At 58.6% G+C, this 57,671-nt stretch carries 46 protein-coding genes (2 of these 46 only partly in view); 9 read left to right on the forward strand and 37 right to left on the reverse strand.

Annotation, left to right across the window (positions count from 1 at the left end; genetic code table 11):
• The 5 genes from smpB to polA all read right to left on the reverse strand — a co-directional run.
• Nucleotides 1-145 carry the start of an SsrA-binding protein SmpB gene (smpB, locus tag RDV48_08485; protein ID MDQ7822814.1) on the reverse strand. The gene continues 344 nt to the left of window position 1, outside the view, so only the first 145 of its 489 coding nucleotides appear in the window; its start codon is at nucleotides 143-145; its stop codon lies beyond the left edge, outside the window.
• The gene (gene coaE, locus RDV48_08490; protein ID MDQ7822815.1) at nucleotides 142-1,128 is read right to left on the reverse strand and encodes a dephospho-CoA kinase; all 987 of its coding nucleotides are present in this window, start codon (nucleotides 1,126-1,128) and stop codon (nucleotides 142-144) included. The genes smpB and coaE overlap by 4 nt, the downstream gene beginning before the upstream one ends.
• A gap of 47 nt (nucleotides 1,129-1,175) precedes the next feature.
• Nucleotides 1,176-3,863 carry an FHIPEP family type III secretion protein gene (locus tag RDV48_08495; GenBank protein ID MDQ7822816.1) on the reverse strand — a complete coding sequence of 896 codons (2,688 nt, stop codon included), beginning with the start codon at nucleotides 3,861-3,863 and terminating at the stop codon, nucleotides 1,176-1,178.
• 285 nt (nucleotides 3,864-4,148) lie between these two features.
• Entirely contained in the window at nucleotides 4,149-5,645 is a 1,497-nt protein-coding gene (gene rpsA / locus RDV48_08500; protein ID MDQ7822817.1) for a 30S ribosomal protein S1, read from the reverse strand.
• 100 nt (nucleotides 5,646-5,745) lie between these two features.
• Nucleotides 5,746-8,433, reverse strand: coding sequence for a DNA polymerase I (gene polA, locus RDV48_08505; protein ID MDQ7822818.1), 2,688 nt, complete (start codon nucleotides 8,431-8,433; stop codon nucleotides 5,746-5,748).
• A gap of 140 nt (nucleotides 8,434-8,573) precedes the next feature.
• Between polA and RDV48_08510 the strand changes: the two genes are divergently transcribed.
• Nucleotides 8,574-10,433 carry a protein kinase gene (locus tag RDV48_08510; protein ID MDQ7822819.1) on the forward strand — a complete coding sequence of 620 codons (1,860 nt, stop codon included), beginning with the start codon at nucleotides 8,574-8,576 and terminating at the stop codon, nucleotides 10,431-10,433.
• A gap of 15 nt (nucleotides 10,434-10,448) precedes the next feature.
• Here the strand turns inward: RDV48_08510 and ispF are convergent, their stop codons facing one another.
• Genes ispF through RDV48_08530 form a run of 4 tightly spaced genes read right to left on the reverse strand, consistent with a single transcriptional unit; the run spans nucleotide 10,449 to nucleotide 16,506 of the window.
• Complete coding sequence (ispF, locus tag RDV48_08515) at nucleotides 10,449-11,531, reverse strand: 2-C-methyl-D-erythritol 2,4-cyclodiphosphate synthase (GenBank protein MDQ7822820.1); 1,083 nt, start codon at nucleotides 11,529-11,531, stop codon at nucleotides 10,449-10,451.
• Nucleotides 11,518-14,172 (reverse strand): acyl-CoA reductase, encoded by a 2,655-nt coding sequence (locus RDV48_08520; protein ID MDQ7822821.1) that lies wholly within the window; start codon nucleotides 14,170-14,172, stop codon nucleotides 11,518-11,520. Before RDV48_08520 ends, ispF begins: the two co-directional genes overlap by 14 nt.
• Nucleotides 14,169-15,314 carry an acyl-protein synthetase gene (locus RDV48_08525; GenBank protein ID MDQ7822822.1) on the reverse strand — a complete coding sequence of 382 codons (1,146 nt, stop codon included), beginning with the start codon at nucleotides 15,312-15,314 and terminating at the stop codon, nucleotides 14,169-14,171. The genes RDV48_08520 and RDV48_08525 overlap by 4 nt, the downstream gene beginning before the upstream one ends.
• A complete protein-coding gene (locus tag RDV48_08530; GenBank protein ID MDQ7822823.1) occupies nucleotides 15,304-16,506 on the reverse strand; it encodes a hypothetical protein in 1,203 nt (400 codons plus the stop codon). The genes RDV48_08525 and RDV48_08530 overlap by 11 nt, the downstream gene beginning before the upstream one ends.
• A gap of 116 nt (nucleotides 16,507-16,622) precedes the next feature.
• On the opposite strand from RDV48_08530, the gene RDV48_08535 reads away from it, so the two are divergent.
• Both RDV48_08535 and RDV48_08540 read left to right on the forward strand, forming a co-directional pair.
• Complete coding sequence (locus RDV48_08535; GenBank protein ID MDQ7822824.1) at nucleotides 16,623-17,264, forward strand: radical SAM protein; 642 nt, start codon at nucleotides 16,623-16,625, stop codon at nucleotides 17,262-17,264.
• A gap of 51 nt (nucleotides 17,265-17,315) precedes the next feature.
• A complete protein-coding gene (locus tag RDV48_08540) occupies nucleotides 17,316-17,837 on the forward strand; it encodes a hypothetical protein (protein MDQ7822825.1) in 522 nt (173 codons plus the stop codon).
• A 10-nt stretch (nucleotides 17,838-17,847) separates the two neighbouring features.
• Here RDV48_08540 and RDV48_08545 read toward each other — a convergent pair whose 3' ends face one another.
• Entirely contained in the window at nucleotides 17,848-20,643 is a 2,796-nt protein-coding gene (locus tag RDV48_08545; protein ID MDQ7822826.1) for a hypothetical protein, read from the reverse strand.
• 159 nt (nucleotides 20,644-20,802) lie between these two features.
• Here RDV48_08545 and RDV48_08550 point away from each other — a divergent pair, with 159 nt between their 5' ends.
• Entirely contained in the window at nucleotides 20,803-22,401 is a 1,599-nt protein-coding gene (locus RDV48_08550; protein ID MDQ7822827.1) for a bifunctional UDP-sugar hydrolase/5'-nucleotidase, read from the forward strand.
• On the opposite strand, the gene RDV48_08555 is transcribed toward RDV48_08550, so the two are convergent.
• Both RDV48_08555 and RDV48_08560 read right to left on the reverse strand, forming a co-directional pair.
• A complete protein-coding gene (locus RDV48_08555; protein ID MDQ7822828.1) occupies nucleotides 22,388-22,795 on the reverse strand; it encodes a response regulator in 408 nt (135 codons plus the stop codon). The genes RDV48_08550 and RDV48_08555 overlap by 14 nt on opposite strands.
• Complete coding sequence (locus RDV48_08560) at nucleotides 22,792-23,679, reverse strand: MBL fold metallo-hydrolase (GenBank protein MDQ7822829.1); 888 nt, start codon at nucleotides 23,677-23,679, stop codon at nucleotides 22,792-22,794. The genes RDV48_08555 and RDV48_08560 overlap by 4 nt, the downstream gene beginning before the upstream one ends.
• Nucleotides 23,680-23,838: 159 nt before the next feature.
• Here RDV48_08560 and RDV48_08565 point away from each other — a divergent pair, with 159 nt between their 5' ends.
• Nucleotides 23,839-26,022, forward strand: coding sequence for a diguanylate cyclase (locus RDV48_08565; protein ID MDQ7822830.1), 2,184 nt, complete (start codon nucleotides 23,839-23,841; stop codon nucleotides 26,020-26,022).
• Nucleotides 26,023-26,031: 9 nt separating this feature from the next.
• Here RDV48_08565 and RDV48_08570 read toward each other — a convergent pair whose 3' ends face one another.
• From RDV48_08570 to RDV48_08585, 4 genes are all read right to left on the reverse strand, one after another.
• The gene (locus RDV48_08570; protein ID MDQ7822831.1) at nucleotides 26,032-26,568 is read right to left on the reverse strand and encodes a hypothetical protein; all 537 of its coding nucleotides are present in this window, start codon (nucleotides 26,566-26,568) and stop codon (nucleotides 26,032-26,034) included.
• A gap of 12 nt (nucleotides 26,569-26,580) precedes the next feature.
• Nucleotides 26,581-27,903 carry a hypothetical protein gene (locus RDV48_08575; protein MDQ7822832.1) on the reverse strand — a complete coding sequence of 441 codons (1,323 nt, stop codon included), beginning with the start codon at nucleotides 27,901-27,903 and terminating at the stop codon, nucleotides 26,581-26,583.
• Nucleotides 27,904-27,913: 10 nt separating this feature from the next.
• On the reverse strand, nucleotides 27,914-28,531 hold the full coding sequence (locus RDV48_08580) for a hypothetical protein (protein ID MDQ7822833.1): 618 nt from the start codon (nucleotides 28,529-28,531) through the stop codon (nucleotides 27,914-27,916).
• 61 nt (nucleotides 28,532-28,592) lie between these two features.
• Nucleotides 28,593-28,991 (reverse strand): hypothetical protein, encoded by a 399-nt coding sequence (locus tag RDV48_08585; GenBank protein ID MDQ7822834.1) that lies wholly within the window; start codon nucleotides 28,989-28,991, stop codon nucleotides 28,593-28,595.
• Between the two features lie 487 nt (nucleotides 28,992-29,478).
• Between RDV48_08585 and RDV48_08590 the strand changes: the two genes are divergently transcribed.
• Nucleotides 29,479-29,985 carry a hypothetical protein gene (locus RDV48_08590; protein ID MDQ7822835.1) on the forward strand — a complete coding sequence of 169 codons (507 nt, stop codon included), beginning with the start codon at nucleotides 29,479-29,481 and terminating at the stop codon, nucleotides 29,983-29,985.
• On the opposite strand, the gene RDV48_08595 is transcribed toward RDV48_08590, so the two are convergent.
• From RDV48_08595 to argF, 14 genes are all read right to left on the reverse strand, one after another.
• On the reverse strand, nucleotides 29,972-30,982 hold the full coding sequence (locus RDV48_08595) for a phosphotransferase (GenBank protein ID MDQ7822836.1): 1,011 nt from the start codon (nucleotides 30,980-30,982) through the stop codon (nucleotides 29,972-29,974). The two genes, RDV48_08590 and RDV48_08595, sit on opposite strands and share 14 nt — an antisense overlap.
• 30 nt (nucleotides 30,983-31,012) lie before the next feature.
• Nucleotides 31,013-31,966 (reverse strand): NDP-sugar synthase, encoded by a 954-nt coding sequence (locus RDV48_08600; GenBank protein ID MDQ7822837.1) that lies wholly within the window; start codon nucleotides 31,964-31,966, stop codon nucleotides 31,013-31,015.
• On the reverse strand, nucleotides 31,959-33,137 hold the full coding sequence (locus RDV48_08605) for a DUF1343 domain-containing protein (protein ID MDQ7822838.1): 1,179 nt from the start codon (nucleotides 33,135-33,137) through the stop codon (nucleotides 31,959-31,961). The genes RDV48_08600 and RDV48_08605 overlap by 8 nt, the downstream gene beginning before the upstream one ends.
• Nucleotides 33,138-34,157 carry a regulatory iron-sulfur-containing complex subunit RicT gene (gene ricT, locus RDV48_08610; protein MDQ7822839.1) on the reverse strand — a complete coding sequence of 340 codons (1,020 nt, stop codon included), beginning with the start codon at nucleotides 34,155-34,157 and terminating at the stop codon, nucleotides 33,138-33,140. It abuts the gene before it with no gap.
• Between the two features lie 68 nt (nucleotides 34,158-34,225).
• Nucleotides 34,226-35,245 carry a DNA polymerase III subunit delta' gene (gene holB, locus RDV48_08615; GenBank protein MDQ7822840.1) on the reverse strand — a complete coding sequence of 340 codons (1,020 nt, stop codon included), beginning with the start codon at nucleotides 35,243-35,245 and terminating at the stop codon, nucleotides 34,226-34,228.
• Nucleotides 35,246-35,256: 11 nt separating this feature from the next.
• On the reverse strand, nucleotides 35,257-35,559 hold the full coding sequence (locus RDV48_08620) for a hypothetical protein (protein ID MDQ7822841.1): 303 nt from the start codon (nucleotides 35,557-35,559) through the stop codon (nucleotides 35,257-35,259).
• Nucleotides 35,560-35,567: 8 nt separating this feature from the next.
• On the reverse strand, nucleotides 35,568-36,275 hold the full coding sequence (gene tmk, locus RDV48_08625; protein MDQ7822842.1) for a dTMP kinase: 708 nt from the start codon (nucleotides 36,273-36,275) through the stop codon (nucleotides 35,568-35,570).
• A 20-nt stretch (nucleotides 36,276-36,295) separates the two neighbouring features.
• Nucleotides 36,296-37,849: a R3H domain-containing nucleic acid-binding protein gene (locus RDV48_08630; protein MDQ7822843.1), complete on the reverse strand. Its 1,554-nt coding sequence runs from the start codon at nucleotides 37,847-37,849 to the stop codon at nucleotides 36,296-36,298.
• A gap of 3 nt (nucleotides 37,850-37,852) precedes the next feature.
• On the reverse strand, nucleotides 37,853-39,409 hold the full coding sequence (locus RDV48_08635) for an aminotransferase class V-fold PLP-dependent enzyme (GenBank protein MDQ7822844.1): 1,557 nt from the start codon (nucleotides 39,407-39,409) through the stop codon (nucleotides 37,853-37,855).
• 51 nt (nucleotides 39,410-39,460) lie between these two features.
• Complete coding sequence (locus tag RDV48_08640) at nucleotides 39,461-39,955, reverse strand: HNH endonuclease (protein MDQ7822845.1); 495 nt, start codon at nucleotides 39,953-39,955, stop codon at nucleotides 39,461-39,463.
• 130 nt (nucleotides 39,956-40,085) lie between these two features.
• Nucleotides 40,086-40,862, reverse strand: a complete 777-nt coding sequence (locus RDV48_08645) for an SAM-dependent chlorinase/fluorinase (GenBank protein ID MDQ7822846.1) — start codon at nucleotides 40,860-40,862, stop codon at nucleotides 40,086-40,088.
• Nucleotide 40,863: 1 nt separating this feature from the next.
• Nucleotides 40,864-41,295: a secondary thiamine-phosphate synthase enzyme YjbQ gene (locus RDV48_08650; GenBank protein MDQ7822847.1), complete on the reverse strand. Its 432-nt coding sequence runs from the start codon at nucleotides 41,293-41,295 to the stop codon at nucleotides 40,864-40,866.
• An 8-nt stretch (nucleotides 41,296-41,303) separates the two neighbouring features.
• On the reverse strand, nucleotides 41,304-41,459 hold the full coding sequence (locus RDV48_08655; GenBank protein ID MDQ7822848.1) for a hypothetical protein: 156 nt from the start codon (nucleotides 41,457-41,459) through the stop codon (nucleotides 41,304-41,306).
• A 10-nt stretch (nucleotides 41,460-41,469) separates the two neighbouring features.
• Nucleotides 41,470-42,399, reverse strand: a complete 930-nt coding sequence (gene argF / locus RDV48_08660; protein ID MDQ7822849.1) for an ornithine carbamoyltransferase — start codon at nucleotides 42,397-42,399, stop codon at nucleotides 41,470-41,472.
• 207 nt (nucleotides 42,400-42,606) lie between these two features.
• On the opposite strand from argF, the gene RDV48_08665 reads away from it, so the two are divergent.
• Nucleotides 42,607-44,052 (forward strand): S8 family peptidase, encoded by a 1,446-nt coding sequence (locus RDV48_08665; GenBank protein MDQ7822850.1) that lies wholly within the window; start codon nucleotides 42,607-42,609, stop codon nucleotides 44,050-44,052.
• A gap of 42 nt (nucleotides 44,053-44,094) precedes the next feature.
• Here RDV48_08665 and RDV48_08670 read toward each other — a convergent pair whose 3' ends face one another.
• The 6 genes from RDV48_08670 to RDV48_08695 all read right to left on the reverse strand — a co-directional run bounded on the left by RDV48_08670 (nucleotide 44,095) and on the right by RDV48_08695 (nucleotide 54,753).
• Nucleotides 44,095-44,991, reverse strand: coding sequence for a serine/threonine-protein kinase (locus tag RDV48_08670; protein MDQ7822851.1), 897 nt, complete (start codon nucleotides 44,989-44,991; stop codon nucleotides 44,095-44,097).
• A 187-nt stretch (nucleotides 44,992-45,178) separates the two neighbouring features.
• Nucleotides 45,179-49,801 (reverse strand): VWA domain-containing protein, encoded by a 4,623-nt coding sequence (locus RDV48_08675; protein MDQ7822852.1) that lies wholly within the window; start codon nucleotides 49,799-49,801, stop codon nucleotides 45,179-45,181.
• A 27-nt stretch (nucleotides 49,802-49,828) separates the two neighbouring features.
• Nucleotides 49,829-51,463: an urea transporter gene (locus RDV48_08680; GenBank protein ID MDQ7822853.1), complete on the reverse strand. Its 1,635-nt coding sequence runs from the start codon at nucleotides 51,461-51,463 to the stop codon at nucleotides 49,829-49,831.
• Nucleotides 51,460-52,815 carry a hypothetical protein gene (locus tag RDV48_08685; protein ID MDQ7822854.1) on the reverse strand — a complete coding sequence of 452 codons (1,356 nt, stop codon included), beginning with the start codon at nucleotides 52,813-52,815 and terminating at the stop codon, nucleotides 51,460-51,462. Before RDV48_08685 ends, RDV48_08680 begins: the two co-directional genes overlap by 4 nt.
• Before the next feature lie 109 nt (nucleotides 52,816-52,924).
• On the reverse strand, nucleotides 52,925-53,947 hold the full coding sequence (locus tag RDV48_08690; protein MDQ7822855.1) for a hypothetical protein: 1,023 nt from the start codon (nucleotides 53,945-53,947) through the stop codon (nucleotides 52,925-52,927).
• Between the two features lie 20 nt (nucleotides 53,948-53,967).
• Nucleotides 53,968-54,753, reverse strand: a complete 786-nt coding sequence (locus tag RDV48_08695) for a hypothetical protein (protein MDQ7822856.1) — start codon at nucleotides 54,751-54,753, stop codon at nucleotides 53,968-53,970.
• A gap of 328 nt (nucleotides 54,754-55,081) precedes the next feature.
• Between RDV48_08695 and RDV48_08700 the strand changes: the two genes are divergently transcribed.
• On the forward strand, nucleotides 55,082-55,858 hold the full coding sequence (locus tag RDV48_08700; GenBank protein MDQ7822857.1) for a M23 family metallopeptidase: 777 nt from the start codon (nucleotides 55,082-55,084) through the stop codon (nucleotides 55,856-55,858).
• Here RDV48_08700 and RDV48_08705 read toward each other — a convergent pair.
• Complete coding sequence (locus RDV48_08705; protein ID MDQ7822858.1) at nucleotides 55,803-56,930, reverse strand: heparan-alpha-glucosaminide N-acetyltransferase domain-containing protein; 1,128 nt, start codon at nucleotides 56,928-56,930, stop codon at nucleotides 55,803-55,805. The two genes, RDV48_08700 and RDV48_08705, sit on opposite strands and share 56 nt — an antisense overlap.
• Nucleotides 56,931-56,984: 54 nt before the next feature.
• On the opposite strand from RDV48_08705, the gene RDV48_08710 reads away from it, so the two are divergent.
• Nucleotides 56,985-57,671, forward strand: partial view of a class I SAM-dependent methyltransferase gene (locus RDV48_08710; GenBank protein MDQ7822859.1) — the 5' portion only. It continues 249 nt past the right edge of the window; 687 of the gene's 936 nt are visible here — the first part of the coding sequence; it begins with the start codon at nucleotides 56,985-56,987; the stop codon falls past the right edge of the window.

The raw sequence follows: 57,671 nt of genomic DNA on the forward strand, positions 1-57,671 counted from the left end.
TGGCATAGGACTCGGTAAGGCTCGCCTTCCCGCGGCGCAGCGATTTTACCTCGGTGCCGGTGAGCACGATGCCCGCCTCCAGCTTCTCGTCGATAAAATACTCGTGGTATGCTTTCCTGTTGATGGTGATAACCTTTTCGCTCATGACGCCTCCCGCTCGGCAAAGGTCCCCCTGGCCTGCACCAGCAGGCTGCCCGCTGACGAGAGCACCTTGGCGCTCATCAGGTGATATTTTCCCTCCAGCCCCTCGTAGGCTGCCTTTACGGTGAGCGTGTCCCCCGTGAGGGCGGGTCTCCTGAAGCGAAGCTCCATCTTTACCGTGACGACGCGGTGCCCCTTATCGATAAGATAACGCGCCATGGCCTCGTCGAGCATGGTGGTGATAATGCCCCCATGGAGGAGCCCCTTGTACCCCTGGTGCTCCCTCCTCGTGGTGAAGGTCCCGGAGAGCCCCTTCTCATCGTGGGAGAAAGAGAGGCGCAGGCTCACAGGGTTATCGGCGCCGCAGGCAAAGCAGTAATGGTCATCACGGAGCGTCAGGGCAAGGCGCTCCTTCATCTCGTCCCAGAGCTTTCTCACCATGCGGCGGGTCGTGTCAGGAGTGCCGCCGTTATCAATGACTGCGTCGGCATGGAGCTTTTTTTCTTCAAGGGAGAGCTGGCATTTCACGCGCCGGAGAGCTTCTTCGGCGCCGAGGCCGTCGCGGGCAACAAGGCGGCGCACCTGCTCCTCCTCAGAGAGGGCCACGAGCCAGAGCCTGTCCACGAGGGAGCGCTGGCCTGCCTCTATCAGAAGGGGCGCCATCAGCACGACCACCTCGCTCTTGATGAAGGAGAGGCGCTCCTTGAGCTCCCCGATGATGGCGGGATGGGTGATACCGTCGAGGCGCTCCCGCATCGCGGGATCAGAAAAGACCTGCCTTCCCAGGGCTGACCTGTCAATGCGGCCCTCCCCGTCCAGGATGCCCGTGCCCCACTCTGCTATGATTTTCTCGCAGAGGGGCCTTCCGGGCTCTATGAGGTCCCGGTATACCTTGTCGGCATCGACGACGGGCGCGCCCCATTCCTCAAGCCATGATGCCACGAGGCTCTTGCCGCTTGCAATACCTCCGGTAATGCCGAGTATCATAGAGGGAAGCTCCTTTCTTTCCCTCTATCGTTCCCCACAAGGCGTGGTCACTCCTTTTTCTCCCCGGCAAGAGTTTCAATGATGCGGCCGCAGGCTGCGGGATCGGGGCCCACTATCCGGTCGAGGACCATGAGGCACTCCTCCCTCACGCAGTGCTTCACGCCGAATTCGCCAAGAAACTCCATGATGCAGTCGAAGCGCTCCTCGTCGTGGATCCGTGAAAATCGCGCAATGGCGGAGCTTATTTTTTCCGTCAGGGGAGCCGAGCAGGCACCGAGAACCTGGCTCGCCAGGTTGGGCGGCAGCGACAGAAGCACGATGGCAAGGCGCTCCAGGGGCGGCCGGAGCATCTGCGATACCGTGGGGGCTTCCCGGGCAGAGGCTTCTTCGTCCCGGCCAAGGTAATACTGCGACATACCGGCCTCAACTACGGCCCCCGTTATCTCGTCGGTCCCCCGGAGAAGGTAGAGGGTGACGGGGGTAAAGGGGGCGACGCACTCACTCCGCGAGATGAGGGCGACTTTTTTCACCCTCTCCCTGAGGGCATGGAAAAGGCCCCCCCTGAGATCGTCGCTCACAAGGAGCAAGGGGTGAAGCCCGAGGCCGTGGCAGTGGTCTATGGCATTGCCGAGCTCCCTCACTATGAGGGCCCCTTTCACGGGACTCTTCCTGAGGGCCTCCTCAAGCTCCGGAGCGAGCTCTATCACGGCGATCTCGTCACGGCTGTTGGCAAAACGCCCAAGGATGGAGTGCCGATTCGCCCTGCGGTACTCCAGGACCACCAGCTCGTGATCCGTTGAGCCCACGTCCACGATGGTCTCCAGAACCGGCTTCAGGTCACGGATCGACATCCTCTCCTCGAGGAGCCTCTGGAGGAGGAGATGGAGGCCCCGCGGCGATATCCTCTTCATCGCCTCCTCAACGAGGACCTTGTGCTTCTTCCTGACGATCTCGAGCATTCCCGCCACGTCTTCGAGCGTGAGCAGCTCAGCGGCGCGGACAGAGGCCACTTCGGTGAGGTGGGCGGCGACGACGCAGAGGTCATCGAAGAGCATGAGGCCAAGCTTCTCGCACTCGTTGCGCCGCCCGGCGTCCACCCAGATGCCGGGGAGCCCGAAGACGGGGTCCTCCACGTGGAGGCAGCCGAGAAGGGAGAGCTTGTCACGGGGGCCCACGGCGAGAAGCCTGCGGGGCTCCGTGCGCCCGCAGGCCACGGTGCGCTCCCTCACTTTTATCACGTAGCCTCCCGGATCGAGCTGGAAGTTGTCCCTGAAGCGCACGCCGGGAAGGACGATGCCTAATTCGAGGCCCAGGTGCTTCCTGATGGCCTTGACGCGCTCAAGGAGCTTCGCTCCCTGGTTCGGGTCCAGGAGGTGGATGAGCTCCCGGCCCACCTCCACGGTGAGCATGTCCACATCAAAAAGCTTTTCCCATGGGTTCTGGCGGCTCATGTCGGTGCATCCCGCAGGGACGGTCCCCGGTGCTACAGTGACACTCCCATCGTGAAAGGAGCGGTCATTGCTGCCGGGGAGCGGAGCTTTCCCCACCAGTTTATGGGCGACGGCCACCCATTTCCTCATCACCAGGCCCGCGAGGGCGGCAAAAGCGTTCCGCCACAGGGTTTCCCTGAAATTCTTGAGGCTCGCGATGAGTGAGCCCATGATCTCGGCGCACCGGCAAGGATTTGAAAGGAACAGGCTCTTGAGGTGCTCAGGTGCCTCTCCCTGCGGAACTTCCCCGTATCCGGCAAGGGAGAGAAACTTCCCCGCATATTCACCGCCGTGCTCACAGGGAAGCGAAGGGGGGGCGATGGCAAGAAGAATGGCCCTCACTCCGCAGGCGGGGGGCATATAACGGACCGATTCCATGAAAAAATCAAAGGGGACGCAGTTCAGCATCGCACTTATGGCTTCGGCGGTCATCAATTCCCTGGGATTGCTGTCCCTGTATTCATTGACAAGAACCGCCCTGGTGCCCCGGCGGCCCGCAATCTCCATGAGGGCCCTGTCCACCCCGCTCTCAGATTCTCCCCTTAAGTGGAATAATCTCACCACCCTCTCATGACCTGCCATGAGCGCCCAGTGAAGGGCTTTCCTGCCGTGGCTGTCCTTCACCGAGAGATCGGCGCCGGCGAGAATAAGGCGCTCAATCAATTCGGTATTCCCGCGGGCGGCGGCGTAGTGAAGGGGAGTCGCGCCGTAATCGTTATCCTGCGCGTTCACATCGACAGCGAGCTTCAGAAGGGCCTCCACTGCCCCGGGGGCGCCGAAGGCCGCCCCAAGGTGGAGGGGAGTTCTCCCTCTGAGGTCCTTCATGGAGAGAAATGTTCTGTACTCTTCTTCGGAAGCCGCAAAGCGCCCATAGTGGTCGGCCATGAGCGTCACAAGGCGCCCATGGCTTCCCAGGGCGGCGAAATGGAGGGCCGTAAGGCCTTTCCTGTCAGAGGCCTTCACCGAGGCTCCCTCCTCCAGAAGGAGAACCGCCAGCTCATAGTGGCCCTTGAGGGAGGCCCAGTGAAGGGGCGTCATGCCTTCCCTGTCGGCGGCGTCACCATGAGCCCCCCTCAGGAGGAGAAAGCGCGAGACGGGGAGAGCACCCCCGAAGGCCGCGCAATGAAGAAGGGTCGATCCCCGCATGTTCACGGCGTCAACGCTTGCGCCACTGCTGATACAGCGCTCCAGGGCTTTCAGGTTCTTTTTTTCAACGGCTTCGAAGGCATCGCATGGGGGCGGCACGCCATTCCCTCCCTTTCCTGAAATAAATGAGATTTTCTCAATACACCCGGGTACGGAAAAGAGTTTCTGTGTTGAGTAAAGGGACGTGGCAGGCAGGGGAAGAGACGAAAAGGCATGGGAAACTGAGCGGTGATAAGCATATATCATCCCCGGCACACACTTCCCTCCACTGTACATTATAGCGTGGAGTTATGAACAGGATGTTTCTCTTTTGTAAAATTTTCAAGAGCCGGAGAAAAAAAAGAGGCACCCCGGGGTGCCTCCTCTGTTTTCTTTGAAAGAACGTCAGGCCTTGGGCTCCTCTTCCTCGAGCTTTCCTGTCATGGCGTCCTTGATGATCTGATCGACCGATGTGCCGTTCACCGTGCCGTCTACGGGCACGTCGCTCAGCATGGCGTCAAGCTCCGGGTCATTGGCCACGGAGACCACGGTCTGGGTGACCGCAGGCTTTACGTCTTCTGCGGGCGCGGGCGGCGCCTCGGCTGCGGGAGCTGCAGCAGGAGGCAGCTCGAGGGTAAGGGGGGTCTTATCCTTCTTGGGGGAGATGATATCCTGGAGATTCTTCGCTTCCATCTTGCTCTTCAGGATCTCTCCCACGTTGAATGAGGTGCCCTTGTGGGAATAGCCCGAATACTCGTCTTTCGAGGCATCGGCTTCGGCCTGCCTGATCGAGAGGATCATGCGCCGCTCTGAAGGCTTCACGTCAAGCACCTTGGCGGCGATCTTCTGGCCTACCTTCAGGATCTCGTCAGGCCTTGACACCTTCTCCTCGGAGATCTCTGAAATGGGCACAAGCCCTTCCACGCCTTCAAGGACCTCGACGAAGACATAATTTTTCGCGATCTTGCTCACGGGGCCCTCTATCTTGTCCCCTATTCTGAACTTTTCACCGAGGGCAAGCCAGGGATCGGCCTTGGCCTGGCGGAGGGACAGGGAGATGCGCTCCTTCTTGGGATCTATCTTCAGCACAAGAACTTCCACCGTATCGCCAACCCTTACCACCTCTGAGGGGTGCTTCACACGGCGCCATGAAAGCTCGGACACATGGATGAGGCCGTCAACGCCGCCAAGGTTCACAAAGGCGCCGAAGTCGGTGAGACGCGCCACCTTCCCGGTGCGTATCTCTCCCTCATAGAGGCTCTTGAGAGTAGCCTCACGGGAATTATCGCGCTCCTCCTCGAGGACCTTTTTTCTCGAGAGGACCACTTTTCTGCGCGAACGGTCTATTTCAAGCACCTTGAGGCGCAGGGCCTCCCCTACGAAATCGGAGAGGTCGCGGATGGGGCGCATGTCCACATGGGAGGCCGGCACGAAGCCGCGCAGGCCGATATCCACGATAAGGCCGCCCTTTACCTGCTCGATGCAGGTGGCGGTGAGCACCTCACCCTTGTCAAGGGCATCGATTACTTTTTTCCATGCGATCTCCAGGTCGGCCCTCTTCTTGGAGAGGATGAGCTCGCCTTCCTGGTCCCTCACCTTGATCACGACGACATCAACTTCGTCGCCGGGGGAGAGGCTTACGCTGTTTCCCGTGGGATCGCCCTGCACCAGCTCGTGAGAGGGGATCTTCCCTTCGGTCTTGTAGCCCACATCCACATAAACCCCGTCGGGGTCAACCTTTACCACTTTCCCCTTCATGTAATAGCCTGGTGCGATGGTCTTGAATGACTGCTCGTACGACTCAAAGTCGCTCATGGAGACTGGCTTCTCCTCGGTAAGAGTGGCAACGGAAGCATCCTGCTCCGGGGCTGCCGCTTCATTGGTCTTTTCAACGTTATCCATAATTCCAGAGACTCCTTTCAAGCCCCCTGGGGGGCGCGCTGTAGTATGTGATACTCTGCCTGCCGGTGGCAGGCGCCTGACAGATAATGGTCTTGAGAGGCTACGGGGTACTCTCCACCTCCTTTTTCGCCGGGCTTGCATGAGCCTCAAAAGGTTCAAGCTCCGACCAGTTTTTCCCTCTTTTCACGTGGACCTCCATGGGCACGGAAAGAGCTACAATCCCTTCCATGAGTGCCTTCACCGCCGAGGCAAGCTCAATATGGCGGATTTCCTCCACTTCGAAGAGAAGCTCGTCATGGATCTGCAGCACCATGGCGCCCGGGAGGTCTTGTAAGGCATCATCAACAGCTATCATGGCCCGCTTGATGATATCAGCCGCCGAGCCCTGGACGGGCGTATTTATCGCGATACGCTCGGCGGCCTTCTTCACGTGCATGTTCCTGCTCCGGATATCGGGGATCCACCGCTTCCGGCCGAAAAGGGTGGCAACATACCCCCGCTCCTCGGCCTCCCTTATGGTGCGCTCAATAAAGAGCCTTACCGCCGGGAAGCGCTCCATGTAGCGTGAAATATAGTCGCCTGCCTCTTTGCGGCTCACGGCTATCCTCTGGGCCAGGCCATGGCCCGACATGCCGTAGAGGATGCCGAAGTTTATCTCCTTTGCCTTCCGGCGCAGCGACGGGTCCACATCGCCTGCGGCGGCGCCGAAAAGCTCCGAGGCAGTCATGGCATGGATATCGCCGCCTTCACGGAAGACCTTGATCATGCGCTCGTCGCCTGAGAGGTGGGCCATGACACGGAGCTCTATCTGGGAGTAATCGACGCTCACCAACAGGTGCCCCTCGAGCTCGGGCCTGAAGGCTTTCCTTATCAGGTGGCCCAGGGCTGTCCTCACGGGTATGTTCTGGAGATTGGGCTCAGAGCTGGAAAGCCTTCCCGTGGCCGTTCCCCGCGCGTTGAAGGTGGTATGAATCCTTCCCGTGAGGGGGCTCACCATTGCCGGGAGGGCATCCGCATAAGTGTTCTGAAGCTTCTTCACTTCCCTGAACTCAAGAATCTTGTCCACGATGGGATAAAGGGGCGCAAGCTCCGAGAGCACGTCCTGGGCCGTCGAATACCCCTGGGTGGTCCTGGTTTTTCCCGGGATGGAGAGCTTCCCGAAGAGGATCTCGCCGAGCTTCTTTGGTGAGCTGATATTGAATTTCTCGCCGGCCATCACGTGGATCTCCTCCTCGAGCGCCTCCGCGCGGCGCCCAAGCACTCCGGAGGCCTCCCTGAGAAGGGCGGCGTCGCAGTATATCCCTCGGTGCTCGAGGGCGGCAAGCACGGCGATAAGAGGAAGCTCCACCTCGTAAAGGACCTTCTCAAGGGACTCCTCTGCAATGCGCTCCTTCAAGATGGGCACGAGCTCCGCTATGGCAGAGGCCCCGGCAAGGGCGCAGCTTTTCACTGCGGCCGCAGGGACTTCGCCCTTCCCCCCGAGCGCCTCGAAAGGTGCCTCGAGGACCTTTCCGGCGAAACGGCGGTAGACCGAGGGAAGCTTCTGGGCCCCTTCACCGGGCTCAAGGAGAAACGAGGCCATGGCGGCATCATAAATATTCCGCGGCAAGGGCAGCCCCTTTGTCAGAAGGAGCCTCAGAATCCCTTTCATGGCAAAGCCCCCGATCTCCCGGCAGGAGGCCAGGGCGCCCATGACCGCCGCGAGGAGCTCTTCTTCGGCCCCTGAAAGAGGCAGATAATAAAGGACATCGCGGGAAGGAGCGATGGCAAGGCCGGAAAGGGCGCTCCCCGGCCCTGCGCCGAAAAGCACCGGGCAGCCGCTCTCCTTCAGGTCCTCCAGGAGCTTCTCAAGCCTCTCCTCACCGTCAAGGACGCAGCACTCAAGAGAGGCCGCTCCATCGGCCTGCGGCAGGATCTCGGCGGGAAAGAGCTTTTTGAGGAGGCTCTTGAATTCAAAATGCTCCAGGAAGGCCTTGAGGGACTCCCCGGCAGGCGGCCCGAACCGGAAAAGCTCCCTGTCAAAGGTGATATCGAGATCGGTGCGGATCACGGCAAGCTTTCTGTCGCGGCGCGCCAGGTCCCTGTCCTTCTCAAGCAGGCCACGGAATCGCGGCGGCACTCTCTCCAGGGAGGAGAGAATCCCCTCAAGGGAGCCGAACTCGGCGAGAAGCTTCCTGGCCGTCACGTCGCCGATGCCTGCCACACCAGGCAGGTTGTCGGAAGAATCGCCGGCTATGGCTTTCAGATCGACTATCTGTGAAGGGGTGAGCCCGTATTTTGCCTTCACTTTCTCCTCGTCAAAGACCACGAACTCTGATATCCCCCTGTGGGGCGAGAGCACCTTCACGGCCGGCGACACGAGCTGAAGAAAGTCCCTGTCGGCGCTCACTATCATCACCTCGAGCCCTTCCTTCTCGGCTTTTACCGCCAGCGTGCCGATACAGTCATCGGCCTCGTGGCCGTGCTCAAAGACTATGGGAATGCCGAAAAGGTCCACGAGCTTCTCGATGGCGTCAAGCTGCCCCGCGAGATCCTCGGGCATTTTCTGGCGGTGGGCCTTGTAGTCGCAGTATTCCCTGAGGCGCTCGGAAGGCGGGGCCTTGTCAAAGGATGCCGCCACAAAATCAGGCTTCACCTCGTCAAGCACCTTGAGGAGCATAGTGGCAAAACCGTAAAGGGCGTTCACCTTCTCCCTCTTTGATGTCTCAAGGGGCGGAAGGGCATAGAATGCCCTGTACGCGAGGCCATGGCCATCAACGAGGAGAAGCATGGGAGGCTTTTCTGTCATGGGGTTCACCTTCCCTTGCAGGATCCCTCGCCCGCATGGTGAGGGAAAATGGAACTATTCTCTTTCCGGGGCCATTCTCCTCCATCTGCCGGGAAATTCCAAGAGGGAAATTTATTCTCGCCGTGTAACTATTTAGCGCAATGGAAAATCTTCTCAAGACCGGATCGCTCTTAAGAGAGCGCTACAAGATCAAGAAGGTCCTCTACGAGGGGAGATTTTATAATATCTACCTCGCAGAGGATCCCGAGACGAAAGGCACGATCCAGATCACCGAGTTCCACCTCGCAAAGCTCCCGCCCGCCAAGAGGAGCCTCACGGAAGAGCAGTTTCTCGAGGCCATCGATCTCCGCAAAGCCCTCTCGCACCCCATGCTCCCCACGGTCCTTGACGGCTTCTACCATGAAGACCATGCCTACCTGGTCATGACCTACGGGGGGGGGCTGTCTCTTGAGCAGTACCTCACCATGGCCGTGAACCCTTTTACCGTTCCAGAGGCCATCGAGCGGGGCCTCAAGATAATCGACGCCCTCGCCTATCTTTATGACAGGCCCTCTCCTCTCCCCTTTTCCCACCTCGATGCGCCCCATATCCTCATTGATGAGCAGGCCAACATGAGCCTGATGGGCTTCGGCCTCCATATCTTTCTGGATCACTATTTTTCCTCGACCGATCCCTACGCCTTCTGCGCCCCTGAAATCTCCGAGGGGAAGGCCTTCTCCATACAGTCGGCGGTCTATGCCCTTGGAGCCCTCCTCTACTACATGACGACAAAGCAGAAGTTTGACATCAGGAGCAAAGCCAATGCCCGGCCCCGCGAGGTCATCAAGGACATGCCGGCGGGCTTTGACGAGGTCCTGGAAAAAGCCCTCGCAAAGGAGCCCGCCTCGAGGTTTATTGACATGGAGACCTTCTCGCGCAAGCTCCGGGAGGTCATTAACCCCCCGCCGCCCCCCCCGGAGCAGGTACCCGAAGTGACACCGAAAGAGGGGACGCTCCAGAAGGAAACGAGCCGCTTCGTCAAGTGGTTCGTGAGAGGCGCCATAATCGCGTGCGCGGTGCTGGCAGTGCTTGCAGCGCCTTTTCTCATCAAGAGCTTCATCAAAGGGCAGAAGCCGCCGGGCGCCGACATGGCCTATGTCCTCCCGGAAGAGAAGAACCAGATCCTCATATTTGACCTCAAAACAGGGAAAGAGCAGGCCTGGGTAACCTTTCTCGGCACGGCAAAGGCCATTGGCATTGCCGAGAACGGCGAGAGGCTCTTCATCGCAAGGAAGGAGAAGAGCATCCTTGTTGCCGATGCAAAGAGCGGGAGCTCCCTCGGCTCCTTTCCCCTCGAGGACGAGCCCTCGAACCTTATTGTGGCGCCTCAGGGGCCCTTCCTTTATATCACCGGCACGAACTCGCCTGACATCACCGCGTGGGACAGCGACACTCTCAAGACCGACTGCCTCATCACGAGCGGCGTCACCTGCCGGGCGCTTGCCGCCAGCCCCGACGGCTCAGCAATTTTTGCCGCAGGCATTGAAAGCAGGGAGATCGCCGTAATCGACAGCGTCAAAAAGAGCATCACGGCATCTTTTTCGCTGGAAGAGTCTGCCGATGAAATAGTCGCCACCAGGGACGGCACCTTCCTTCTTGTCCTTTCCAGCGGGAAGACGGCCTTTTACCAGATCGGGGCAAAAAGCCTCGCAAAGGAGCTTATGCTGGGGAAGGGGCAGAAGCATGGAGCGGCCGCCCGCGGCAAGGAGGGGCCTGATTATGCCTACGTGGCCTGTGAATCCGACGGGGCGATCTTCGTGCTGGACTGCGCCAGTTTCTCGGTGGTCAAGAAAACAGTGACGCGGGGGGTCCCGAGAGCCCTCGCCGTATATGAGGGGGGGAAGGTGCTCTACGTCGCCACTGTGGCCCCCGAAAGCCTCCTGCTCTTCGACAGCGCCACGCTGCGCCTCATCAAGGAATACCCTCTTCCCTTCAAGCCCTCGTCACTCCTCGTCCATTAGGCATATGCCTCCGGCTTACCGTGAGCCTGCGAAAGTGACAAGCACCGAGGCAAAGGCGGCGATGCCCTGCCCTTCCCCCACGAAGCCCATCCCCTCGGCGGTCTTGGCTTTCACCGAGACGGCCTCAGGGGGCACGGAGAGTGCCCTCGCGATGTTCCCGGCCATGGAAGCCCTGTGAGGAGCAAGACGAGGCTTCTCGGTGATGACGATACTGTCAAGGTGGACTATGGAAAATCCTTCTTTCGAGGCCATCTCCCCCGTGCTCTCCAGAAGCCTGAGGCTCTCTGCATCGCGGTAGCGCTCATCGGTGTCCGGGAAGCGGCTTCCTATGTCGCCCGAGGCCATGGCCCCCAGAAGAGCGTCAATTATGGCGTGCACGAGCACATCAGCGTCTGAATGCCCCAAAAGCCCGAGGGAATAAGGGATAGTGACTCCTCCCAGCACAAGGGGCCTCCCGGGACTGAAGCGATGGCTGTCAAAACCTATGCCGGTGCGGTACCGGGTGCTCTGGAGCGCCTGCGACAGAGCATTCATGCGCTCCTCGAGGAAAAGCACGCGGTCCTCGATGGGCCTGAGAAAATCCCGGGACGCCGGGACTCTCTCCCTGCCGGTCCTCCGGCCTTCTCCGTCAAGAATGCCTGCATGAGCCTCCCTGCATGCCTCGGCAACAAAGCGCTGGACCTCATCGCGGCACCGCGCGAGATGCCCCCGCTTCTGGATGATGACGGAAGCCACCGTCTCGGTCCTGAAGGTGATTCCCATGAAAAGATGCTCCACCAGGATGGACTCGCCGCCCGAGGAGGCCATCTCCTCGAGGGCCTGCTCAAGGGCGCGCTTTGTGCTGGGATCAAAGATGAGGCCCCCGCCGAAATCAAGCTTATCGCCCCATCCGGCAAGCGAAAGTATCTCCTGCCTCACGGCATCTGCAGTGTAGCCGTACTTCTTCAATACCTTCGAGGGAAAGCAGTCATCTTCGGCAATAATCGCAAGGAGCAGGTGCTCAGTGCCCACGAGCTTGTGCCCCATGGCCCTGGCCTCCTCCTCGGCATCCTTTATCACCTTTCCGGCCCGCTCGCCGAAGGCCTCAAACATTGTCATGCCTCCTCAGGTCAAGGACCTTCTTTATCTTTCCTGTCCTGGCCACGCGCGGCAAGCTCCCCTTCGGCACGATCTCGACGGAGAGGGAGCCGAGCCACTTTTCCCTGAGGGCCTCGGCAAGCTCGCCATGGCCTTCCAGGATGGCGCGCCGTATGGTGCCCGCCAGGTAGCGCTGGTCTTTTGCCTCATCAAGGCGGGATTCCACCCTTATGACAAGGTGGTCTTTCCTCGCGGCGCTCTTCGCCACTATCTGGAAGAGGTGGCTCACCGCGGGGAAGGCCGCAAGGTGGTGCTCAATCTCATCGGGATAGATGCTCACGGTGCCCACGCGCACCACATCATCACAGCGCCCCATGAGCTCAAAGAGCCCGTCACTCCTTCCGCAGGGGCACTGCCCCTCGATGAGGCGGCCCGCATCGCCGGTCCTGTAGCGGATCACCGGCATGAGGCGCCTTTTAAGGTTGGTGATCACCAGCTCCCCCGTCACTCCAGGCGCCGCCGTCCCGCCTGTCTCGGGGTCTATGACCTCCAGGACCTGGTACTCCGTGAGGAGATGATGAACCGAGCCGGTGCAGTGGGGGCACTGGTAGCCCACGGGGCCGGCATCGACGGAGGCATATCCCGCCGACATGATATTCCCCGCGCTGAAGACCTTGCGCAGATACTCCTTTACTTCGTCAGAGAGATGCTCGCCGCCGTACAGAATGGTTTTCAGCTCGAGAGGCCGGGACCTCTTCTCCAGGGCCTCGGCGAGCTGGATAATCACCGAGGGGAGGCCGATAAGGGCCGTGGGCCTGAAGAGATCAAGATATGATATGATGAGCTCCAGGTCGGCATTGCCTGCAATGGGGAGGGTCACCGATCCTATCTTCTCGAGAGCCCCGTTGGCCGCCAGGAAGGAAGTCCAGAGGTTTCCCGCCATGAAGAGATTCGCCACCACGTCCCGGGCGGTGATTCCGGCAATGCGGTACACCTCGGCCAGGACCCCGGCGACCTCATCAAACTCGCCGTGGCCGTAAATGCAGAATTTCGGGGCCCCCGTGGAGCCTCCGCTCGCGAAAACCGAGGCCCCTTCGAGAGAGCCCGTGAGAAGGCCCGTGCCCTTGGGGGGAGAGTTCAGATAGATGTCGCTCCGCTCAAGGAAAGGAACGGCAGGCCATGCCAGGTCCTTCAGCTTCTCCCTGTAGTAAGGGGAATGGGCCTGCGCGTAATGGAGGAGCTCCCCGAGAGCCCGGTCATGGCTTCCTTCTTCTTCCGGCACCAGTGACGCAAGCTCCTCAGACTCGATGGCTGCCCAGCGCACCAGGCGCGCAAGCTGCCAGGAGCCGTCATGGGGAGCGCCCTTCTCCCCGATGTGGGCCCTTCCAAGGCCCGTGACGCGCGTGGCGCCCAGGGCGCAGAGGTCATAAGCCACGCGCTGAAGCTCTTCCCCCGTGCCAAGGAAGCTCACGGTCTGAAGCCTCTTCCCCACAGGCAGAAGCGCGCGGCGGACCTCCTCCCAGCGGCTGTATGGCTTGACTATGAGGCACCGGTTCAGGGGGGAACACGTGAAGGCCGGGTCGTGCTCTACGATGACGGTATATTCCGTTCCCCCGGCAGGAAAGGCTGCCCTTCCCTCGCCCAGAAGCGACGCGAAGACTGCCCGCTCGCGGTATTTCAGCAGCTCTATCTCCTCGTCCATGGTGAGCTCTCCCTGGGGGAGCTCCCGCGAGATACGGGCCAGGGCCTCCTCAAGAGCCGAGAGAAACTTGAGGAACACGGCGCCCTGGGGCTTCGCTTCCACATAGAGGACCTGCGGCGATGAGCAGGCGCGCTGCTCCCACATCGCCACATCAAGCGCCAGGGCCCGGCAGATCTCCTTGAGCGGGCGGAGGGTGAGGCCCCTCCTGGTGACCAGGGCAAGGCTGTATTTGGGCCCGTAAGAGACAAGCTCACAGGAGAGAGGAAGATCACTCCGGTATGCCTCGACGGCCTTTTCACCGCCCCAGACCACGACGGCATCACAGGCCTTCTTGAGGGCCTCTTCCACGGCACGCTCGCCTCCCCTGAAAGAGAGGAGGGAGAAGCTCCCCGAAACAAGCCCCTCGTCATCGACCTCCCTGAGGCTCTCTGCGAAAAGGAGGGGGAAGAGGGGATCGTCGCCGGAGAACTTCAGGATATTGACGTTTTTCGTCAGGAGCCCGTGCACAAGGCTGTCAATGCCGCCGATAAAGACATTCCCGGCGCTCACATGGAGGACAAGCCCCAGGGGCAGTGCCTTGACAAGGACGCTTGTGGGGCCATTCCTGACCCAACGGTCAAGGGCGCCCGGTGTGCCGAGCTCCGTGGCGACCTTCTTTTCAAGCTCACTGCGGCTGAGGAGCGCCGCAAGCGTCTCCAGTGCCCTTTCCACCATGGTGGGGTGGAACCCCGTCAGCAGAGGCATCATGGCAAGGGCCTTCTTCCTGGGGCCGTAGCTTTTATCGGCCCACCGCCTCCCTGCACGGTCAAGGACGGCGATGATCCTGTCAAGGGGAGAGCTCCTGAGGCGCTCTTTTATCTCCAAAGCCCTTAAAACCAGGCTGGTGATGTCCTTTTCCTCCAGGGGAGCCTCGGAGCGGACCTCCTTGCCGAATAGATAATGCCTGAGCGAGGCCTTCATGAGGGATCACCGCCCTCTTTCGACTTCTCAAGGACATCGAGGGCGGCGATGGCGCATCCCCTGTGCTTGCGCACCCCCCCCCTGCCAACAAGCTCTATGTAGGGGCCATTTCTCCCGCAGGGGCACTCCCTGTGAAGGACGGCCACGTCGGTGGTGAGCAGCGAGATGGCGGGGAAGCTGTGCAGATAAGGCGTCACAAGGTGCATGATGCCGGGCTCACCATACGGGAGGATACGGAGATCGCGCGGGTGCCTTATATATACCCGTGAATAGAGGGGGACATGAAAATTCCCGCGCTCGCACTCGCAGTAAGGAACGCCATGCTCCACCATCCCGAGGAGATCGCGGATGTTCTCGGGCGGTATGCCGAGCCACCGGCTCACCTCTTCCCTGAACAGGCTCTTGGGCACCTCCTTGTCGCCGAGGGTCTTCCATCCCCCTCCGGTGATGAGAAAGGTCCTCTCCCCGAAGTGAAAAGGCTTTCCCCTGAGGCGCACCGCTTCTTCCAGGACATCGTAAAGGAAGCTCGGGAAGCCCAGGATCCTCATGGGATACGGGCTCTTCTGGAAGCGCTCAAGGGTTCTGCGGCAGAGGTCCCTGTCAAGGGAGAACTCCCCCTCCCTCCAGGTGATGGTATAGACGGCCCGGTTCACCGAGGTGAGTCCCGTGAGGAGCCTGTCGGAAAAGGCGGTTCCCAGGTTCTTCGCAACGTAAGGATCATAGGTGAAGCAGAGGTAATTCACCTTTTCCTTCCTGTCGGCCATTTGAAAGGACTCGTAAATATTCCACACTATCTTCCTGATGCGGGAGAGAGACACCTTGTCAAGGTACGTGGCGCTCTTCTGGCCTGTCGTGCCGCTCGAGGTGAGCACAAGGGCAATCTTTTCATCGGGAACAGAGGTGAGCTTCCGCTCCTTGAAAATGGTGACGAAGAGATAAGGGATAGAGGGAATGTCCTCGAAGCGCCGAAGCGCTCTCGGCGTGAATCCCCGCAGGTCACAGAGCTTCCGGTAAGGCCCGCACCGTGCATAGTGGAAGGAAAAGGCCCTCTGCATTGCCTTGAGAAAAAGCATGTCCCGCTCCGGCGAGAAATGAAAGGCTTCCTTTGTCCCGATAAGATCGCGCACGGCATCACTGGGCATTTTCAAGGTCCTCCCAGAGGCGCTCCGTATAGAGCTTGAAAAATGCCTGCAGGTACGAGCGGGTGAACTCGGTGAGCTTGAGGCTCTTGAAGTGCGGGGGCACGAAGGTGTTGCAGCACACCACGTAATCAAGCCTGTTCCCGTCACTCTCGAGCTTTGCCGCGGGGAAATAGGCGCAGGGAATGAAGTGGGCCTCGTAGGCTATCTTCTGGTAGTGGGGGTCCCGGGCCGGGAGCAGAAGCTCCAGGTACGTCACTCCCATGGACTCGCAGTAGTTGCTCGTCTCGGAGAGAACCCAGAGGAGATCGTCCTGGTCGGTCTTCAGGCCCGTGATGCCGCCATAGCCGTCATTCTCCTGGTAGTGCAGGTAGACCACTGTCGAGCGGTCAGCGGTGGAGAGCCTGATCTGGGGATAGTGAAGGGGGAAGAAGCTGAACATGAGCTCCCCCTTGTCCCTTTCCCGGTAATATTCCCACTCAACGTCCTTGGATTTTTCAATCTCGAACTGGAGGTGCTCCCTTTCGGCGAGGCGCTCCACTTTCACCTGCTCCACGCGGGCCATCTCGAGGGCCAGCATATCCCTGATGATGCCGTAAATCCTGTCTGACTCGGGTGTGAGGATCGGGTGGTTCTTGCGCTTCGCCAGGACGCCGGGCCGGTAATAGACCTTGAGGCCATGGGTCTCATAGAGCTTCAGCTTTCTGACGTTGGGAAAAATACCGGTGTCGATGAAGCCCAGGTCCAGCAGATCGCGGTGAAAGCCCATGGAGACGAAGGTCCTCACGACGGCGTAGATGAGCTCGCAGCAGTTCTTCTCCTCGGTGAGATAATGGATCCCGCGCTTTATGGATTTCACCATCATCTTGTTTCCCCTGAAGGAGGGGACCACTACGCCGGCAAAGGTCTTCCCGATAAGGTTTGCGGGGTCCACGACAAAGATCACCGACCCCACGAGGCCGCCTTCATGCTCGTTGAGGAGCCAGAGGTAATTGGGATCGTTGAGGGCCCATTTCATCTTGGCGGCGTCATTCACCTCGGGAAGGGTGTAGGTGCCGCCATAGACCAGCTCGTAAAGGGACTTTATGCGCTCCATATCATCTTCCCTGGCGACGCGGAGCGTCACCTCAAGGTCATCTGAGACGTGGAGCTTTTCATTGATTTCATGACGACTGGTTTCTCCGAGCGAGTTCAAGAGAATCCCCCCTGCCACCTGCTCCTGGAATCACCGGAGGGTGATTTTTCACCTTATGATATGCCTATTTCCCCAAAAAGTCAACCCCACCCCCCGTGTCGAATATCTTCAGAATAATGGACGCTGTTCTCCGGGTTACCGAGATTTTCAGGAGCATCCAGGGGGAGTCGTCTTATCAGGGCCTCCCCTGCACCTTTGTGCGCCTGGCGGGCTGCAATCTCCGCTGCACATGGTGCGACACCTCCTATTCCCACGAGGGAGGAGAGGCCATGGCCGCGAGCGAGGTATACCGCCATGTGAAGAGCCTGGGAGTGAGCCACGTGGAAATCACGGGCGGCGAACCCCTCCTTCAGCAGGCCGTCATACCCCTCATGGAGAGACTTCTCGATGACGGCTCCACTGTGCTGCTTGAGACCAACGGGAGCCTCGATATCTCCCCGGTGCCGCGAGGGGTGATAAGGATCATGGACATCAAGTGCCCCGGGAGCGCCATGGAATCCCGTATGCGCTTTGAGAACATCAGGCATCTGCGGCCGAAGGACGAGGTGAAGTTCATCCTCACGGGAAGGGCAGATTACGAGTGGGCTCTCAAGGCAATCAGGGAGCATGGCATCAGGGAAAGAGCAAAAATCCTCATGGGGTGCACTTCCCTTGAGCTTTATGCCTCCCTCTGCGACTGGATACTGGCCGACAGCCTCGATGCCAGGATCAACGTGCAGCTCCACAAGATCATCTGGGGGCCCTCGTCACGGCGGTGACGAGGGCAGGAGAAAGAGGGCGGGAAGCGAATTCTGGGAGAGGGAGATAGAATGGCAAAAGAAAAGAGTGCAGGACTGGCGGGAACATTAGGGCTCCTCACGTGCTACGGTATCGCCATGGCGTACGTCGAGGCCATGGTGGTCGTCTACCTGCGCAGGCTTCTGCCCCTCTCGCAGTGGAACGTCGAGGTGACCGATCTCCACAGCCTCACCATGTTTCTCAGCAGGCACCATGTGCTGTGGACCGAGCAGACCCGCGAGGCCGCCACCATCATCATGATTCTCGCCGTGGCCCTCCTCGCAGGCGGGACGCTGCGCATGAAAGCGGGGGCCTTTCTTTACACCTTCGCCATCTGGGACCTTTTTTATTACATCTTTCTTTACGCCCTTATCAAGTGGCCTCCAACCCTGGCCACAGGCGACGTGCTCTTCCTGATTCCCCGGCCCTGGGTCTCACCCGTCTATGTGCCGGTGATCATCTCGCTCGCCATGCTCATGCTCTCCCTCTTTGTCATGGGGGGAAAACAGAATGGGGGAGGGAAGGCAAAGAAAGCCTCAAAGGGGAAGGCATGACCTGCACTCCTCACACCAGGCGCGATATATCCCTGAGGGCCTCCCTCACTGGATTGCGGGAATCGCCCTGAAGGGCTTCCCAGGCATCCCTGCCCCGGGCGCTGATGAAATTCTCGCGGTAAAGCCCGAGGAATCTCTTTGCCTGAGACCGCATCGCCGAGTCAGGGGGGCTCCCTGCGGCAAAGCGCCTGTAGTTCTCCAGGCTCCCCTCCTTCTCTAAAAAATCCATGAAGGCCGCGGCGCTCATGCGCTCAAAGCACTTGAGGAGCAGGCTGCCATATTCCTTGCGCTCCGTGAGGCCCAGGGAGCCGCACTTCTCAAGCAGGGCTGCCGCCGCGAGGGGGGCGTCTATCTTTACCACCGCATCGGTGTAAAGGGCTCTCGTATCATCATCGTAACACTCGTCAAGATGATCAAGAATAAGGTCGATAGATCTCTCTTTGTGGTGAGGGGCAAGCAGGGACCCCACGGTGGCGAGAATGCTCACTGCCTCGTTCCTGATGTCCATGTAATCCCTTCCTGCCGCGTCAAGAAGGAATGACGGCGCCCAGCGGTTCTGACGCATCACGAGGGAGGAGAGCACCGCCAGGGCTTCCCTGAAATGGAGAGGGTGGATCCTTGCCGCAAGGGGCTTGAGAATCTTCTCGTCCTGAAAGCTCATGTGGTTCAGCAGATTGACACACCGGGCCCTTTTTTCCTGATCCTTCTCCTTCACCACCATGGAGGTGAAATCCTCAAGAAGCTCGTCAAGCTTCCGGCCCTCCATACTCATCATGGCATGGGCCTGGGCCCTGAGGCTTATAAGGTCAGCAAGCGCCTTCGTAGCGGCACTTCCCGATCTTGCTGCTATGGCATCTTTCGCAAATGCCAGGGCATAGCGCTTTATGGCATCAGCCTTCAAGATGTCAAAATAATGCACATTCCTGAGGGCATCAAAGGCTTCCATCTTGATGAGGTCGGGGCAGTCCCGGTAGAAAAAGAGGAAAAAAAGGCCATCCTTGGCGCCTTCAAGGGCGGCGGCCTCATCGGCGCGCAGGGGCCTCCTTGCGACCTCCTTTTTCATGAACTCTATCATGGAGTGCCCCGCCGCGAGGGCATGCTCATAGAGAAGCCCTCCTGTCTCGCTTTCCCGGGCCTCGAACACCTGGGAAAAAGTGCGGAGCACCACAGGGTTCCTCTCCCTCAGCATACGATCACACCGGGCCTTCAGCGGACCTGCCTTGTCCCTCATTGAAAGAAACTCCTTGAGAGCGGCGGGAACGGTCACTGTCGTTCCCGGCAGGGGAATAAGCTCTGTTTCTTCAGGCTCCGCCGGAGGCGGCTCTCCTTTCTGCTCCTGGAGAGCCTCTGAGCCCCCTCCCTCCCGGGGCTCACCACCCGGCTCTTCATCTTCCTCGTCATCTTCAATGCCCGAGAGGAGGGCCGACGGCTTTTTCTCGGGGCCTTTTTCACTTCCGAGAAAGCCAAGCAGGAGCAGGGCACGCTTGCGCACATGGGCCCCTACATCCACGTCGGCAAGGAGGGCCTTGAGAGCCTTCCTGAGACGATCCCGCATCAGGGGATGGGCGGCAAGGAGAGCCCCCCTGGCCTCGATAACCCCGAAAAGGCCGTCGCTTCCCCCCGTCACCGCCTCTACAAGGGAGGAGAGCACGGCAGGAAGCGCTTCTTCCTGGGAGACCTTGGGCAGGCTGTTAAGCCAGCAAAGCATTAAGGCATCAAGAGCGCCTTGTGAGAGCTCGTCCTGCGATGACCTCCTGGTGCGCTCCAGGAACTCCAGAAGAGGCGATATCAGGCCAAGAGCGCTCAGGATAGAGAGGAGCCTTGCCAACACCTGCGGTGGTATCCCTTCCCGCTGAAAAATCCTCTCCAGGGACGCCATGGCCGCTTTCCTGTATTCCTCAGCCGGCCCCTTGGGCTTTCTCGTCCTGAACTGCGTGGCCTGAATGAAGGCATAGGCGCTGTCCACCGCCATGGCCGCATCGTCTCCCTGAAAAAGGGCGGCATAGGATTCATAATTCGCGCGGTCGGCATTCTCCAGCAGGTCGCCTGCTATCCTGCGGAGCTCCGAGCGGTCATCAAGACCCTGGGAGTAGCAGTAAGAGATTTCATAAAGCCGCCACGAGAAGCCGTTTTTTGCGCTCTCTACCGGCGAGGGGATATGGGCTCCCATCAGGGTGAGGACCTTCTGGGGGCGCACCTTGTTCCATTTGGGATCACTGTTGTGGATGAATGAAAAAAGCTTGCGGCGCAGGAGCTCCCGGGGAGTATCGCTGTCAAAGGGCAGGGGCAGGCTCTGCACCTCGACATCCTCGTAACATATGGCTTTCATGAGGCCATCGACATATTCCATTGCAGATTCGGGCGCCTTGCCCGCCTGCCAGTACTCCTTCCAGAAGGCAATCCACGAGAGCAGAAGCTTCTGGCCGTACTGGCTGTCGGTGATCGCTGAAATGACCAGGGCTTTGAGTGGCATAATCAGCTCAGGGCCGAGGGTGCCGAGAGTGTGAAAGAATACCCGGCGCTCATCATCGTGGGCGATGAGGCTTTTCAGGAAATTCATCGCCTCGCTTCTGGCCGCATCGTCCTCGCGGCGTCCCTCGCTCTGGGGTGCGAACTCCTTGACAATGGACGCCGCGAGGACGATCCTCTCCTTGAGGGTAAGCTCGGTACCGGGGTGAAAAAGGGCCACAAGAAAGGGGCATGGGTCTCCGGCGGGGCCTTCCCGGGCTTTCAGGGCAAGACCAGGCAATTCCCCCCTCCTGAGAGCGGCTACAAAGTCCTCCCTCGACATCCCACTGCACGTCATGGTTCTTAATTTCTTCCCGGCCACTCCTTTCACCTCTTGCCCGGCAGGATATCGTCACCCCGCCGTACCGCGATGTTAACATTTTGTTAACAGGAATGCCTTGTAGGGAAGAGCCCCTCCGGGGTATAATTGCATGGGGGATACTTTCAAGGAGGAGCTATGGAGATCCAGGGCCGCCATATTCAGGGGAGCACCGCTCCCCCCATGCGCAATGCCAAGGGCATGCCGAAAGCCGCCGAAAAGGAAGCTCTTCCTGCCGACGTCTTTTCGCCACAGGAGGCGCCGCCGCCCAGCCGCTCCGTTCCCCTCACGATCCTTCACACCAATGACATTCACGGCCATGCCGAGCCGTTCTGCGAGAGCCACAAGATGGTGGGAGGGCTTGCCCACCTTGCCGAGACCATCAAGGAGGAGAGAGCCAAGGACCCCGCCCATACCCTTCTCCTCGATGCCGGCGACTCCACGCAGGGCGATCCTCTCTCGGACTTTTTCAAAGGGCGCCCCGTCCTGGAATCCATGAACAAAATGGGCTATGATGTCTGTGTGCTGGGAAACCATGATTTTGACAACGGCCTCAAGACCCTTGCCGGCACGCTCAAGAAAACCAAATCGCCTGTCCTGGCGGCAAACCTCGTGATAAAGAAAGAGAATGCCTTTATTGACGGCTGCACAGAGCCTTTTGTCATCAAGGATATAGACGGCGTCAAGGTGGGCATTGTCGGCCTTGTCACGCCCGATGCCATCACAATGCTCAAGAGCAGGGAGGATGCCGCAAAGATTGACATAAGGCCGCCTGAAGAGACCCTCAGGGAAGTCCTTCCCGAGATGAAGAAACAGGGAGCCGACGTGGTGGTCCTTCTCTCTCACCTGGGCATTGATGCCGACAGGGAGGTGGCCCGGCAGTTTCCCGATATCAGCCTCATCGTGGGCGGCCACACCCATACAAAGCTTGACAGGCCCATCAAGGAAGGGAAGACCCTTATCGTGCAGTCAGGCTGCTATGGAAGGCACCTGGGTGAGATAGAGCTCCTCATCGACAGGGACTCGAAGAGAGTGAGCCTCAACGGCTCGCGCCTCATCCCTATCGAGGAGCACAGTGTCGAGCCCGACAAGAAAGTGGAAGCCATCATCAAGAAATATGAGGAGAAGATCGCCCCCATACTGGGCGAGGTCGTGACAGAGATTAAAAGAAACCTCACACAGAGGGACTTTCATGTGTACCGCGAAGAATCGACGCTGGGCAACTGTATCGCCGACCTTATCAGAGAGCGCGGAAAAACCGATATCGGCTTCATCACCGCGGCCTCGATGCGCTGCAATCTTTACCGGGGCCCCGTGAAGACCGGTGATATCTACACCATGTTCCCATGGCAGGACCAGTTCACGACGGTGAAGCTCAAGGGATGTCATATCCCCAGGCTCATCGAGCAGGGGCTCAGCAAGATCGCAAACGGCGTGGCCTTCTCAGGCATCAAGGCCGTGATTGACACAAGGCTCCCCGAAGGGCAGCAGGTGGTCTCCGTAACCGATGAGAACGGGAAGCCCCTCGATCCTGACAGGCTCTACACCATTGCCACGCGCGATTACATCGCCCAGGGGTTCTCCGGCATGGACGTCATGCACAAGAGCACTGACGTCAAAAATCATGGTGACCTGCGCAAGAATATCATTGATGCACTGAAAGAAACCGATCACATTGATGCGAAGAAGGATGGGAGACTGATCAACCTGGCCACCCAGAAGGTCAGCTCACGGTAATACCCTTCCTGATAAGCCAGGACTTCACGCGGCTCTTGAGGTTGCCGGGGCTGAAGGGCTTGGTAATGAAATCATCGGCGCCCTCTTTGAATCCTTGCGTGATGGTTTTTTCAAAGCTTGCGCTCGAGAGAAGAATAATCACCATCTCATCATAAAGCCCCTGCGATGACTTGCCGCGGAGCGTCTTGAGCACTTCAAAGCCGTCAACTCCGGGAAGCCTGATGTCCAGGATCACCATGTCAGGCCGCTCTTTTTCCGCAATGGCAAGGGCATTGGGGCCGTCTTCCGCGAAGATGAGCTGGAAGTGCTCATCGGAGAGCGCGAGCTCTATTATGCGCAGCACGTTCCTGTCATCATCGGCAATAAGTATCTTGGGTCTTGCCGGGGCCATCATGCCTCCCCTATCTCGAGCTCCTGCTCTTCACGGGCAGCGAAGATCTCGATCTTTCTGCCCCAGCGGGCCGCCAGTTCCCTTCCGTACTCGACAAAACCGTCAATCTGCTCATCGGAATGCTCTGGATCGTGGTGAAACAGAGCAAGGCGCCTTACATTCCCCTGAAGTGCCACCATGACGGCATAGTCGATGCTGCTGTGGCCCCACCCCTTCTTGGTGGCATATTCTTCACCGGTATACTGGGAGTCAATAATGAGCATTTCAGCGTTCCTTATGAAATCCACAAGGCGCTGGTCGCCCTTGTGGGCAAAGATCGGAAGGCTTCCCTCACCCCCGGCGTGCTCCTCGGTGAGCAGCGAATGGGGCTCCGTGTCGGTGCAGTAACAGATCGACACCTTTCCCTCGGTGATCCTGAACCCCATAGTGAGGGCAGTGTGGTTCATATACTGCACATCAATGGCCATGCCGCCTATTGAGAACGGGCCCTCCTTCAGCTCCTGGAACCTCACCTTCGATCCCATGTCAGAAAGCTTGACAGGAAAATAACGGTGCTCCATCTGGCCTTCCATGACCTTCTGGATGCAGGCTCCTGTGTCATGGGGGCCATAGAGGGTGAACTCGTTTCCAGGAATGAATCCTGGCTTGAAAAAAGGGAAGCCCTGTATGTGATCCCAATGGGTATGACTGAGGAGGATACTTGCCTTGACAGGTTTTTTCCCGGCAAGAAGGGCATTTCCAAGAGCACGGAGGCCCGAACCGCAGTCAATGATGACCAGGGCGCCGCCGCCGTGGACTTCCACACAGGGAGTGTTTCCTCCGTACTTGATTGTTGAGGAGCCGGGAGAAGGGATGGAGCCTCGCGTTCCCCAGAACTTTATTTTCAATCGTTACCGCCTTTACCGGAGGCAGGAAAGCCATAACTCCCTTCATGCCCCTTCTTGAAACATCAGATAATATATTCTCCCTGAGGGTAAATTTCCTTCTTTCCCGCGAGAAGGAGAATGGGAACCAACCATGAATTTCTGATTGAGGAGGCCTGGAATATGTTGCCACGGTGGAAGCCCCTTCTCATTGCGCTGTTCTCGGCTTTTCTTCTTGTCGCCGGGGGCGCCGCCGCCGCCGATGAAGCACTCCTCACCCTCCACAAGTCGGCCCGCGAAGATTACCAGGCGGGGAGAACGGCGGAAGCCGTGAGGAAATTTGAAGAGATCCTCGCGCGTGATCCCTCTTTTATCCCTGCCTATAACGACCTGGGGTGCTGCTACATGGAAATGGGCGACGCGGCAAAAGCCTTGGAAAAATTCAAGAAAGCTCATGATATCAGCCCTGATGACCGGTCGCTCCTCTATAACCTGAGCCTTGCCTACGAGGCATCGGGCGATACGGCATCGGCACTTTCGAGCCTCGAGAAGCTCCTGTCCGTTGACCCCGGCTTTTCAAAGGCCAGAAAAAAGATAGTCGATGTCCTTATCAAGTCCGGGGATCTGGACAGGGCACAGAGTGAAGCCCAGAAGCTCATTGACTCGGCGCCTCAAAACCCCTCATACCGCAAGGTCCTTGTGCAGGTCCTCCTTCACAAGGGCAATGTGAGCCTCGCGAAGGAAGAGCTCCAGCAGGTCCTCGCGGCAGCCCCTTCAGACACGGAAGCCAGGGAGCTGCTGGAAAAGCTCAACAAGTCGGGCGCCACGGTGGTGGCTTCCCCTGTACCGGGAAATGTCACGCCGTCACCATCGCCAGCACCTGCCGGGGGAGGCACGCCGGCCCTTATCCCCGTCATCGCCGCCATAGGCGCCGCCCTCGTGGTGATATCTATTCTTTATTACGCCCTTGCGGGGAAAAAGGCTCCCGCCCTCCCGTATGACACCATCTCTCACCTGGAAGAGGAAGGGCCCTTCCACCCGCAGGAGAAGCCGGAGCCGGTCCCGATCAGGGGAAAGCCCGCGGCCGTCACGCAGGCCATACCTTTGGAAGAGCCGGCCTCTGCCTGCTGGCAGCTCCATCAGTGCGCAAAAGAGACCCGTGCAAAATGCGCGGCTTTCCTGGAAAACTCAAACTGCTGGTCCCTTGAGAGCACCGCCTGCTGCAGGAAAGACCGGGCCCTCTGTGTCACCTGCTCATACTACTCCCACCGCCTGCAGAAGACAAGAAAGGCACCCACTGCGGCACAGGAACGGGAGTTTGTCCTCAAAACGGGAGACTCGGTGCTCCTTGACAAGGTCTCGAACCCCCAGATGGCCTTTCTCCAGGAGCTCAGCGACAGCCTCACCTCAAACGAGCTCGATGAGCTCGCGAGCACTTTCATCCACAGGATGTCAGGGTCCATTTTCTTCGAGAGGGCGGCCATATTTGCCGCAGAGCGGGAAAAGGAGAACGAGCTTGCCCTCCTTGCCTCCTTTCAATGGGGCGATGAAGCATCACGGCAGACAGAGCTTGCCTGTTCCACCGCGCTCTTCTCGAGCTGGGTGAGCAGAAACAGCTTTCCCATGACCTTGAAAAAGGCCCGGGAGGAGCAGACATGGCGTCTCATTTTTACCAGCGAGAGCGAAAAAGCGCTCTCCGCCTTCGAGCTTCTCCATCCCCTCACGGAGAGCGGCACCGGGAAGCTCCTGGGCATGGTGCTCTTGGGGAAAAAGAAGAACAACCAGCCTTACAGCGCCTCGGAGACAAATTTCATCACGCTGGCGGCAGGGATCTATTCCACGTCGCTTGAGAAGGCAAGGGCCTACAAGCTTGCCGTCTTTGACGGGCTCACGGGCCTTTACGTGGTCCGCTACTTCCAGGAGCGCCTCAAGGATGAGCTCAAATCCCGCAGGACATCGATAGAAGACTGCTCCCTCATCATGAGCGACATCGATCACTTCAAAAAGTTTAATGACACTTACGGCCACCAGCAGGGAGACACAGTCCTCAGAGAAGTGGCGAGGCTCATCAAGGCGGGAGTGCGCAAAGGCGATATTGCCGCGAGGTACGGCGGCGAGGAGATGTCAGTAATCCTGCCCTCAACAGGCAAAAGCGTGGCATTTGAAGTAGCGGAGCGCATCAGGAAAGCCATCGAGAGATCCCGGTTCCCGGGGCTTCCCGAGGGAGTGAGGGTTACGATAAGCATGGGAATCGCCACATTCCCCCGCGACGGCACCACGCCAGAGGATCTCATCAAGAAAGCCGACATGGCCCTCTACGAGGCAAAGCACTCGGGAAGAAACAGGACCTGCTCCCACCAGGGATAACAGAATGCCCTAATGGGTCACCTCCTCCCACTGGGTGATATGGAGCTTGGGAGCAGGGTGGACAGAGAAGCTCTGCAGGTACTCCGAGTCAGTGGTTATCATGGCGCCCTTCTGAAGGACATTCTCCTTTCCCGTCGTGCCCAGGTGGCCCTGCTCGGCATTGTCGCAGGAGGAGAAGACGCCCCCGATGACCCGCACGGGGCCCACGACCTCAACTTTCCCGTTTGAATAGAGAAGACCCTGGAAATAGGAGTAGTTGGGCAGAAAGCGGTTGAGGTTCGGGTTCTGCGAGCTGTTGAGGAACCAGTCCATGTACTGGGCGCCGCTGGGCTCACTGCTCCACCCCGAGAGGCTGCTTATGGAGCTTGGAAAAGGGACGTTATTGGAGTCGTCGCCGCCCTCGGGAGGCTTGGTGGGTTCCGGATTTGTTTCAGGAGGCTTGTTGTCGTCATCATTGCAGCCTCCGCCTCCGCCGCCGCAGGAGCAAAAGATGGAAAAGGAAAGGATAGTGAAGAGCACCAGGAAAATCAACTTACCCTTGTTCATAAGAGCTTCCTCCTATTTCGTAGTCTGCCAGGCCGCGAGATTCTGCACGATGCCGTCCTTGTTCTGTGCCACGGGGGCCAGCCAGTTTCTCACGTCTTCCGGAAGGCCGGGGCACGCGGGATCACCGTTCACTCCCTGGTACCACCTGTTGAAGTCGGCCGACCGGGGATTCTTGTTGTATTCAGTGTGATACCAGCCGAAAAAGTCGCTCTTGGCCGCATCGTCATCGGGAAGGCCGTGGCTTATCTGCGCGGGGGCGAACTCTGGCATCTGGGCAAAGAAATTGGATACGGCGTAGCTTCCCGATTCTTCCGGCAGGGCCCCGTCAATTTTCATGTTCCCATCGGCATCACGGTCCACGGCAGGGTTGGCGACGACGAGGTCCTTCTCGCTGTATATCACGACGCCCTGATTGGCGCCGCTCTTGTCGAGCTGCCCCCCCTTGAGGGAGGTCTTGCCCCCCACGACGACGACGCCCGTGCCCTCGACGGCTCCCTTGACCTCCAGGTTCCCTTTCACCCAGAGGGTCTTGCCATCCTTCATCTTCAGGTTCCCTTCAAGAACAAGGGTGTCGTTCTCATCACACTCGATCATCATGTCGTTTTCCACGATGAAGCAGTCCTCTTCGGAGTCCTTCTTGAAATCCTCCTTGGCCTTTATGTCCTTGATGGAGTTTTTCTTCTCGTCGCTCGCATAGGTGTTCTTGGCCGAAGGGATGCTGACGGAGCCGTAATTTGAGTGCGAGTTCCAGCTTGTCTTGACACCCGACACCGTTCCCTTGCCGCTCACCTTGCCGTTGCAGTGCACGTTCCCGCCGCCGGCGCTCCCATAGACGCTCTGCCCTTCGCCGTTTGAATGGAGCCAGCCCGAGTCGGGGGCGGGGTTTTTCACGCTTTTGATGCCATTGATAAAGACCTCTCCGTCATAGAGGATGGGGCCGTCGGAGCCCATGCCCACATAGCCTCCCGGGGCCTGCGCCACTTCAACCTTCACGGTCCTCTTGAAGGGCCTCACGGTACCTTCCGAGAGAATCCGGGCTCTCCCCGTGCTGCCCAGGTTGTTTTCCAGGATGGTGGCCTTATAGGTCGCCTGGCTGTCGGCGAGAGTCCCTTCAATGACGGTATTTGCGGCGGCGGTGGCATTGCTCTCGAGATAGTCCATGGCCTTCATCACGCCCGCCTCGGCGGCAAGCAGGGCCTGCGTGCGGTACTGGTGATGGGCCATGTAAAGGGCATTGCGGGAGCTCAAGGTAAGGGTTGCCATGAGCAGGATAAGAAGCAGCATAGAAACCATGAGCACCACGATGAGGACGATTCCTCTCTGTTTCTGTTTCATAGGCACCCTCCTAATTCTGTGGAAGAATTTCATGGACCACCCGCGAGTACGACTCGGGGCGCGCCTTGGAAAGATCAAGCCCCGTGTGGGTCTTGTAAGCCACCACATCCACCATGACGCAGGGAAAGCGCGGCACATAGAAGTCCACGTTGTAGATATTCCTTGCCATGACTGATTCCTTGTACTGCCCGTCGGCGGCATATGTCGATAAAGACGCGGGAACAAGCTTTCTCACCACGCTCGTGGGCGTGATGGGGAGCTCCTTCATCCTGATAGTGCTGCTCTGCTGGTGAAAATAGACCACAAGATATTTTCTCCATACCACGTCCGGTATCTCGCACTCTCCGTCAACGACATTCGCTCCATAGAGATCGACGGTCACCGCCGAAGGAAGAGGGGTCTTCGGCGAGAGAAAGGAGATGGCATTCCCCGTGTTGGTAATTGAGTAGGGCGTCGAGAGGCGGAGCTCCTCCCTTATCTTCTCGCTCGCGATGACGACGGCCTGCTGCGTGTCGGTGTCGGCCGATGTCCTGTTGAGGCCGCGGAGGGCCGGGATAAGGGCCTGGTACATGACAGAGAGCACGACGCCCAGAATCCCCATGACGATGAGGACCTCAACAAAAGACATACCCCTCTGGGAGGCATGTCTTTTGACAGGCTCCCCGCGGCGCGAAGAGAAAGCCCGGGACTTACTGCTCCAGAAGAAGGGTATCAAGCAAGGCCTCTTTCCTTCCCGTTTTGTCGCTCCAGGAAACTTTCACCACCACCTTGTAGAGTCTCCCCGAGACAAGGCCGATAATGACCTCTCTGGTATATTCCAGGATGTCGCCCGTCTCCACGTCCTGCACAAACTCCGAGGGCAGCGCGAGCGATGCGCTGTGGGCGTCCTGTGAGAGCTTCTTGGGATTGCCTTTGTACTCCTCGATGATCTTCTTGGCGATGCTGGTGGCAATTGCCCTGTTCTTGCTCACCTTGGAATAAGTATAGCCAAGGCACATCATGACGGAGAGCACCACAATGGTGGCAATCCAGAGGCCGAATATCACCTCGATGAGAGTAAAAGCTGCACACGCTCTTCTCTTAGCCAAATAATCACCCATCTTTATTATAATAGAAAAAGGGAGGCTTTTCAATGATTCGTATAATATCGTAACATACCTGAATTCTTTTCGATACTCCCCGGGAGGAATTGCCATGTCCCTGGTGAAACCCCATGGAGAGAATTTCCCGGGAGCCTCCCATGAGTCCTTTTGCTCCTCCCGGCATCTTTACCGGTAAGGACACACGACACGGAAAGGAGCCGATTGACAATGGGAGCCATGGCACTTTTGAAGCTTGCGGGGGCACCGATTCTCGGGGGCCTTGTGGGATTCACCCTTCATCTGCTTGCGAAGAAACTTGGCATAGGCGGGTGAATATTCATCTGTAACCCCTGGGTGAGCATCATCTTTGGTGCCATGATGGGGGTTATGATGACTGCCGGCGGCAGACCGTAAAAACAGGTGAAAAAGCAGGTGGCCAGGGGCCACTTGCCATTATATCAGGAACGCGGTGAGGAGACGGAGGGCTGTGCATATGAGATTTCTGACTGCTGCGGGAATACTGGTGATAATGCTGGCTCTGGCTCTCCCTGCCTGCGCCGACAGCCTTGCCGTGCCAGGAGTGCGGCTTAACGGGGCCTATATGGACATGCTCTACGAGGTGGTCATGAAAGGCTGGGGGCCCCCCGATGCAAAGGACGAGCTCGCCGACGGGCTCACCGTCTACAGGCACAAGCGCTATCTCACCCTTTTCGGCGTGATGGAGGGAAAGGTAGCCCTCGCGGAGACCTTCTCAGGCTCCTTCTCCACCGATAAGGGGATAAAAACAGGAAGCCACCGCACCGACGTGGAAAAGGCCTACGGCTCCCCCATAGACCAGGAGAACTATACCTTCACCTATTTTGACGGTTCAGGCCTCCCTCTTTACTCGCTCATCTACAAAGGCGACGGCATCGGTTTTTCCTTTGATCCTCAGACACACCGGGTCCGCTCTCTCTTCGTCTTTCCCGCGGGAGTATATCCCAAGCTCATCCACCAGTGACAGAGGAAAGCCTCTCCATCGATCGCCTCACCACAGCAATGAGCTCCGGGTGCCGGCCCGACCGGGTGACAACCCTCTCAAGAAGCCTGAGAGCCGCCGGCACATGGGAAAGGAATTGCCTTTTCCCCTTGTTGATCCCGAGATTTCCATAGGCCCCCAGGGCCTGCATGAGCCTCTGGTGGGCCGTGAGGAGATAGTTATCCCGAAAGCGGCCGTACGATCCCGGAGAAAAGCCCTCAAGAGAGACCATGCGGAAATATTCCTCAAGAAGCCTGTCATGGAGATGCTCAGGAAGCTCCACGTAAGGGTCCAGCAGAAGGGAGGCCACATCATAGAAGGGGCTCCCCGTGCGGCTCCCCTGAAAGTCTATGAAAAAAGGGGAGCCCTGGCGGACAAGGATGTTCTGTGACTGGAAGTCGCGGTGCATGGGCACACGGGGGAGAAGGGCCACCTCGCACGCCATTCGGTGAAAGGTCTCCTCAAGGGCGCTGCCGGTGCTCTCAGGGTCCTTCATAAGGGTTCCCAGGAAGTGCTCCCTGAAATACCCCGTTTCCCACCGGAGGGTGTCATAATCAAAAGGACGCCTCCCCAGATGCTCACAGCGCCCGGAATCAAGACTCTGCAGCTTTACGAGCTCACTCAGAACCGACCGGTAAAGGGAAAAGAGCTCTTCCTCCCCCGGGTCGCCGTGGACCTTTTCATGGACTGAGAGGGAGCCACAGTCCTCCATGAGGACAAAGCCCCTCTCGAGGGACCAGCAAAAAAAGCGCGGCACGGGGATTCCCTCGCCGAAGAAAAACGATCCCAGGGCGAGGTAGTAGTCAAGCTCCTCGCGGTTTGTGGTGACGCAGAGCACCGCCGTTTCACCGCCCCTTGAGAGGCGGAAGAAATCCCTGTCGGAGCCGCCCTTGGTGAGAGCCGTCACCCCGGGGGCTCCTGAACCGGGAAGAAAGCGCCCCGTCATCTCATGAATCAGGTCATCATCTGGTTTTCTCATCACACCTCCGGGCAGGCACAGAGGCCGCCCTCACTGCTCCCTTGCAACGTAGCTCCCGGCGAAGACGGCGTCATGGGCTTCCGTGCCTTCCGGCACCGCAGTGCCGGGAAAGACGACTACATCCCGAAGAAGAGCGCCACTGCCTATTGAGGCACCCTCGCCCAGGGAGAGAAACCCCTCAATGCGGGCCCCGGGAGCCACATGAGCTCCCTTTCCTACAAGCATGCCCTTGTGAGGCTCTCCCATTGACGGGGGATTGAATATGCCCCTCGAGAGAATATCCCTGTGAAGGGCGAGGTAGGAGGGAATACTTCCTATATCCCGCCAGTAACAGGGGGCCGCAGGAGCATACCCCGCCACACGAGCCCCCTCACTCTGCATTTTTTCCAGCAGAAAATCTATGATTGAATAGAAAGCTCCCCGGGGCAGGGCCTTCAGAATGCTCCCCGAATAGACGGCAATGCCGCTGAAGGTGAGAAGGCGCCCCGCGTGGTCATGAGGCCGAAGACAGCCGCGGATATCAATTATATCGCCGGAAGGCACCACGCGGACCACATTGGTCGCCTCGTTCTCCACGAGAAGAAGGGTGGCGAGGGCCCTCCGCTCACGGTGGAATGCCACAAGGCCTTGAATGTCCGCATCACCCATGACATCGCCGTTATGGACAAGGAACCATTCCTCTCCTTCAAGAAAAGGCGCAAAGCCGGCAATACCTCCCCCTGTCCCCAGGATGACCTCCTCATGGGAAAACCAGAACGAGAGGGCTCCTTTGCGGCTTTCCAGATGGCGCCTGATCTCCTCCGCCATGTGATGAAGATTCACGCCGAGGGCGGTAAAGCCGCACCCCGCGAGCCTCTCCACGATGATGTCGATAAGGGGGACATTGGCGACCGGCATGAGAGGCTTGGGAAGTATCGCGGTGAGAGGGCGGAGGCGCGTCCCGAGCCCTGCCGAGAGGATGAGAGCCTTGGAGCCTTCACTCATAAAGAAGAAACTCCTGGCGCCTCTTCCTGAAGTCCTCCTGCGACTGCTGCCACTCCTCAAGGAGGGCCGCAAGGGGCCTGTCCTCACAGATGGCCTGCCGAAGCCTGGGGCTCCCCGCAAGGATGTCAAAGGGGAGCTTCTCATATTCATATTCATAAGGCGGCTCTTTCCACCGGAACTTCTCCCCCCATCGCCTCACCACGGCCTTCAGCACGGCGACTGCCGTGAGGATCGGCATGAACTTCTCCCTGTCAGTCACATGGACCTGGGCCCCGCCGCAGAGCTCCCCCCTGTGCTTCTGGAAGGTGGGCTCAAACCAGGCGGGCCTGAAGTGGACGCCGGGAAGCTGCTCGGCCTCGAGGTCGGCGCAAAGGAGCTCCGGTTCAATAAAGGGAGCGCCGAAGAACTCAAAGGGCCTCGTGGTGCCCCTCCCCTCCGAGATGGCCGTCCCCTCGAGAAGGCAGAAGCCGGGATAGACCACGGCAGTATCGAGAGTGGGCATGTTGGGCGAGGGCATGACCCAGGGCAGGTGCGTGTCGTCATGCCACATGGAGCGCCTCCAGCCCTCCATGGTGATGACGATGAGCTTCCCCGCCATGGCTTCCTCCCTGTACATCATCGCCATGAGCTCACCTATGGTCATACCATGGCGTATGATTATGGGATAGAGCCCCACGAAGGATCGGTAGCCCTCTTCAATGAGCGGGCCCTCGAGAGCCTTCCCGTTGATGGGGTTGGGCCTGTCAAGGACCACGACCCTGATGCCCTTCTTTATGCACTTTCTGAGCATGAAGAGGGCCGTCCAGATAAAGGTATAGTAGCGAGCCCCCACATCGGGGAGGTCAATCACCAGGGTGTCCAATCCCTCGAGCATCTCGTCGGTAGGCTCACGCACGGCGCCGTAGAGGCTGAAGACAGGAACGCGGGCCCTCTGATCATTGAACCCTTCCCATTCTATCATGTTGTCCTGGGTGGTACCGTAGATGCCATGCTGGGGGCCGAAAAGGGCCTTGAGTGAGAAAGCCCGCTGAGCGAGGAAATGCCTGGCCGTGTGAACCAGGTTCCTGTCCACCGAGGCCTGATTCACCAGGAGCCCCACCGACGCGCCGGCAAGGGGCTCAAAATCCTTCTTCAGAAGGACGTCAATGCCTGGGAAAACGGGCACTGCCATTCACTCACCTCTTTCGCTCCCCTGGGGGGGGCTGTTTTCGGGCTCCCCGGGAGGCTTCTCCTGGGGCTTCTCCTGGGGCCCCTCGGGAGGCTTCTCCTGGGGCTCCTTGGGAGGTTTCTCCTGGGGCTTCTCATCAGGCTTTTGAGAGGGCGGCGCCGGAGGCTTTTCACCGTTACGCTTTCCCTGCCTGCCGCGGTTTTCCCCTCTCTCGGCCCTCGCAGGCCGGTAAGGAGGGAGCTCCGCCTGGGGTACTTCGGTGCGCACATTGTTTGCAAACTCCATGATGACGGAGCGCTTGGGGACCGAGAGGTCCACCACCATGCCGGGGCCTTCAGGAAATTCTATGGTAGTGCCTATCTCAGGGAGCTCCTTGAGGGTCTCGTGATAAAAGCAGTGCTCATGCTTGAGGCAGCACATGAGCCTCCCGCAGGTCCCCGAGATCCTCTCGGGATTGAGGGAGAGGTTCTGCTCCTTGGCCATCTTGATGGAGACGGGGTCAAACTCGGTCATGAAAGTGGCGCAGCATATGGGCCTGCCGCATGGCCCCAGGCCGCCGATGAGCTTGGCCTCGTCGCGGACGCCGATCTGGTGGAGCTCGATCCGTTTCTTGAACACTGCGGCAAGATCGCGCACAAGGTTTCGGAAATCAATTCTTCCCTCGGCGGAAAAATAAAAGATCACCTTGCTCCCCTCGTGGGTATATTCCACATCGATGAGCTTCATGGCAAGCTTGTGGGCCTTCACTTTCTCGGCGCAGATTTTGAGGGCTTCTGCTGCCTTGAACCTGTTTTCATAATAGAGGTCAAAATCCTCTTCGGTGGCTTTTCTGATAATGCTCTTGAGGGCAGTTCCGGAGGAATCTCCCTCCACTTCGCGGCTCGCCACCGATACCCTTCCCATCTCCCGGCCCCGCACCGTCTCCACAATGACGTAGTCGCCTATGGAAAGCTCAATGCTGCCCTTTTCAAAGTGGTAAATCTTGCCGGCCCTCTTGAATGAGACACCAACTACATCGGGCATTACGTGCCCTCCTTCTCAGCTTATTCTGATTTCTCCGCCTCTTGTTCCGTCTCCTGTATCCCCTTGCCTTATTTCCAGGATTCCGCTCCCTGGGCGGCCCTGTTGAAGGAGAGGAACATCCGCTCCAGCACGTAAAGGGGGTTCACCTGCATCCTGAGCTGCTCGTAGGCCTCCTTCACCAAGGCGATGCCTTCGGTGATCTGCCAGATGGTGAGCTGCGAGGCCTGGTCCTCTAGCCTTTTTTCCATGTCGATGTTGATAAGGCCGGCCTCCCCGGCTTTTTCCTTCACCACGAGGAGATCCCTCAGCCACCCGAGGGTGAACTCCAGCACGAGCTCGTACTCCTCCTGGCCCTTTGAGAGGCCGTCAACGGATATAGCCACATCCCGCGCCGAAAGCGAGGTGGCCGCTGCGCAGAGCTCCAGCACTTTTTTTCTTGTCTCCCAGAGGCCCTCGCGGCCTGCAAGCTCCCGGGCCCTTCCGGCGCTTCCCTGGGAGATATGGGCGATCACCAGGGCCTTCTCGGGGGGGAGCCCCTCCCGGGATATCAGGTGCTCGGCCAGGTGCTCCCTGTCGAGGGGTGCGAACTTCACCACCTGGCAGCGTGACACAATAGTGGGAAGGAGGGCATGGAGCGTCACCGACGTGAGGAGCATCACGGTGTGGGAGGGAGGCTCCTCGAGTACCTTGAGGAAGCAGTTTGCCGCTCCATCCAGGAGCCTGTGGGCGTTCTGCACTATGAAGACCTTGCGGGCGCTCTCTATGGGCTGAAAGTTGGCATCCCTCTGAAGACCCCTTATCTCCTCTATCCTTATATTGAGCGTCTTCTCGTCAGGCTTCACCACCCTCACATCGGGATGATTGGAGGTGCGGATTTTTCTGCAGGAGGCGCAGGTGCCGCAGGGGGCGGCTGGCGATGCTGCGGGAGAGGCGCAGGTGAGAAGGGCGGCGAACCACAGTGCCATCTCGCTCTTTCCCGTTCCCGGGGGGCCCACAAAGAGAAAAGCATGGGAGACCTTGCCGCTCTGAAAGGCTTTAAGGAGGTACTCTCTTGCTTTTTCCTGGCCTGGCACTTCGAGTTCGTACATTATACCTTCCGCTAGTTGAACCGGACCCTGCAGGCATGGAGAAGCTGCGAGGCGAGGGCCCTGTGGCGCCGAAGCTCCGAGCACCAGTACGTGAGGACCAAGCGGCGTTTCCCTTCAAAGACTCTTACAAATTTGATGGACTCCGGCTGCTCATTGGGCGGCGGGGAGAGAAGGCTCTTGAGGAGAAGCTGCTCAATGCCGAGCAGTATCTCCTCCTTCCCGGTAAAGGCCTTGTTAAACCTGAGAGAGGAGCTTATATAATTATAGTTGTTGGGCTTGCAGTCCCTTTTCTCCAGATCCTTCTTATTCTCCACTTTTCACCTCAGGATTTCTCAACAGAGGGCACATCCCACTGATCGGCAGTCTGTCCGTCGGGGCGGTAAAGGATTCCGGCCTTGCGCATTTCCCTCTGCGTGATGTCCAGAATCTTTTTTGCAAGCTGATGGGGGTCAAGCGTCGCGTCCAGGATCTTGAAACGGTGGGGCTCATCGCCTGCAATCGAGCGGTAGCCGTCGCGGACCTTGTGGAAAAACTCCAGCTGCTCGCGCTCAAGCCTGTCGGGAACCACTTCCGTCTCCTGGACGCGGAGGCTCACCCTTTTCAGGGCCACCTGGGGCTCCAGGTCAAGGAAAAAGGTGATGCTGGGCTGTATCCCCCATGTGGCGGCGCTGTTAATCTCCCTCACGACATTGACGGGGACGCCTCTCCCGAAGGCCTGATAGGCTACGGTGGAATCGGCAAAGCGGTCGCAGATCACCACATATCCTTCCTCTATGTAAGGCCTCAGCACCTTCTCCACGTGCTGAGCCCGCGAGGCGGCAAAAAGAAAAATCTCGGTGAGGGGGCACATGTCCTTGTGCTCGGGGTTCATCAGGATCTCCCGCACCAGGTTCCCAATCTTCGTGCCTCCGGGCTCCCTTGTAAAGTAGACAGGGTAGCCGCGCTCCTTGAGAGTGGCATAGAGCCTTCCCGCCTGCGTGCTCTTTCCCGTTCCCTCTATCCCTTCAAAGGTGACAAAAAAACCTTTCATCGCTCACTCCTCCTCCCGTATTATACCCCATTTTGAAAAGGAGGTAAACCTCGGGAGCTGATCTTCACCCTGCGGTGAGGCTCCTTCCCTACGCTTACCGACCTGAGACGATGCATGGAGATGATGCCATGCTGCAGCCTCCTGATGCTCGACGACGCGGCAGAGAGCTCATAATCCTTTTTCTCCCTCAGCACGAACTCTATTCCCTTCTTTGTCTCCCTCAGGGCTTCCTCCCCGTCTTTCGATGACCAGTACATATGATGATCCTTCAGGAAATTCTCTATCTGCATGATGGTGTTGCTCTTTATGGAGACCACGGGGATTCCCTGGAATATGGCGGCCCTGAACTTCTTTGAATCCCTCTTCTCCTGGTTCTTGAGGGTAAGGATGATATCGGCGTTGTCCCAGGTCCTCACTATCACCGCCGAGGATTTCAGGTTCTCTATGGCCTTTTCGAGGCGGCTCCGGCTTATGCCGTAAGGGAATATGCGCAGGTGCTCCTTGGCGCAGGCAATCGAGGGGTGGATCACGAAGCTGCGGCTGTTCACCGAAGGCTCCTCTTCCCTCATATTCGGCACCACACGGTACGATCCATCGTCGTTCCTTGTGCGCACTTCGGGCGACGGCACTCCCCCCCTGAGCAGCTGATCGACGGCCTCGTCGAGGCGGTGATGGATCACAAAGGTCTCCCTGTCCCTGATCTCCAGGACCATGTCAAAAGTCGGCGGTGCCTTGCGCTCCAGCACCGTCTTCTGAGTGCCGCGCTTTCGTGCCTCTTCGTCGGAGAGGGTCACGGCCTGGATCCCCCCTACGAGGTCCGACAGGGTGGGGTTGAGAAGCAGGTTCTCGAGGGTGTTGCCATGAGCGGTGGCAATGAGCTGCACGCCGCGCTCGGCGATTGTCCTTGCGGCGTAGGCCTCCTCCAGCACGCCGATTTCATCGACCACGATCACCTCGGGCATGTGATTCTCCACTGCCTCAATCATCACCGCATGCTGGTACTCGGGGACCTGGACCTGCATCCTCCGGGCGCTGCCTATCCCCGTGTGGGGGATATCGCCGTCGCCGGCTATCTCGTTCGAGGTATCCACGACGATGACGCGCTTGCGGTGCACATCGGAGAGGACCCTGGCCATCTCCCGGAGCATCGTGGTCTTTCCCACGCCGGGGCGGCCCATGAGGAGTATGTTCCTGTCCTCCTCCAGAAGGTCGCTCACCACGTCAATGGTGCCATAGACTGCCCTCCCCACGCGGCACGTGAGGCCGATGATGTCAGAGGTCCTGTTCCTTATGGCGGAGATGCGGTGAAGGGTCCTCTCGATACCGGCCCTGTTGTCCTTCCCGAACTTACCCACCCGGGCCACGATATAATCTATCTCCTCCCGGGAGACATAACGGTCGGAGAGGTAATGAAACTCATGGGGGCACCGGGCCTCGGGAAGGCGCCCGAAGTCAAGAACCGCCTCGATGAGGGTGCTCAAACCTTCAAGCTTCTCAAGGGAGAGCCTGATGTGGGGCGGCAGTATCTCCAGGAGCTGCTCGATATCATCGGTGATCTTCAAAGGCGATGTCATTTCCTACCTCTTGCCGTTTTCCACGACCCTTATGGTGCCCATGGTGTAATCGACAGGGCCCTGGATATGGGCGCCTCCCTCGACCTCGATGGTGATGTAATCAATGATCTGGCGCGTGATGAGGTCGCCGGGCCTGAGAATGGGGATGCCCGGGGGATAAGGAGTGACGAGCTCTCCGCAGATGAAGCCCTCGGAGTCGTTGAAGGGGATTGTCACCTGTTTCGCCACGAAGGCATCGCGGGGAATCATCAGCGACGGGGGCCAGTCGGGGAGCTCGAAACGCTTGCCCTGCTTGCTTCTGTACTGCTCAATCTTGTCCATGCTCGTGGGATACTTCCTTGTCCTTGACACTTCCCTCAGGGCTCGTATGAGGGCCTCGATCATCCCTTCATTGTGGCCTATGGTCACAAGGGCGATATTGTTGAAGATATCGGAGAGCTCAATCTGGATATTGAAGTCGTAGCGGAGAATCTTCTCCATGTCATAGCCCGTGTAGCCGAGCTCCCTGGCGGTAAAGACTATCCTCGTGGGATCAAAGTCAAAGACTCCCGGCCTGCCGATAATCTCCCTGCCGTAGCAGTGCATGCCGGGAATGGTATTAATCTCCTCTCTCAGGTGGGCTGCCAGGGCAATGGTTCTCGTGAGGAGCTTTTTTCCCTCTGTGGCCATCTGCTTGCGGGCCACGTCCAGAGAGGCCACCAGGAGGCAGCTCGGGCTCGTGGAGAGAAAAAGGCGGAGCACCGAGTGGACCCGTCCCACGTCAACGCGCCCGCTGCGGACGTGGAGCATCGATGCCTGCGACATCCCGGCAATAATCTTATGGGTGCTGTTGACGCAGATATCGGCTCCGGCCTGCAGGGCAGAGAGGGGAAGCTCAGGGTGGAAGCGCAGGTGCGCCCCCCAGGCCTCATCAACCATTGCCACTTTGTGGTGCTTGTGGATGAGATCCACAAGGCCCTTGATATCTGCAGTGGCGCCGTAGTAGGTAGGGCTCACTATAAGGACCGCTACGGCGTCGGGGTTGTCAATAAGGGACATCTCCAGCGTCTTCGTGGTCACGTTGTGATCGACCTGCATCTCGAAATCAAACTCGGGCTCCACATAAACCGGTATGGCGCCGCTCAGGATGAGGGCCCCCGTGGTGGAGCGATGCGCGTTGCGCGGCACGATGATCTTGTCGCCGGGGTTGCAGACCGAGAGGATCATCGCGTGGTTTCCCGACGAGGAGCCGTTGATGAGGAAATAGGTGTAATCGGCTCCGTAGGCCTTTGCCGCGAGCTCCTGGGCTTTCTTGCACACGTTGAGGGGCTGGTGGATGTCATCGAGTCCCAGGACCTGGGTGATATCGGCAGCCAAACCGTACTCCTTGACAAAATCACGGAACTCCTTGGGTGTGCCCCTCCCCTGCTGGTGGCCCGGCACATGAAAAGGGATGGTCCCTTCCGTCACGTAGTGCAGGAGGCCGTCAAAGTAAGGAGTGCCTGTCTGTTCGCGGAATCCCTCCTGCTCTACCAGCTCTTCGTGGAGGTTCATCTCGACTGTTGCTGCATCTGGGCTCATTTCATCGTTCCTTTCCTGGGTATATGGGGTATCCACTTTCCGGTATCCTTGCTATTCAAGATAGGGCAGCCACTCGGGAGGAGGCTCCAGGAGCGAGAAAAGCAGAAGGCTCTGAGGGGAAGGCTTCCGCGGCATCCTCATGAGGGTCATATTCGCATCGGCGAGGGCCCTGTTGTTTTTCCTGTTGTTGCACTCCTTGCAGGCACAGACCAGGTTCCCCCACGTGGACTCGCCGCCCCTGGAACGGGGTATCACATGGTCTATCGTCATGTGCCTTGTCTCCTGGCGGCCGCAGTACTGGCATGTAAAGCCGTCACGGACCAGGATATACTTCCTCGTGAGGGGCACCTGGCGGTGAGGCACATGGATGAAGTTCATAAGCCTTATCACCGACGGTACGGCAAAGACAAGACGGGGGGTCCTTATAAGAAGCCCGTTATGGATCACCACTTCGGCCTTCCTCAGGAATATCATCTTGATGGCTCTCCTTACCGACGTGGTGTTGAGCGGCTGATTGGTGGCGTTCAGGACCAGAACCCTGTTCATAGCGTGCCTTGCGCCCTTGCACCCCCTTGCGATTTATCATTTATTTTGAAATATATTATACCATAAATACATGGGAGAAGATCGTTCTGCCGTAATTTTTTCGTCGCTCCTTATCAAACCCGGCAGGGCTTCATGCCAGCTCCGCGGTGACCGCCTCACCGCGACCGGCACAGAGCGCCTCGGAGGCACTGGCGCCATAGACAAACAGCTCAAGAGCTCCGCTCGAGTTGAAGAGGGCGCTCCAGGGTTTCCCCCCGCCTTCCTCATATGAGCAGGCCACTCCCTCATGGCGCTGATGGCGGAACAGCACTGTTCTCAAGGGGCGTCCCTTGAGATGCTCCACCCTGATATTGGAGATAAGGTTGCCGAACCTGTCAATGGCCACTATCTCACCCTCAAGCCTCTCCTCCCCGCAAGTGACTTCAGGGAAGGGAAGAGTCACCATCTCCCGTATTTCCTCGCCAAACTCCCCTGGAGAGACACCATTCAGGAGATAGGCAGCCACAGGGGCGAAAATATCACGGCCGTGGAATGTGGAGCTCACGGCGGGAAGAAAATACTTCCCGCAGGTCACGGAATAGAGCTTCACCGTGCCAATGCGCCGCGCTGCCAGGGTGAGGAGGCCGTTGTCAGGCGCCACGAAGAAGTATCCTCCCCCTTCCATCAGGAGCGCCTGCCTCGAGGTCCCCACGCCGGGATCAATTACAGCGGCAAAGACGGAGCCCCCGGGAAAATAAGGGAAGGCGCTCTCCAGCATCAGGGCCCCGGCCGCCACATCGCGGGGCGGCACACCGTGGGAGATGTCCACCACGGTGGCACCGGGAGAAAGTGAATAGATAACGGCCTTCATGATCCCCGCGAAGGCGTCTTGAGTGCCGAAATCGGTGAGGAGGCCCAGAAGCGCCACTTCATTCACCCCCGCGAAGGCCCATCACCTGGCACACATACCGGCGAGACCGCGGACGGTTGTCAAAATCCACAAGGATTATCTGCTGCCAGGTTCCCAGGATCAGTGCGCCCTTCTCAACAGGAACGGAAAGCGAGGGCCCCAGCATGCTTGCCCTCACATGGGAATGGCCATTTCCGTCACCCCATCGCACATTGTGGGCATAACGGCGCCCTTCGGGAACAAGCTCCTCCCAGGTGCGGGCAAAGTCAGCCACGAGGCCGTCCTCATACTCGATTGTCGTCACCGCCGCCGTGGCACCCGGCACAAAGACCGTGGCAAGACCCTCCAGAATCGAGGAGCGCGTCACTTCCGCCGCGACCTGGGAGGTAATGTCAATCACCTGCCCGCCGCCCGAGGTGGCCACCTCAAGAGAGGCCCTGTGAACGTGCATTACTGCGCCTAGTTCCATTTCACCGACCAGGAAAAACGCGACACGTCTATCCATATGCGCTCGCCGCACTTCATGCAGTAGAACTCGATAAATTTCCGCGGCACATCAAACATGTCGTCGCGGCGCAGATATGTGCGGCACCGCCGGCATTGAAGGGTGACCATGAGAACCTCCTTACATAAGGGATGCCAGGATGGCTTTCTGGATGTGGAGCCTGTTTTCCGCCTGGTCAAAGACGGCCGACTGGGGGCCGTCGAGGACCTCGTTGGTAATCTCCTCGCCCCTGTGGGCCGGGAGGCAGTGAAGGACCACGGCGTTCTTTCTGCTCTGGGAGAGAAGCTTGCCGTCGATTCTATAGGGGAGGAAGTGGTTCTTCTTGCCGCCCTGGTCATCCTGCCCCATGCTTACCCATACGTCCGTATAGAGCACCTCTGCATCGCGGGCGGCATCATTCGGATCGGATCCCACGGTGACGCTGCCTCCGTTCATGAGGGCGAGTGCCTTGGCCTTTTCCACAAAGGCTTCATTGGGGAAATACCCTTCAGGGTGGGCCGTGTGAATGTGCATCCCCACGAGGGCCGCCCCCAGGAGGAGGCTGTGCGCCACATTGTTGCCGTCGCCGAAATAAGCGAGCTTGAGCCCCTTGAGCCTTCCGAATTTCTCCTGGACGGTGAAAAGATCCCCCAGGATCTGGCAGGGATGCTCGTCGTCAGAAAGGCCGTTAATCACCGGAACGGTGCTGTGCGCCGCAAGCTCGGCCACTGTCTGGTGGGCGAACACGCGGGCCATGATGCCGTTCACATAACGGGAGAGCACTTTTGCCGTGTCGCCTATGGTCTCGCCGCGCTTCAGCTGCATGTCCGATGAGGAGAGATAGAGCGCATGACCGCCGAGCTGGCTCACTCCCACTTCAAAGGAGACCCTCGTCCTTGTTGAGGGCTTCTCAAAAATCATGGCAAGGGTCTTTCCCTCGAGGCACTTGTGGGCGATGCCCGTTCTCTGCTCAATCTTGAGCTTGTCGGCAGTCCTGAGCAGGGCATGTATCTCTTCACTCGCAAGGTCGCTTACCGATATGAGGCTTCTTCCTTTCATCGCTTGCGGCATGGCATTTCCTCCTTATGCATGGTGATTCCCTCATGGTTCTCTGTGGCAGGAAAAAAGTAATTCGAGGGAGGGGCCTTGTTTCCTTCCCGGTGAAATATTTACATTTTTTTAACACCTGAGCCATTCATTCGCCCGCGTCCATATGCTATAGTAGAAGGTGGACATAAATCTTAATTTGACATACTGAAAGAAAGGTTGGGATACACAATGACAGCACCAGTAGGAAAATCAGGTCCTGAATACTTCAGCTATCAGCAGATGGTTGATCTCAACAAGGTCATGGAATCGCCAGGCTACAAGGGGCCGAAGGCCGAAGAGGCGGCACCCCGCGCCTCCCAGCCCTCAGACACCCTCGACGTCATCATCATATCGAAGCCCACGAAGTCGGGCTCAAAGGGGAGCGCGAGGACCCTTGGGAAAAACCTCGTGGAGAAAGGCGTCACCGTCGAGGATCAGCTCAAGACCATAGGCGGCGTCTCGGCGAAAGTGAAGCCCGAGCAGATGGAGCAGCTCAAGCAGGAAGGCTATATTGTCTATGACAACTCGCCGCGGACCTTGGTGCCGGGCATCCCCAAGGTGAGGCTCGAGGGCAACAACTGGGACATGCCCAAGATTGACCCCGTCACGATGACAGGCGCTGACAAGCTCCAGGAAAAGGGCTTTGACGGCACGGGCAAGACAGTGGCTGTCGTTGACTCAGGATTCGAGAATCCGAAGTTCGAGCTCAAGGCCTGGAAGGATATGGCAGGGGAAAGCAGCGTTCCCGATGATGCCGTGGGCCATGGCACCCACGTGGCAGGGTGCGTGAACCAGATGGCCCCGGAAGCAGAGATTGTGGCAGTTCGCGTCATGGGCCCCGACGGCACGGGGAAGCCCTCCGATATCGTGAAAGGCATCGAATGGGTCATCAACAACAAGGAAAAACTCAACATCGACGTGATGAACCTCTCGCTCGGCGCAGGGCCCGACGGCTATCCCTACTATTACGACCCCATCAACATGGCCGTGGAAGAGGCCATTGACAAGGGAATCACCGTCGTGAGCGCTGCAGGAAACAGCGGCCCCGAGCCCCAGACCATAGGCGGCCCCGCCGACGACCCGAAGGGGATCACCGTGGGCGCCGGGCTGAACGCGAAAAAGGTGAGCGACTTCTCAAGCCGCGGCCCCACCGACGATGGCTTTGAAAAGCCCGATATCGTCGCCCCCGGGGAATATATCGTGTCCTGGATGGTGCCCGATTCCCAGATGGGAAAAACGGCCCAGATCGTCCAGACCCTGAGGAACATGAGCATCGACCAGCTCACCGAACTGCTGATGAAGAAACCGGAGCTCATCGAGGCCTTCGGCCTCCCCGAGAACATCCTGGAGTACCCGGATAAGGAACGGGAAAAGATGATCAAGACCTCCCTTCCCCCCATGTTCGTCACTGACAAGGAACATATGGCGGCGCCTGGAACTTCCTTTGCCGCCCCCCTCGTCTCGGGAATCGCCGCCGATCTCAAGGAGGCGAATCCCAGGCTCAGCCCTGAGGATATCAAGAGCGTGCTGATGGAGACTGCCGACAGCATGGGAAGCCAGTACGGCGTCTATGACCAGGGGAAGGGCTTCGTGGACGCGAAGGAAGCCATGGACAAGGCGACGGGCAAAGGCTAAGACTCGCGAAACAGAAGAGGCCCCTCAGGGGGCCTCTTTTTTTTACCTTTTCTTCATGAAGCCGAAGAGCTTGTCAATGATGCCTGCCTTGCGGGGCGCCTCGGTATTCCTTGATGACGGCTCGCTCCTCGAGGAGGTGTCGAGCTTCAGGATATCCTCCTTGACCTCCGAGATCATCTGGTACCGCTCATCGGGATTGATGGCCAGGCATTTCATCACAATGGACTCAGCCCCGGAGGGTATGGTGCTGTTGAAAGCAGCGGGGGAGGGGAAGTTGAAATTCATCGAGCCCACGTCCTGGTTGGTGAGCAGGTTGTAGAAGGTGGCGCCGAAGCTGTAAATATCAGACCGCACGTCGGACTTCTGTTTGCCGTACTGTTCAGGTGAAGTGTAGCCGGGGTTCCATACAAAGACCGTGTCAATGGTCTTTATCTCGTCAAACTGCCGGGCCATCCCGAAATTGGTGAGCTTGATATCGTTTTTGAAGGTGAGCACGATGCTTGAAGGCTGAATGCCCCGGACAATGATCGGCTTTTCCTTGGTATGGAGGTAGGTGACGATATCGCAGAGCTGAAGGGCCCAGGGAGCCACGTCCTTGAACTCGAAGGGGGTGCCCCGGCTCTTGAGGAGCACTTCAAGGGGATCGCCCTCAATAAACTCGGTGATGAAGTAATGACAGTCCACACCGGTGAAAAAGTCCACAAACCTGGGGATGCCCGGGTGCGAGAGCGACGAGAGTATCTGCGCCTCTTTCTGGGCAAGCTCAACGCGGGAGCTTTTCCCGCTCTTGGTCTTGGCTTTTATCTCCCTCACACTGAGGGCGGCACCATGGGAAAGCTTGTCATGGGCAAGGTAGAGCACATGGTCGGGAGTCTCCTCAATGATCCGGGCGATCTCATAACGCCCCTTGAGAACTTTCCCTTCCTTCAGTTCCCCCAAAGCAATCTCCCTCCTTGTGGCATGATTAAGGGATTTTCCAATCAAGCAGAGTATCCCCTTCATGGAAGGGGATCCCTTTCTTTTTCTTATGTATTAGGTATTGAAGGGCATTTCTCCTTCTCTCCCGCTCTTACGGGGAATATTACCCTTGATGAGGAGAAGATCACCGAATCGCGGCTGCCTGTTCCTAATAGCGGGGAGCATAGTAGCCCTCCTTGGTGTGGACCGTGAAGCCTTTTCCCGGCGTGGTGATTTTCACGGGCCGCCATGTGCCGTCCTTTTTCCTGTTGAGGGGGAAATAGGAAATGGCATACTGGCAGCGGAGCTCATGGGCAATCTGGCGGTATGCCTCGCCAAGCTCGCGGGCGGAATGCTGGAAGAAGGGCCTTCCCCCGGTGGCAGCCGCCAGGCGCGACAGCACCTGGGTGTCTATTCCGCTTCCTATGCCGATGGGATAGATAATGGTGCCCTTTTCCTTTGCACAGGCAAGGCTTTCGCTGAAGGTATGCATACTGCCCGGCGCCGTGCCGGGGCCGTTTTCATCAACGCCGTCGGTGAGAAGAATTATGGCTTTCCTGTCATCCTTCTGGGCGGCAAGCAGCATCGATGCCTTGTATATGCTGTCATAAAGGGCAGTGCCTCCCTCGGCGGAAAGCTTCGATACGGCCTTTTCAAGCTCGCCATGCTCCCTGGTGAAGGGCGCCGTCACCGTGACCCTGTCACTGAAAAAGATCAGGGCCGCCCTGTCTTTCGGGGAAAGAAGGGTGATGAAAAGCCGGGCGGCTTTCTTCACCTCGTCTGTTGAGCCCTTCATGCTCCCGCTCCCGTCAAGAAGGATCACCACCGAGAGGGCCGTCTCCTCGGTGGTCCTGGTGACCACAAGATCGCGCTCGGCCTTGCCCGCCTCGAACAGGGAAAAATCCGAAGAGGCGAGGTTCGTGATCGGCTTTCCTTTCTCATCAACGACGGTGGCATAAAAAGTCACCGGGAACCGGTGGGATATCTCGATATTCCTCACTGCCTCGGCGGTGTCGCCTGCCTCGGTGACGGCCAGGGCCCTGAGTAAGTATGGGCCGTCGGGAAGCTTCCGGGAATCGCTTTTTACCTCATAAGGCGGGGCCTTCGATGAGCCCAGGGGCATGCCTTTGCAGGAATACTCCACATGCTCTACCGGGGAGGCCGTCAGATTTTTCACAAGGCTCCGGAGCGCCAGTTCCTCATCAAGGAGAGCCCCTTCCCCGGGAGAGGTGATCTCGGCCACAAGGGCCTTTTCTACGGGGTTATCCTGCTCGGCAAAGGCCACCTCGCCCTCAGCAGTCGTGGCAACGGCACGGAGCACGTGCCTGCCGGGAGGCACGGCGCGGAGATCCTTTTCCATGGCGAAAGGAGGCGTCACGGTATGACCGAGGGAGGAGCCATCGAGAAAATACTCCACCTCCTTGAGAGGCGATCCCGTTTCATTGGCAACCGTTGAGGTGATGACCACTCTCCCCGCGAGGGTCTCAGAGGCCTTGGGGGTCTCTATCGCAATGGCGAGCTTCCCCACTAGGGAAACCTCAGCCTCATCACTGGAGCTGTGACCCCCTGCCGTAAGCCCGGTGACCTTGAGGGTATGGGGGCCCGGCGCAAGGGCGCCGGGGCTCCATGGCGCCGTGTAAGGTGATGCCGCGGCTTTGCCCAGAGATTTCCCATCCAGGAAAAACTGCACCTCCTTGACCGGGGACCCCGTCTCATTAAAAACCGCCGCCTCCACATGAGAGGGGGGGGCCCCGGGCTTGAAGCGCTCCCCTTCCGCCGGCACTTTGAGGTTCACAATGAATTTCTCAAAAGAGCCGGCAAGCCCGATGACGGCCCACATGGTGGGAGCATAATCAGAGGGCCTCTTGGACTGCGAATTCATTGACGCCCAGGAGCCGAAAACCTGCTGGGTGCCCAGCAGGTACTCCACACCCCTGGAAAACCGCTCATCGGCGATGCTTGCCCCTGCCGATTTGAGGGCATAGAGGGCCTGCCCCGTGGCATAGCCGTTGCTCCCCAGGCCGGGGACCTCGCTCCAGCCGCCGTCGGGCTTCTGGAGTGAATAAAGATGAAGGACTGAATTTTTCAGCGCCCTCCTGGACTCCTCCCTGTCAAGAGCGGCAAGACCTATGACCTGGAACACGGCATCCTGGGTGGTCTCAATCTTTGCGGCTCGAAGCCACTGGACGCCCCTCTCGAGGCCGTCACGGTAGCGCCTGTCGCCTGTGGACTCATAGGCGCCCGAGAGCGCCAGCAGGGCATTGGTCGTGGCCATCACGGAGCCCTGCTGGATGGGCGCCTCAGGGCGGTCACATGGAAAGGATCCCGAGGCGTCCTGGCGGCCGAGGAGCCAGCCCGACACCCTGACCAGCGGCTCTTCATAGGGCATGCCAAGGCACGTCCTGTGGCAGGCAAGGGCCATCGCGAGAAACTGAGCCGCCGTGACGTTGTCAGAATGGGGGAAGCTCAGGCCCCCGTCGGGTTTTATCCCCGAGAGAAGAAACCCCTCCAGAGCGGCCATGGAAGCAGACGAGACAGTGTATTCATTCTTTTTTGCGATCGCAAAGCCCATGAGGGCCTGGGTCTGCACATGGCAGCCATAGCACTGCTCCTTGTTCTGCCAGCGGGCCGCCTGAGGCTCAAGCCAGAGGATCCCATCCTGGGCAGCCTCGCGGGGTGATCGGCTTTTCTGTGCCGCACCGGCAGCACAGGAAAAGGCCTTCTCCGGCACAGGAACCAGGGAGGCCTCACCAGGTCTCCTCCAGGCCATGGTGATCCCCGCGGGATACTCCCTGTTGCAATAGGCGATGGTGACAGGATGAGCGCCCTTGGCGAGGGAGAGCCATTTTTTGTTCCAGAAGGCGAGGGACCGGGAATCCCAGTTCTCCATCACGGCTACGCCGTCCAGGGTCAGGCGGAAGCCGTCGTCAGCCTTGAAGGCAACCTCGTAAAGGCCGTCGGCGGGGACAGTGAGGTAACCGCGCCACACCACGGCAAAGCGCGACGTGGTGAGGCCCTGGCAGGGAGCGGAAGCCCATGTGAAATCCACTGTGCTGTCGATGCGCTCCGCCGCAAGGTCCTTGTAGCAATACCCGTTGTAATATGAAGCCGCAAGGCCCCCGCCGGGAGATGGCTCCACAGCCTTCACTGCCACGGGAGGACTGAAAGCTTTGACGCGCGCGATGGCTGCCGGCTTTCCCCCGTGGGTCGCAAGGACTCTCAATTTCACATAACGGGCCACGCGGGGGGAAAAGGAGCACTTCATCTCATCGGCATCGGCAGGCTTTGTATAGCGACCTGCCTTCCTGAAGGGCCCACGGGGGCTCTCAGCGGTAGACAGCTCAAAATCCTTGACTCCCGGAGCCTCCCGGGGAAAAGTGACAAGCACCGTGCCCACGGGGGCGCTCGCACCGCGGGCAAAGCCGAGGATCACCTCGCAGGGCAGGGGGGTTTTTTCGTTGATGGTAAGGTTTCCTCCCTGCTCGCCCTTGATGAGGTTCCCGTAGCCTTCAAAGCCCTCAGAGGCAGGAGGAACTGCCTGGGCTCCCTCTTCTTCGGCCATCAGGTTTCTCCCGGCGGGATCGGAAGCTAAAGGTACGGCCCGCCCAGCCGCCTCGATCTCGTAAAGGGTCGTGGCTCCTCCATCGCCGTGGTTTGAGGAGATGACCACCTTGAGGAGGGTCACCTTCACGGGCTTCAGGGGAAAGACCTGGGGTTGGCCGGACTTGTCTGCCTTGAACTTTCCCAGTTTTGTCCACTCCTTTGAGGGGCTCACCTGCCCGAAGACCTCAAAATCCTTCACCGCCGCAGACGAGCTCCCCCCGTTATAGAGGGTCAGCTCGTCTATGGGGGCCCCTTCGCCGGGCGGGAGGGCCATCACGATCTCGTGGGGAAAGGGAGCACCCGGTGTGGAGGACCAGCCGCCTTCCTCGTCATGGCTCGCAATTCTCCCGTCATTCAGATTTGCTGCAGCCCAGGCAGATCGGTCCCTCTGAGAAGAAAAGCTCACCACCTCTCCACCCTGCCACGAGGAAAGAAGGTTCACCCTTCCCTTCACGGCGCGCCCCTCGACAGCCTTGATCTCCGGATGGGAGGAGACGGCAAAGGCCGCTATCCCTATGAGGGCCGCCGCAAGGAGGGACAGGGCCAGGAAAAATAAAGCCGGGGCCGGGGTGGTGCGCCGCGCCAGGCGGATGCCTATGGCCACGAAGAGGGCTACCACCACCAGGGGGACATAGACAAGGAACGCAAAGCAGAGGGGCTTCAGATAGAAGGGGAGCACCCTGGAAAATCCCGCACCGGCGAGCACTGTCTCTATCCCGTAATTTCTCACGACAGCCTCGACTATGCCGGCAAGCCCGTAAAGTGCTGCCAGGGTCACGAGAATCTTGAGGGCACCGTGGAGAGGGCGCGAGAGCACCAGTATGACCGATCCCGTGATGATGATCCCGTAGAGGATCTGGATCACAAAGGAGACAGGCCGACCCTGCACCATGAAGCCCTCGTGGGACTCGGTGCCGTAAAGGAGTGTTGAGATGAGCATCAGAGCGAGAAAAAAAGCCGCGGTAAGGAAAAGGCGGGCTTCGGCCCGCATGGCCTTGACGGTAAAGAGCGACGCGGCAAAGAGAAGGAGATAGGCGACGGAGAGGAGGCCAAGGGGCCAGCGGAAGGAATGGTGCCCCAGGAAGCTCCGGTACACACTCTCGCCGATGAGGTAGAAAAGGGCGGCGATGAGGGCCCACCAGAGGAGCGTGAGAAGCACTTCACCGGCATCAGTTTTTCTTGAGGGCATGGCACCTCCCTTTCCTTACTCTGCTCCTTAAGGAGACTCCTTTTCTTCGAGAGAAGTCTTTTTCTCCTCGATAAGGGCTTTTATCTTGCTCCAGTAAGAGGAGCTGGTCTTGAGCTTCTCCGCCCACAGCACGATTCTCTCGGGCGAGGTGCTTATCATGTCAAAGCCTGTGGTGAGGAGTCCCGCGGCGCCGTCGGGGACAAGCCCGAAACGGTGGGGGTACGTGAGAAGAAAAATGGTAAGGGCACAAGGAAGGCCCAGGGGCGGGTATCCCAGCGGCGTGAAGCCCCTGTCCAATATGAGCCATAGAAAGGCGCAGCAGAGATCGGCGACAAGCACCATGGCAAGGGCGCCCCGCGAGAGGACAAACTGGATTCCCCCGAAAGCCACCGACGAGGCAAGGAGATTATAGAGAAAGAACACGCTCCCGAACTCGGGACAAGAGCTCCTGAGGGACAGGGCTGCCAGGAAGAACAGAATTCCCACAAGGGCAAAGAGCATTGACCACAGGGAATGGACCAGGATACCCAGAAGGATGAGCATGAAGGGGAGCAGGTAGGGGCGGGCAAAGCGCTTCAGGAGAAGCGCGCCCTCTTCCACCGAAAAGGCAAAGGTCGTGGTGCGCTCAGTATATTCGGGAAGGGACTGGAGGTACTCCACGGCGTCGCTCGCATCACGGTAGTCAGGCTTGAAAAAGAGCGCTTTCTTGAGCATTGAGTGGGCTTTGCCGTAAGATCGCTCCTTGATGTACGTCCATGCAAGGCCTATGTAGGAATCGGCAAGTGAGCCGCCGAGCGTGAGGGCCTTGGTGAAGAATGAGCGGGCGCTCCTGATATCGCCCCTCGTGTAATAAATCCATCCGATGCCGAGGTAGGCATCGCCGGCGCCGGCATCCTGGGCCAGAGCCTTTTTAAAGTTCCTGAGGGCGCCGTCAAGATCACCCATCTTGAAGAGGCACCACCCCATGCCGGTAAAGCCGTCGGAAAGCTTCGGCCGCAGGCGCAGGGCCTCGGAAAACTCTCTCAGGGCAGGCGTATGCTGGTCAAGGCGGTAATAGCTCCACCCGAGGCTGTCACGGACAAAGGCCTGGCGGGGATTCCTCTGCAGCGACCCGTTGAAGAGGACGACGCTGTCGTTGTAGAGGCCCTTGGAGTAGGTGACCCATCCTGCAAGCGTCTGGGGGGAGGAGATCCCGCTGGAGTAAACCAGGCCGATTATCACAAGGGAAACTATCACCGAGGGGAAGCACAGAAGCTGCACCGGCGAGTAGTTGCCGAGGTACCGGTAAGCACGGTGGATGAGAAGAGCCACCATGAGGCCCCCTGCCACGACTATGCCGCAGGCGATCAAGAATGGCATATCGGGGAAGATCAGCATGGTAAGCCCCACGAGAAGGCCGTTCGATCCCGCCAGGCCGTTCTTCACGATCCAGTATTTCTCATAGATGAGGTGGCATACCAGGGTGGCCACGAAAAGGCCTATGGCTCCCAGGAGGGCCTCCCTGGGATAAAGGAGGGCAAGGGCGGCAAGAAAGAGGAAGCCCGAGAGGGGATTGTTGCAGAGAAAAAGCTGCCCTGCGCCCCGAAGCAGGGAGTCAAGGAAATCAAGGCCCCTCGTGCGGGTGATCTCCCGGTATCTTTTTTCCAGGGCCCTCCTGTTCATGGGCGCCCCCCCGTGCCGGGCTCATGGTCCCGCCTCTTTTTGCCGCCGATGATTTCCTCGGGAGGGATATTGCATATCACGACAGGAACCTTGTGAGATCCCGGCTTGCGGGCACGGATCTCCTTCACCCAGTGGACGTGGAACTCCAGGTCCTTCGCGATGGTTCTCTTAAGCTCAGCCTGGATAAGCTCCTCGAGGGTCTTCAGGTCCTTCTTGTCCTTGTAGACAGGCACGACGTGGATTTCAAGACGGGCACGCTGGTTCTGGATGACCTGGAACTTGTGGATCCCCCTTATCTCCTTCAGAATGAGCGTGACGGTAAAGGGGCTTATCCCGGTGCCGTCGGGAAGGATGATGGAGTCTATGATCCTCCCTTCCAGCTTGGTGATGAGGGGATAGGGCAGGCCGCAGGGGCAGGGCTCACTGCTTATCTTTATTAGGTCGCCCATGCCGGCGTACCTGATGATGGGCGTGGCAAAATTGGTGAAGTCGGTGATCACGGCGCCCGTCGATCCCTTCACCGTCTCATCTTCCAGCAGCTCCAAATGGACGCTGTCAGCGGCAATATGCATATGCTCATTTCCCTCAAGGGGGCACTGGTAGGCTATGAGCCCCCCTTCATGGGAGCCGTAGGTCTGCACTATCCGCGCCTTCGGGAAGGCCCGCTTCGCCATGGCAATCGTATGGGCATCAAGAAGCTCGGCCGTGGAGTGGATAAGCTTCACGTACTCGGCCGATCTGTTCCGCCTGAGAAGCTCAATGCTCAGGTTCCTCACGATGGAAGGATAGGTGGAGAGGTATTCGGGGACATATTTTTCAAGATACTGGTAATGCACATGGGTGGGGAGCATGACATCGACAATCCTGTCCTCGTCAACAGGAAAAAGGTAAAGGAGCATCTTCTCAAGGCTTGTCGAGGAGACCGTCATGATATAAAGGACGCTGTCATAAGGCTTTCCCTGGCACCACTTGTAGAAAACCACCATGTTGAGGTCCACTATGCGCTGGATGCTCTCATGATCGCGGTATATGGTGAGAGGCTCACCGGTGGAGCCCGCCGTGCGCAGCAGCCTGAAGTCCGAGGGCTTGCTCCCGTAGGGGATGATCTCCGACGCGGGGAGGGACTTCATCTCGCCTTTCATTATGACAGGAAGCTTCTCAAGGTCATCAAGGCCCCGGATGTCCCTGGGCGACACGCCGTGCTCATCATATTTCTTGCGGTAAAAGGGGACCTCCTTGTAGGCAAAGGAGACCGCGGCCCGCAGCTGCTCATCCTGGAGGCTCTGCAGGTCTTTCGCCGAGAGGCCCATATTCTGAATGATGGTGTCAAGATAAAGCTCTGAGAGTTCCATGGGCTCCCCTCTTCGATGCTCTCGATGATGTGCCAGAAAGAGAAATTCCCCTTTTTCGGGGGAATTCCTCTTGCAGTGCTCGCCTTCGCCGCAGGCTCCGGCAGGGTTCTCAGTTCTTCACCAGCGTCCCGTTCTTCTTCTGCGCCACAAAGGAGTAGAGATAGTCAATGGTGAGAAGGTCAAGATATGCAAATCCCGTAGTGACAAAGATATTATGGGTTTCTTCAGGCTTGAAGGCGCCGCCTATCACTTCCCTGAGCTCCACGACGGTGTCGTCGGTGATGAGCCCCTTCTGCTTCCAGCGCTTCAGATCGGCGCAGCGCAGGGAGTGAACTACATCGACGAATATCCTCCCCACATGGCGCGGCACATCCTCCTCCATCTCCGAGAGGTTGTCGGCGTCGGCACCTGAGCTTGAGATGAAGCGCAGGCCGTATTTCTCAAGATCGCTTCCCGAGACAAGGGGTGAAGGCGAGTACGTCGAGAGGACCAGGGCGTCGGAGCCCTTTTTTACCTCTTCCAGGGTCCGGGGAAACTCGCAGGGAATGTTCCGCACCTTGGCGAGCTCCTTGAAGTTTTCAAGATTCACCGCATTGGTGTCAAAGCAGAGGAATTTCTCCACCGTGCCCTGCTGGTGGATAAACTCCGCCGAGTAATACCCGCAGCGGCCGCAGCCTATGATGCCGACGCGGCGGGCGCCCTTCCCGAGGTGCTTGAAGCCCAGGGCCGCGCAGGCCCCGGTGCGCACCGACGAGAGGACACAGGCATCGAAGACGCCGATGATGAAATTATCCCTGGGGTGGAACAGAAATGCCTTCCCCACGGAAATCTTGTCCTTGATGAGCTCTTCCTCCTCATTGGTGCCGATGAGCTTCACGATGTTCACCGAGCCGCCCTCCCGGTGCATCTGGCAGGGCATGACCCTGAAGTCGCCGCGCATGCCCGGGCTGTAATAGATTTGCTTGGGCGTGAGCATGAGCTTGTCGGGGTGGGCTGCCCAGAACCTGAAGCCCTCCTCGAAGTGATCGAAGTATTCCCTGCGGTGCTCGGTGAGTATCCGGTGCACCTCCAGATCGTCGAGGTAAATATGAGGTTCTTCCTGAAGCCTGAGAAGTTTCCTGAGATCGAGCATAGCTCTCCTCCTTACAATTTCTATGGTGTAGATATGTCCAGCTTGCCGCTCTTTGAGAAAAGAAGCCACCAGAGGTGGTATCCGAGGTTCTGGCACCAGATGCAGGCCTTGTTGGTGCAGGCGCTGCGCTGGATTTTCTTTTTCCAGAGGGCTATCTCGTATTTCCCCTCCCTGAACTTTCTGGGGACCGTGTAGACCTCCTTGAAAGCGCCGCTCACCTGGCGGCAGTCATGGCTTCCCTCGGCAAAGATGTCCTTGTAATCCTTCGGGTAGAACGAAGAGCCGAGGTAGGCGCCTCCGTTGTTCGCCTCGCCGGAGACGGTGACGACGAGCATATCGGACTGCTCGGCAACGGCAATCTTCAGCTTCAGGGCGCCCGCCGCAAGGAGTGTCCCCGAGGCATAATCCTGCATCTTCTCGGGGTGATAGCCGAACTTGCCGCAGGCGAAGCAGTCTGCCACGTTGCACTTGCTCTTCGGCACCTTCTCCCCCCAGAGAGCCGCTTCAAAGACACCGCCATAATATTTTTCAGGCACTTCCCAGTACTTGGTAAAACTGCCCGTCACGGGCACAAGCTCATGGAAGCCCTCTTTCAGGCGGTTCGTGTACTGGGGCGGATAGAGGGATGTGCCCAGAAAGAGGGTTCTGCCCTCTGTGGTGCCCGTCACCTGGAAATAAAGGAGCTTTCCCGACGTATCCTTCGGCGAGGCGACTATCTTGATGCCGTCGATGCTTTGTCCATATGCCATGCACGGCAGGCAGAGCAGGGCTGCCGCTGCAAGGCATATGAGAATGGTCTTTTTCATTTCTCATCTCCTCCGCTTACCTATTCCCACCCTGAATGACCTTTCGGGAGCCTTAAGACAATGCGCACCCGCCACGGGTCCCCTTACCATCCGAGGCCCATTGTCGTTTCATGAGGCTCACCTCTTATTTATACTATATTACGCAGAAAAAATCAATTTATTTCACACAATTTTATAGAATTTTCAAAGATTTCCCATGAAGGGAATAAGAAGGCATCCCCACGAATATCACGTACAGAGGGATCAGGAGCCTCTCAGGAGAAGTTGGCCCTGGGAATCCTGGAGGTTTTTCCCTCATCCTTAGGAAGAGATGCTCCCCGCGGAGTCGATGATGAAATATCTTAAAACCGCCTTCATTTCGCTGTTTCTTGCCTTTGTGCTCTACCTTGCCTACCAGAGTTCGGCACCGGCCGGAAAGCACGGCGGCGTGGAAATTCCTTCACTTCCGCCCGATGAGGCCCTCATGGCGGAAGCTCCCGCCTTTGACGGCTGTGTCATGCCTGTGGAAGGAGTCTCTTACCAGAAAGGCCCTTCTCCTTCCCGCATACCCCTTGATACGGTATGGTGCGGATCGTATTACTATTTCCCGAAAAACTACAAGGCGGCTGGCGCCAGGGAGACTGAAATCTACGCGACCCGGGCCACGGGGTCGGGGTCGCACCCGGGGGTGGATATCGCCGTGCCCGTGGGCACCCCGGTGAAGGCCGTCGCGGCAGGAACGGTGATCCTTGCCGGGTGGCGCGAGGGGTGGGGAAACCTGCTGGTCATCGCCCACCAGGTGCCCGGCGCCGGGAAACTGTATTCAGTGTACGGCCATCTCTCCGGCTTCATCAAGACAGGCGGCATGGTCAAGAGAGGGGAGTTCGCGGGTTACTCAGGGGCAAGCGGCAGTCCCTATCCCCACCTCCACTTCCAGATTGACAGGAACCCCTTCCCCTATTACCCCTCATCGGGCGGCGCCTATCCCTATACGAGCCCCCTGCACCCGGTGAACCGCCTGGAAGAGCAGGAGCAGGTGAAAAAGAACACCTGTGATCCTCTCCTTTTCGTCAAGGAGCACCCTGCGGCCGCTCCCGGTAAAGACGCTTCAAAAGGGGCACCCTGAGGGTGAGCCATCCCCGGCATACAAAGGCGCAGAGCACGAGAAGGAAGGGGAGAAGGGCTGCCACAAGGGGCGCCGACAGAGTGCCCTGGTACCAGCCCCTGGTGAGGCCGAGAGGCTCGGTGAATCGGAAAACCAGGTAATGGAAGAAAAAGAGAAAAAAGGCGGCCTTGCCGAAGTCCTCAAGAGTTCTCATGACAGGCCCCCGGGCCTGCTTGACCTCCCTGATATGATAGAGGGCTGCAAGTGAGAGGGCCGCCATTCCCAGCCAGAAGGCCAGCAGTGGCAGCTCCATATGAAAGAAGGCTTTCTCATCGTAAGCCATGGCCAGCAGATTGACAAGCCGGCCCTCCAGGACCAGCACCCCCAGTGAGCCGATGATCAGCGCCGACCCTGCCATGAAAGCCATCCCCATGAACCCCGAAAGGTTCTCGCCCTTATGAGCCCTGGAAAAGGCCCAGGCCCCGCAGTATCCCATGAAAGGGAAAAAGGCCCAGGGGAAAAGGGGGAAATAGGCCTCCATGGGAAGGCCCCTCAGGAGGGTGAGAAAATACGACGGGGGGAGCTTCATCTCCCAGAACACGGGGCCGAAGGAGCCGAAGAAGAGGGCAAGAACAAGGCAGAGCCCCACACTGTACCTCCCAAGGGGAGCCACGAAAGAGAACAGTACGAGGCAGAGCCCTATGAGGTGAAGAATCTGCACGATCATGAAGGTCTCTGAGAGAGGATGGCCCTTGGTGTCGGGAAGGCAGAACATCAGATAGTTGAAGATATACCCCGAGAAAAAGATGGCCCAGCCCCTGAAAAAGTTCCGCATAAAGATCTCGGTGCCCGGCTTATCCGCGCTGATCCTGATCTTCCGCGCAGAAAGGAAGACGTTGAAGCCCACGAGAAATAGAAAAAGGGGGGCCGCAAGGGAGCCGACGAAGTTGGCGCCCTTCCACAGGAAGCTCCCGAAGCTTTCGCTCTGTGTGTCCATCCAGAAATCAAAGGCATGGACCACCACCATGGCGAGGAGGGCCAGGCCGCGGGCGGCATCAATAAAAGCGTAGCGGGGGATTTTTCTTTCTTCCATGGCAGTGTATGAAATTCTGTAAGACGGGGAAAAAACCTTTAAGAGGAGGATCTGTTGCCGCAAAACAGTGCCTGCCCTCTCTGCGGGGGAAGCGCCTTCTCCTTCTGCACCATTGCGGGCTCTGGTTACCTGCGCTGCGGGGCCTGCACGCTTGTCTTTCTCGATCCCCTCCCCGATCCCGGGGAACTGAAGAGCCTTTACCGGGGCGCCTATGCAAAGCTTCTTGGTATTCCCGCCAGGCGGGAGGAGGAGCTTTTCCTGAAAATGGGCCCGAAGCCTGAAGAAGGCGCCTCCCTTCTTGACATAGGCTCATCGGGAGGCCATTTCCTTTTGGAGGCCCAAAGGAGGGGATTTGCCGCCGAGGGTGTCGAGCTCCGCGAGGAGGGAAGGGGGGCCTCACCGCCTCTTCCCGTGTTTTACGGGCCTTTCGAGGAATACCCGCCGGGGCGGACCTTTTCCTTCATCACCATGCTTCACACCCTTGAGCATTTTCCTGATCCCGTGGCCATGGTGAGCAAGGCGAAAAGCCTTCTCTCCCCCGGAGGCTCCCTCTTGATCACCGTGCCCAATTTCGGGAGCGCCGCCGCAGGAGTCCTGGGGAAATACTGGGAATGGTTCCAGCCCCCTTTTCACCTCTTCCATTTCAACGCCCGCACCATGGCGCTTCTCTTGGAAAAGTGCGGCCTCGAGATCTGCGAGATCTCTTCCCGGCGGAGCTTTTCACTTTCCCTCGCGACACAG

The organism is Candidatus Eremiobacterota bacterium (genome assembly GCA_031082125.1).
GTDB lineage: Bacteria > Vulcanimicrobiota > CADAWZ01 > CADAWZ01 > Ess09-12 > Ess09-12.

Excerpts from the sequence above, each read along its gene's own strand:
- coaE (MDQ7822815.1), bottom strand. The coding sequence starts at position 1,128 with ATGATACTCGGCATTACCGGAGGTATTGCAAGCGGCAAGAGCCTCGTG.
- rpsA (MDQ7822817.1), bottom strand. The coding sequence starts at position 5,645 with ATGGATAACGTTGAAAAGACCAATGAAGCGGCAGCCCCGGAGCAGGAT.
- polA (MDQ7822818.1), bottom strand. The coding sequence starts at position 8,433 with ATGACAGAAAAGCCTCCCATGCTTCTCCTCGTTGATGGCCATGGCCTC.
- RDV48_08510 (MDQ7822819.1), top strand. The coding sequence starts at position 8,574 with ATGGAAAATCTTCTCAAGACCGGATCGCTCTTAAGAGAGCGCTACAAG.
- ispF (MDQ7822820.1), bottom strand. The coding sequence starts at position 11,531 with ATGACAATGTTTGAGGCCTTCGGCGAGCGGGCCGGAAAGGTGATAAAG.
- RDV48_08520 (MDQ7822821.1), bottom strand. The coding sequence starts at position 14,172 with ATGAAGGCCTCGCTCAGGCATTATCTATTCGGCAAGGAGGTCCGCTCC.
- RDV48_08525 (MDQ7822822.1), bottom strand. The coding sequence starts at position 15,314 with ATGCCCAGTGATGCCGTGCGCGATCTTATCGGGACAAAGGAAGCCTTT.
- RDV48_08535 (MDQ7822824.1), top strand. The coding sequence starts at position 16,623 with ATGGACGCTGTTCTCCGGGTTACCGAGATTTTCAGGAGCATCCAGGGG.
- RDV48_08540 (MDQ7822825.1), top strand. The coding sequence starts at position 17,316 with ATGGCAAAAGAAAAGAGTGCAGGACTGGCGGGAACATTAGGGCTCCTC.
- RDV48_08545 (MDQ7822826.1), bottom strand. The coding sequence starts at position 20,643 with ATGACGTGCAGTGGGATGTCGAGGGAGGACTTTGTAGCCGCTCTCAGG.
- RDV48_08550 (MDQ7822827.1), top strand. The coding sequence starts at position 20,803 with ATGGAGATCCAGGGCCGCCATATTCAGGGGAGCACCGCTCCCCCCATG.
- RDV48_08555 (MDQ7822828.1), bottom strand. The coding sequence starts at position 22,795 with ATGATGGCCCCGGCAAGACCCAAGATACTTATTGCCGATGATGACAGG.
- RDV48_08565 (MDQ7822830.1), top strand. The coding sequence starts at position 23,839 with ATGTTGCCACGGTGGAAGCCCCTTCTCATTGCGCTGTTCTCGGCTTTT.
- RDV48_08570 (MDQ7822831.1), bottom strand. The coding sequence starts at position 26,568 with ATGAACAAGGGTAAGTTGATTTTCCTGGTGCTCTTCACTATCCTTTCC.
- RDV48_08575 (MDQ7822832.1), bottom strand. The coding sequence starts at position 27,903 with ATGAAACAGAAACAGAGAGGAATCGTCCTCATCGTGGTGCTCATGGTT.
- RDV48_08580 (MDQ7822833.1), bottom strand. The coding sequence starts at position 28,531 with ATGTCTTTTGTTGAGGTCCTCATCGTCATGGGGATTCTGGGCGTCGTG.
- RDV48_08590 (MDQ7822835.1), top strand. The coding sequence starts at position 29,479 with ATGAGATTTCTGACTGCTGCGGGAATACTGGTGATAATGCTGGCTCTG.
- RDV48_08595 (MDQ7822836.1), bottom strand. The coding sequence starts at position 30,982 with ATGAGAAAACCAGATGATGACCTGATTCATGAGATGACGGGGCGCTTT.
- RDV48_08600 (MDQ7822837.1), bottom strand. The coding sequence starts at position 31,966 with ATGAGTGAAGGCTCCAAGGCTCTCATCCTCTCGGCAGGGCTCGGGACG.
- RDV48_08605 (MDQ7822838.1), bottom strand. The coding sequence starts at position 33,137 with ATGGCAGTGCCCGTTTTCCCAGGCATTGACGTCCTTCTGAAGAAGGAT.
- ricT (MDQ7822839.1), bottom strand. The coding sequence starts at position 34,157 with ATGCCCGATGTAGTTGGTGTCTCATTCAAGAGGGCCGGCAAGATTTAC.
- holB (MDQ7822840.1), bottom strand. The coding sequence starts at position 35,245 with ATGTACGAACTCGAAGTGCCAGGCCAGGAAAAAGCAAGAGAGTACCTC.
- tmk (MDQ7822842.1), bottom strand. The coding sequence starts at position 36,275 with ATGAAAGGTTTTTTTGTCACCTTTGAAGGGATAGAGGGAACGGGAAAG.
- RDV48_08630 (MDQ7822843.1), bottom strand. The coding sequence starts at position 37,849 with ATGACATCGCCTTTGAAGATCACCGATGATATCGAGCAGCTCCTGGAG.
- RDV48_08635 (MDQ7822844.1), bottom strand. The coding sequence starts at position 39,409 with ATGAGCCCAGATGCAGCAACAGTCGAGATGAACCTCCACGAAGAGCTG.
- RDV48_08640 (MDQ7822845.1), bottom strand. The coding sequence starts at position 39,955 with ATGAACAGGGTTCTGGTCCTGAACGCCACCAATCAGCCGCTCAACACC.
- RDV48_08650 (MDQ7822847.1), bottom strand. The coding sequence starts at position 41,295 with ATGCACGTTCACAGGGCCTCTCTTGAGGTGGCCACCTCGGGCGGCGGG.
- RDV48_08655 (MDQ7822848.1), bottom strand. The coding sequence starts at position 41,459 with ATGGTCACCCTTCAATGCCGGCGGTGCCGCACATATCTGCGCCGCGAC.
- argF (MDQ7822849.1), bottom strand. The coding sequence starts at position 42,399 with ATGCCGCAAGCGATGAAAGGAAGAAGCCTCATATCGGTAAGCGACCTT.
- RDV48_08665 (MDQ7822850.1), top strand. The coding sequence starts at position 42,607 with ATGACAGCACCAGTAGGAAAATCAGGTCCTGAATACTTCAGCTATCAG.
- RDV48_08675 (MDQ7822852.1), bottom strand. The coding sequence starts at position 49,801 with ATGCCCTCAAGAAAAACTGATGCCGGTGAAGTGCTTCTCACGCTCCTC.
- RDV48_08680 (MDQ7822853.1), bottom strand. The coding sequence starts at position 51,463 with ATGAACAGGAGGGCCCTGGAAAAAAGATACCGGGAGATCACCCGCACG.
- RDV48_08685 (MDQ7822854.1), bottom strand. The coding sequence starts at position 52,815 with ATGGAACTCTCAGAGCTTTATCTTGACACCATCATTCAGAATATGGGC.
- RDV48_08690 (MDQ7822855.1), bottom strand. The coding sequence starts at position 53,947 with ATGCTCGATCTCAGGAAACTTCTCAGGCTTCAGGAAGAACCTCATATT.
- RDV48_08695 (MDQ7822856.1), bottom strand. The coding sequence starts at position 54,753 with ATGAAAAAGACCATTCTCATATGCCTTGCAGCGGCAGCCCTGCTCTGC.
- RDV48_08700 (MDQ7822857.1), top strand. The coding sequence starts at position 55,082 with ATGATGAAATATCTTAAAACCGCCTTCATTTCGCTGTTTCTTGCCTTT.
- RDV48_08705 (MDQ7822858.1), bottom strand. The coding sequence starts at position 56,930 with ATGGAAGAAAGAAAAATCCCCCGCTACGCTTTTATTGATGCCGCCCGC.